44 protein-coding genes and 1 pseudogene (1 of these 45 running past the window's edge) are annotated in these 57,671 nt (G+C 52.9%); 24 read left to right on the plus strand and 21 right to left on the minus strand.

The genetic code is table 11. From position 1 onward, the window contains the following. Positions 1-157, minus strand: a pseudogene (locus CKL79_RS12080) (IS701 family transposase); the annotation flags it as partial. Between the two features lie 62 nt (positions 158-219). Here CKL79_RS12080 and CKL79_RS12085 point away from each other — a divergent pair. The 3 genes from CKL79_RS12085 to CKL79_RS24195 all read left to right on the plus strand — a co-directional run bounded on the left by CKL79_RS12085 (position 220) and on the right by CKL79_RS24195 (position 3,207). Further along, positions 220-540, plus strand: coding sequence for a DUF4359 domain-containing protein (locus tag CKL79_RS12085; protein WP_121969843.1), 321 nt, complete (start codon positions 220-222; stop codon positions 538-540). Further along, on the plus strand, positions 537-1,691 hold the full coding sequence (locus CKL79_RS12090) for an aminotransferase class V-fold PLP-dependent enzyme (RefSeq protein ID WP_121969844.1): 1,155 nt from the start codon (positions 537-539) through the stop codon (positions 1,689-1,691). The genes CKL79_RS12085 and CKL79_RS12090 overlap by 4 nt, the downstream gene beginning before the upstream one ends. A gap of 88 nt (positions 1,692-1,779) precedes the next feature. Continuing rightward, positions 1,780-3,207, plus strand: a complete 1,428-nt coding sequence (locus CKL79_RS24195) for a response regulator (RefSeq protein ID WP_121969845.1) — start codon at positions 1,780-1,782, stop codon at positions 3,205-3,207. Here the strand turns inward: CKL79_RS24195 and CKL79_RS12100 are convergent. The 4 genes from CKL79_RS12100 to CKL79_RS12115 all read right to left on the minus strand — a co-directional run bounded on the left by CKL79_RS12100 (position 3,169) and on the right by CKL79_RS12115 (position 6,077). After that, entirely contained in the window at positions 3,169-3,978 is an 810-nt protein-coding gene (locus CKL79_RS12100; protein WP_121969846.1) for a TlyA family RNA methyltransferase, read from the minus strand. The genes CKL79_RS24195 and CKL79_RS12100 overlap by 39 nt on opposite strands. Before the next feature lie 49 nt (positions 3,979-4,027). Beyond that, on the minus strand, positions 4,028-4,561 hold the full coding sequence (gene pgsA / locus CKL79_RS12105; RefSeq protein ID WP_121969847.1) for a CDP-diacylglycerol--glycerol-3-phosphate 3-phosphatidyltransferase: 534 nt from the start codon (positions 4,559-4,561) through the stop codon (positions 4,028-4,030). 8 nt (positions 4,562-4,569) lie between these two features. After that, on the minus strand, positions 4,570-5,634 hold the full coding sequence (locus CKL79_RS12110) for a cation diffusion facilitator family transporter (RefSeq protein WP_121969848.1): 1,065 nt from the start codon (positions 5,632-5,634) through the stop codon (positions 4,570-4,572). Positions 5,635-5,741: 107 nt separating this feature from the next. Further along, positions 5,742-6,077, minus strand: a complete 336-nt coding sequence (locus CKL79_RS12115; RefSeq protein WP_240518823.1) for a hypothetical protein — start codon at positions 6,075-6,077, stop codon at positions 5,742-5,744. A 169-nt stretch (positions 6,078-6,246) separates the two neighbouring features. Here CKL79_RS12115 and tmk point away from each other — a divergent pair, with 169 nt between their 5' ends. The 3 genes from tmk to nudC are packed head-to-tail and all read left to right on the plus strand — an operon-like array spanning position 6,247 to position 8,871. Next, entirely contained in the window at positions 6,247-6,993 is a 747-nt protein-coding gene (gene tmk, locus CKL79_RS12120) for a dTMP kinase (RefSeq protein WP_121969849.1), read from the plus strand. After that, positions 6,966-7,970, plus strand: a complete 1,005-nt coding sequence (locus CKL79_RS12125) for a DNA polymerase III subunit delta' (protein ID WP_121969850.1) — start codon at positions 6,966-6,968, stop codon at positions 7,968-7,970. Before tmk ends, CKL79_RS12125 begins: the two co-directional genes overlap by 28 nt. Continuing rightward, positions 7,963-8,871, plus strand: a complete 909-nt coding sequence (gene nudC, locus CKL79_RS12130) for an NAD(+) diphosphatase (RefSeq protein WP_121969851.1) — start codon at positions 7,963-7,965, stop codon at positions 8,869-8,871. The genes CKL79_RS12125 and nudC overlap by 8 nt, the downstream gene beginning before the upstream one ends. Before the next feature lie 157 nt (positions 8,872-9,028). Here the strand turns inward: nudC and CKL79_RS12135 are convergent, their stop codons facing one another. From CKL79_RS12135 to CKL79_RS12145, 3 genes are read right to left on the minus strand one after another with little or no spacing between them, the layout of a single operon-like run. Then, positions 9,029-9,451: an HHL1-like protein gene (locus tag CKL79_RS12135; protein ID WP_121969852.1), complete on the minus strand. Its 423-nt coding sequence runs from the start codon at positions 9,449-9,451 to the stop codon at positions 9,029-9,031. A 38-nt stretch (positions 9,452-9,489) separates the two neighbouring features. After that, on the minus strand, positions 9,490-10,137 hold the full coding sequence (gene trmB / locus CKL79_RS12140; RefSeq protein WP_121969853.1) for a tRNA (guanosine(46)-N7)-methyltransferase TrmB: 648 nt from the start codon (positions 10,135-10,137) through the stop codon (positions 9,490-9,492). Between the two features lie 23 nt (positions 10,138-10,160). Next, positions 10,161-11,105, minus strand: coding sequence for a type II CAAX endopeptidase family protein (locus tag CKL79_RS12145; RefSeq protein WP_121969854.1), 945 nt, complete (start codon positions 11,103-11,105; stop codon positions 10,161-10,163). 288 nt (positions 11,106-11,393) lie between these two features. Here CKL79_RS12145 and CKL79_RS12150 point away from each other — a divergent pair, with 288 nt between their 5' ends. Together CKL79_RS12150 and CKL79_RS12155 are read left to right on the plus strand one after the other, a co-directional pair. Then, positions 11,394-16,721 carry a translocation/assembly module TamB domain-containing protein gene (locus CKL79_RS12150; protein ID WP_121969855.1) on the plus strand — a complete coding sequence of 1,776 codons (5,328 nt, stop codon included), beginning with the start codon at positions 11,394-11,396 and terminating at the stop codon, positions 16,719-16,721. A gap of 191 nt (positions 16,722-16,912) precedes the next feature. Further along, the gene (locus CKL79_RS12155) at positions 16,913-17,770 is read left to right on the plus strand and encodes a tetratricopeptide repeat protein (protein ID WP_121969856.1); all 858 of its coding nucleotides are present in this window, start codon (positions 16,913-16,915) and stop codon (positions 17,768-17,770) included. Between the two features lie 171 nt (positions 17,771-17,941). Here the strand turns inward: CKL79_RS12155 and CKL79_RS12160 are convergent, their stop codons facing one another. Next, entirely contained in the window at positions 17,942-18,337 is a 396-nt protein-coding gene (locus CKL79_RS12160; RefSeq protein WP_121969857.1) for a response regulator, read from the minus strand. Between the two features lie 466 nt (positions 18,338-18,803). Between CKL79_RS12160 and gyrA the strand changes: the two genes are divergently transcribed. After that, on the plus strand, positions 18,804-21,308 hold the full coding sequence (gene gyrA, locus CKL79_RS12165) for a DNA gyrase subunit A (protein WP_121969858.1): 2,505 nt from the start codon (positions 18,804-18,806) through the stop codon (positions 21,306-21,308). A 26-nt stretch (positions 21,309-21,334) separates the two neighbouring features. Continuing rightward, positions 21,335-22,657, plus strand: a complete 1,323-nt coding sequence (locus CKL79_RS12170; RefSeq protein WP_121969859.1) for an ATP-binding cassette domain-containing protein — start codon at positions 21,335-21,337, stop codon at positions 22,655-22,657. A gap of 17 nt (positions 22,658-22,674) precedes the next feature. Here CKL79_RS12170 and CKL79_RS12175 read toward each other — a convergent pair whose 3' ends face one another. Together CKL79_RS12175 and CKL79_RS12180 are read right to left on the minus strand one after the other, a co-directional pair. Next, the gene (locus CKL79_RS12175; protein WP_121969860.1) at positions 22,675-23,097 is read right to left on the minus strand and encodes an FHA domain-containing protein; all 423 of its coding nucleotides are present in this window, start codon (positions 23,095-23,097) and stop codon (positions 22,675-22,677) included. 321 nt (positions 23,098-23,418) lie between these two features. Next, positions 23,419-24,423: a phosphoribulokinase gene (locus CKL79_RS12180; RefSeq protein ID WP_121969861.1), complete on the minus strand. Its 1,005-nt coding sequence runs from the start codon at positions 24,421-24,423 to the stop codon at positions 23,419-23,421. A 733-nt stretch (positions 24,424-25,156) separates the two neighbouring features. Here CKL79_RS12180 and petH point away from each other — a divergent pair. The 5 genes from petH to CKL79_RS12210 all read left to right on the plus strand — a co-directional run bounded on the left by petH (position 25,157) and on the right by CKL79_RS12210 (position 29,749). After that, positions 25,157-26,383 carry a ferredoxin--NADP reductase gene (petH, locus tag CKL79_RS12185; protein WP_121969862.1) on the plus strand — a complete coding sequence of 409 codons (1,227 nt, stop codon included), beginning with the start codon at positions 25,157-25,159 and terminating at the stop codon, positions 26,381-26,383. Between the two features lie 108 nt (positions 26,384-26,491). After that, positions 26,492-27,784, plus strand: coding sequence for a homoserine dehydrogenase (locus CKL79_RS12195; RefSeq protein ID WP_121969895.1), 1,293 nt, complete (start codon positions 26,492-26,494; stop codon positions 27,782-27,784). Between the two features lie 15 nt (positions 27,785-27,799). Beyond that, the gene (prmC, locus tag CKL79_RS12200) at positions 27,800-28,705 is read left to right on the plus strand and encodes a peptide chain release factor N(5)-glutamine methyltransferase (RefSeq protein WP_121969863.1); all 906 of its coding nucleotides are present in this window, start codon (positions 27,800-27,802) and stop codon (positions 28,703-28,705) included. A 213-nt stretch (positions 28,706-28,918) separates the two neighbouring features. Beyond that, a complete protein-coding gene (locus CKL79_RS12205; protein ID WP_205879068.1) occupies positions 28,919-29,320 on the plus strand; it encodes a hypothetical protein in 402 nt (133 codons plus the stop codon). A gap of 6 nt (positions 29,321-29,326) precedes the next feature. Next, positions 29,327-29,749 carry an HNH endonuclease gene (locus CKL79_RS12210; protein WP_121969865.1) on the plus strand — a complete coding sequence of 141 codons (423 nt, stop codon included), beginning with the start codon at positions 29,327-29,329 and terminating at the stop codon, positions 29,747-29,749. 131 nt (positions 29,750-29,880) lie between these two features. Here CKL79_RS12210 and CKL79_RS12215 read toward each other — a convergent pair whose 3' ends face one another. The 7 genes from CKL79_RS12215 to htpG form a co-directional block, all read right to left on the minus strand. Next, positions 29,881-30,396: a type II secretion system protein gene (locus CKL79_RS12215; RefSeq protein WP_121969866.1), complete on the minus strand. Its 516-nt coding sequence runs from the start codon at positions 30,394-30,396 to the stop codon at positions 29,881-29,883. 76 nt (positions 30,397-30,472) lie between these two features. Further along, on the minus strand, positions 30,473-30,925 hold the full coding sequence (locus CKL79_RS12220) for a GspH/FimT family pseudopilin (protein WP_240518825.1): 453 nt from the start codon (positions 30,923-30,925) through the stop codon (positions 30,473-30,475). 134 nt (positions 30,926-31,059) lie between these two features. Next, positions 31,060-32,112 carry a prepilin-type N-terminal cleavage/methylation domain-containing protein gene (locus tag CKL79_RS12225; protein ID WP_170944044.1) on the minus strand — a complete coding sequence of 351 codons (1,053 nt, stop codon included), beginning with the start codon at positions 32,110-32,112 and terminating at the stop codon, positions 31,060-31,062. Positions 32,113-32,206: 94 nt separating this feature from the next. Beyond that, the gene (locus CKL79_RS12230; RefSeq protein WP_121969869.1) at positions 32,207-32,923 is read right to left on the minus strand and encodes a type II secretion system protein; all 717 of its coding nucleotides are present in this window, start codon (positions 32,921-32,923) and stop codon (positions 32,207-32,209) included. Between the two features lie 64 nt (positions 32,924-32,987). Then, on the minus strand, positions 32,988-37,721 hold the full coding sequence (gene hpsA / locus CKL79_RS12235; protein WP_121969870.1) for a hormogonium polysaccharide biosynthesis protein HpsA: 4,734 nt from the start codon (positions 37,719-37,721) through the stop codon (positions 32,988-32,990). 494 nt (positions 37,722-38,215) lie between these two features. After that, positions 38,216-38,452, minus strand: coding sequence for a 50S ribosomal protein L28 (rpmB, locus tag CKL79_RS12240; RefSeq protein WP_121969871.1), 237 nt, complete (start codon positions 38,450-38,452; stop codon positions 38,216-38,218). 79 nt (positions 38,453-38,531) lie between these two features. Further along, positions 38,532-40,505 (minus strand): molecular chaperone HtpG, encoded by a 1,974-nt coding sequence (htpG, locus tag CKL79_RS12245; RefSeq protein WP_121969872.1) that lies wholly within the window; start codon positions 40,503-40,505, stop codon positions 38,532-38,534. Positions 40,506-40,746: 241 nt separating this feature from the next. On the opposite strand from htpG, the gene CKL79_RS12250 reads away from it, so the two are divergent. The 8 genes from CKL79_RS12250 to hisA all read left to right on the plus strand — a co-directional run bounded on the left by CKL79_RS12250 (position 40,747) and on the right by hisA (position 53,028). After that, entirely contained in the window at positions 40,747-41,802 is a 1,056-nt protein-coding gene (locus CKL79_RS12250; RefSeq protein ID WP_121969873.1) for a glycosyltransferase, read from the plus strand. Continuing rightward, positions 41,799-42,962: a glycosyltransferase family 4 protein gene (locus CKL79_RS12255; protein WP_121969874.1), complete on the plus strand. Its 1,164-nt coding sequence runs from the start codon at positions 41,799-41,801 to the stop codon at positions 42,960-42,962. Before CKL79_RS12250 ends, CKL79_RS12255 begins: the two co-directional genes overlap by 4 nt. 138 nt (positions 42,963-43,100) lie before the next feature. Further along, positions 43,101-47,618, plus strand: a complete 4,518-nt coding sequence (gene nrdJ / locus CKL79_RS12260; protein WP_121969875.1) for a ribonucleoside-triphosphate reductase, adenosylcobalamin-dependent — start codon at positions 43,101-43,103, stop codon at positions 47,616-47,618. Positions 47,619-47,791: 173 nt separating this feature from the next. Continuing rightward, on the plus strand, positions 47,792-48,478 hold the full coding sequence (locus CKL79_RS12265) for a hypothetical protein (RefSeq protein WP_121969876.1): 687 nt from the start codon (positions 47,792-47,794) through the stop codon (positions 48,476-48,478). A 74-nt stretch (positions 48,479-48,552) separates the two neighbouring features. Then, a complete protein-coding gene (locus CKL79_RS12270; protein ID WP_121969877.1) occupies positions 48,553-49,914 on the plus strand; it encodes an SPFH domain-containing protein in 1,362 nt (453 codons plus the stop codon). Between the two features lie 62 nt (positions 49,915-49,976). Then, a complete protein-coding gene (locus CKL79_RS12275; protein WP_121969878.1) occupies positions 49,977-51,257 on the plus strand; it encodes an SPFH domain-containing protein in 1,281 nt (426 codons plus the stop codon). A gap of 63 nt (positions 51,258-51,320) precedes the next feature. After that, positions 51,321-52,133 carry a tetratricopeptide repeat protein gene (locus tag CKL79_RS12280; RefSeq protein ID WP_121969896.1) on the plus strand — a complete coding sequence of 271 codons (813 nt, stop codon included), beginning with the start codon at positions 51,321-51,323 and terminating at the stop codon, positions 52,131-52,133. Between the two features lie 121 nt (positions 52,134-52,254). Beyond that, the gene (gene hisA, locus CKL79_RS12285; protein ID WP_121969879.1) at positions 52,255-53,028 is read left to right on the plus strand and encodes a 1-(5-phosphoribosyl)-5-[(5-phosphoribosylamino)methylideneamino]imidazole-4-carboxamide isomerase; all 774 of its coding nucleotides are present in this window, start codon (positions 52,255-52,257) and stop codon (positions 53,026-53,028) included. A gap of 52 nt (positions 53,029-53,080) precedes the next feature. Here hisA and CKL79_RS12290 read toward each other — a convergent pair whose 3' ends face one another. From CKL79_RS12290 to cbiD, 3 genes are all read right to left on the minus strand, one after another. Further along, the gene (locus CKL79_RS12290) at positions 53,081-53,485 is read right to left on the minus strand and encodes a hypothetical protein (RefSeq protein WP_121969880.1); all 405 of its coding nucleotides are present in this window, start codon (positions 53,483-53,485) and stop codon (positions 53,081-53,083) included. A gap of 89 nt (positions 53,486-53,574) precedes the next feature. Next, complete coding sequence (guaA, locus tag CKL79_RS12295; protein ID WP_170944046.1) at positions 53,575-55,122, minus strand: glutamine-hydrolyzing GMP synthase; 1,548 nt, start codon at positions 55,120-55,122, stop codon at positions 53,575-53,577. A 578-nt stretch (positions 55,123-55,700) separates the two neighbouring features. Next, positions 55,701-56,837: a cobalt-precorrin-5B (C(1))-methyltransferase CbiD gene (gene cbiD / locus CKL79_RS12300; protein WP_121969881.1), complete on the minus strand. Its 1,137-nt coding sequence runs from the start codon at positions 56,835-56,837 to the stop codon at positions 55,701-55,703. A gap of 47 nt (positions 56,838-56,884) precedes the next feature. On the opposite strand from cbiD, the gene moaA reads away from it, so the two are divergent. Further along, positions 56,885-57,671 carry the 5' portion of a GTP 3',8-cyclase MoaA gene (gene moaA / locus CKL79_RS12305; RefSeq protein ID WP_121969882.1) on the plus strand. Its footprint extends 233 nt past the window's final position, so 787 of the gene's 1,020 nt are visible here — the first part of the coding sequence; its start codon is at positions 56,885-56,887; the stop codon falls past the right edge of the window.

A 57,671-nucleotide genomic window follows, 5' to 3' on the forward strand; every position in this document is an offset into this window, starting at 1 on the left:
GCTCACGCAGTAAAAACCGATTGATGCTGTCGTGGCTTACCTCTGCCAAGATTTCTGAGAGCCGTACACAACTGACGTATTTAGGCTCAGCTAGTAGAAATAAGGTGTAGAGAGGGCTATTACACTGGGCTGTAGATGGTTTTGATCGCTGGCGCATGCTGACCAGAAGGCTAAGAGGATGTGATTTATTCTACCACCCATAATCTGCCTGCTCTGTCAATGCGTAAGTCCTATCTCTCTCAAAACGTTACTGCCGAAGCGCAGGTTGCTCTGTGTCAGCCGGAGGGATTTTCCGAATGGTTAGGCAAAATAGGCGAGGCGTTGAGCGGGGTGTGTCAGGAGGCGATCGCCGGGGGGCAAGTTCTCTCAGCTGCTGAAACGCAAGAAATTATTGTAGAGAATACCGAATATAAGAATCGCATTTTCTTGAGCACTTATAAGACCGAAACCCCGTTTGGTAGCTACAAAGCCATTGGCATTTTCAACAGATTTTTTCTACAAAAAGTCAACACTGGTATAGACAGCCCTGATCTTTCATGAGCCCCCAACGCCCAATTTATCTAGACTGCAATGCCACGACGCCAGTAGACACGCAGGTGCTTGCTGCCATGCTGCCCTTTTTTACAGACTACTTTGGCAACCCTAGCAGCTTGAACCATGCCTACGGGTGGGAAGCGGAGGCAGGTGTGAAGCGAGCGAGAGAGATTGTGGCAGCGGCTATTAACGCTGATCCGGTTGAGATTGTGTTTACTAGCGGTGCGACTGAAGCCAATAACCTGGCTATTAAAGGCGTCGCCGAAGCTTACATGGCAGGCGGCAAGCATATCATCACGGTACAAACTGAGCATAGCGCCGTGCTCGATCCCTGCCGGTATCTAGAATCTCTGGGATTTAGCGTGACCTATTTGCCTGTAGGGGCAGATGGGCTGATTAGCCTATCGCAGCTAGCGCAGGCTTTTCGCCCGGATACCATTTTAGTGTCGGTGATGGCGGCGAATAATGAGATTGGGGTGCTGCAACCGATCTCGGAGATTGGGCAGATGTGCCGCGATCGCCAAGTCATCTTCCATACAGACGCAGCTCAAGCACTGGGTAAAGTCCCTTTAGACGTGCAGGCGATGAAGATTGATCTGCTGTCGATGACGGCGCATAAGCTCTACGGGCCCAAGGGCATTGGCGCTCTGTACGTGCGGCGGCGCAATCCTCGGGTGCAGGTAGCTCCCCAATTGCACGGGGGCGGACAGGAGAGAGGGCTGCGGTCGGGCACTTTGTATACGCCGCAGATTGTCGGATTGGGTGAGGCGGTGAAGCTGGCCGTAGAAGAACGCGCTGATATGGCCGAGAAGTTAGGCGGATTGCGCGATCGTCTCTGGCATCATCTCTCTGGGCTCTCAGGTATCTATCTCAATGGACACCCCACTCAGCGGTTGCCTAACAATCTCAACGTCAGTATTGAAGGGATTAATGGCGCAGACTTGCTTTCTCAGCTGCGCTCTGAAGTAGCGCTCTCTTCGGGGTCAGCCTGTAGCTCTGCTAACCCTGCCCCTTCTCATGTGATCAAAGCTTTGGGTCGCAGCGATCAGTTGGCAAGGGCGACTTTGCGGTTTGGATTAGGGCGCAGTACGTCGGCAGCAGAGATTGACCAGGTCGGGAAAGCTGTCAGTGAGGGGGTGCGATCGCTTCGTAGTTAGCCAGCTAAGCCAGCGCTTTCCCTTTCTACCATCATCGTTCTCTTCTCCATACAGGTCGGGAATACTTCAGTAAACCCCCGATGCGTCTATGTCTGAGCTGTCAGCTTCGCCCCCTGCCCACGGTCAACCGGCCATTAGCGTTTTGGTCGTAGACGACCAGCCGATTGCCGCTAAAGCGATTCGTCGGCTGCTGGCTTCAGCCCCTGATATAGCAGTCCATTACTGTCAGGAGCCGACACAGGCGCTGGCGATCGCCACAGAGATCAGGCCAAGCGTGATTTTGCAAGATCTGGTCATGCCCAATGTAGACGGGCTGATACTGGTCAAATTCTTTCGGGCGCATCCAACCACGAGAAATACGCCCATTATTGTGCTCTCGTCCAAAGGTGACCCCGAAGTGAAAGCCGCCGCTTTTTCTGCCGGTGCCAACGATTACCTGGTCAAGCTGCCCGATCCGATTGAGCTGATTGCGCGGTTGCGATACCACGCAGCGGCCTATCAAAATCTGCTGAAGCGATACGAAGCCGAGCAGACCCGGGCCTACAGCAAAACGTTAGAAAACCAGGTAGAAGTGCGCACCGCCGAACTCAAACAGGCGCTAGATACGCTCAAGCAGGCCCAGGCCCAGCTAATCCATACCGAAAAGATGAGCAGCATGGGGCAGCTCGTGGCGGGTATCGCTCACGAGGTGAATAACCCGATCAACTTTATCTACGGCAATCTCAACTACATCAACGGCTATGTAGAAGATTTGCTAGCGCTGATTCAAGCCTATCAGCAGCACTATCCCTCGCCGCCGCTGCCGATTTGTGAAAAGCTAGAAGACCTTGATCTCGAATTTACTTCGCCTGATCTGTTGCGAAGCTTTACCTCTTTGCGCAGCGGTGCCAAACGCATTCGCGACCTGGTACTTAACCTGCGTAACTTTTCTCGCTTTGACCAGGCGGCTATTAAAACTGTAGACCTGCACGAAGGCATTGACAGCACTCTGGCAATGTTAGCGCCTGATCTAGCAGGGGTTATCGTAGAAAAAGAGTATAGCGAGCTACCCCTAGTGGAGTGCTACGCCGGTCAGCTAAATCAGGTTTTTATGCACTTGATTCGCAATGCGCTAGATGCGCTTAAGCTGTCTGCAGACGCTAATGCGGATAAATCTCCTTTACTGCATATCTCTACGGCGATCGCTCAAAATAATCGGGTCGCAGTGTGGATTGCAGACAATGGCCCAGGCATTTTGCCAGAGATTCAAGAGCGCATTTTTGACCCTTTCTTCACAACCAGGGCGGTGGGTCAAGGCACGGGGCTGGGCCTGTCGATTAGCTATCAAATAGTCACCGGGCAGCATCAGGGCAGGCTAAAGTGCTACTCGATGCCGGGGCAGGGAGCCAAATTTTTGATTGAGCTGCCGGTTTGCTTGGCGGCGGCTGAGCCTCCGGATGAGCCACCTGAGATTAAGCATGAGGCTAAACGCAAGGTGCTACAGGGCCTGACGAGCGGCGCGGGTGACCTGACCTAGTTCGTTCAGACTGGGCCAGGGCTGGATCGCCTGATCAGATCGCAGCCATAGCAGATATTCAATATTGCCAGCCGGACCCACTAGCGCCGACCACGTCAGCCCCCGGTAGTGCCAGCCCAGGCTAGCTGCAGCCTGCGTAACTTGCAGAATCGCCCCGGCCTGATCTTGGGCATCGCGCACTACGCCTTTTTTGCCAACTTTCTCGCGGCCTACCTCAAACTGCGGCTTGACTAAGAGAATAGCTTCACGAGGCGGGGCCAGTAAATCCCAAAAGGCGGGCAGTACTTTGGTTAAGGAGATAAACGACACGTCCATCACGCCTAGCGTGGCAGGTACTTGCCCGTCATAAAGCTCTGCTGCACTCAGGTGGCGAATGTTAGTGCGCTCTTTAAGGATGACACGAGGGTCTTGCCGAATTTTCCAGGCGACCTGGCCATAGCCCACATCGACGCCGTAGACCTGCTGAGCGTTGGCCTGTAGCAGACAGTCGGTAAAGCCCCCGGTAGAAATGCCGCCGTCTAAGCAGATTTGTCCGCTGGGCTGAACGTCAAAGACAGCTAGGGCCTTCGCTAGCTTTTCGCCACCTCGGGAGACATAGGGGGGCTTTTGCTTGAGTTCAATCACCGCATCAGGCGCAATCAGGGTGCCAGGTTTGTCAATGATTTGCTGAGCAATTTTCACTTCGCCTGCTCTAATCAGCCTTTGGGCCTGCTGCCGGGAAGGGCACAGTCCTTGTTCTACCAGAAGAGTATCGAGTCGCTGCTTGGCCAACAGAAGGCACCTGGGAAAGGCACGGATGAAAGAGGTAGCTTTGATTGTATCAAACTGTCTCCTGTGAGGTTCTGGCAGGCAGCAGGTAGATCAGACCTGAAATCCAGGTAAGGGCGACGGCGACCCAGAAGAGAACAATGCCCGCTATCTGCCAGATGCCTGAGAGCGGTGCGAGCAGGATAGAAATAGCCACGATTTGCACGACTGTCTTCGCTTTACCCCAGATGCCTGCGCCCGGTACCTGACCCTGCTGAAAAGTTGGATTCACCCGCCAGCCCGAAATGGTTAGCTCTCTTGCCAAAATTAGAAAGACGCCCCAGGCAGGTATCTCGCCTAGCCCTACCAGTGCCATTAGCGGGGCTAGCACCAGCAGCTTATCGACTAGCGGATCTAAGAACTTGCCTAGATCGGTGACCTGATTGAGACGGCGGGCCAGGTAGCCATCGAGCCAGTCTGTACCCGCGAAGATGACAAAAGCAACCACGCTCACCCAGCGGTGAATATCGGTTGGGTCGAGCAGCGCTATAAGGACGATGGGCACGCCTAGCAATCGGGAGACCGTAATCCAGGTGGGTAAATTCATCGCGGTTACTACTGGTGGTGGCCGTCTGATGGGCCGTAGGTCAGTTCTCCAGAGACGTAGCTATGGGGCTCTACGTGAATGGTGGCTCGTGTGGGGCCAAATTCGGCTATGAGCTGCTGCTCTACCTGCTCGGTGATGTTGTGAGCGCTCAGTACGTCTTTGGGTTCTACAATCAGGTGCATGTCGATAAAGACCTGGCGGCCCAGCAAACCGCGTGAGGCGATACTGTGGCAGTTGAGCACGCCGGGTACCTGCATGACGGCGGCGTGAATAGCTTCGGGAGCGATCGCCATCTCATCGACCAGCCAGGGCAAATTAGCTGACAGCACAACCCAGCCGCTGCGAATGACCAAAATCGCCACCGGAAACGTCAGCACCACATCTAGCCACTGCACCCCTACCCAGACGCCAATCAGCCCGCCAATGACGGCAATGGTGATCCAGATATCGCTCATAGTGTGCTGCGCATCGGCAATCAGGATATTGCTACCCAAGCGAGTGCCGACCCGCCGCTCATAGAAAGCGACAAAAATATTGATGCCCAGTACGCCCAGCAAAAACCACAGCGAGAGTGCCCCCATCGTCACGGGCTCACCGCCCACCAGCAGCTGCTCTCCAGCCCCTTTCAAAATCTCAAAACAGGCAATTCCTAAGAATGCGGCAATGCCCAGTGCGCCGACCGCCTCAAACTTTTGATGGCCGTAGGGATGGTCGCGATCAGGTTCAGGAGAGGCTAGCTGATTGGTCACCAGCCCCAGCACGTTATTGGCGCTGTCAGTGATGCTATGCAGCGCGTCGGCCAGCAGACTCAAAGAGCCTGTCCACGAGCCGACCAAGATCTTGAGCACCACGACAGCCAGATTGAGCACCAGGGTAATTAGCAAGACCCGACGAACTTCTGCCCGGTAGGCACGAGGAATCTGGTGGGAATGGCCGTGCTCGTGTCCGTGTGCGTGGTCGTGACTGTGGCGATCGCGTCTCCCCTCAGGTTGGTGACCCCGATGGCGCGGATCATCGTGAGCAGGTGACTCTCCGTTAGCGCGTTCTTGCTGGTGCGCATCAGTCTTAGACATATGCGGCCTCCTGAATACCCCTGCTGTATCTGCTAGCCTATCGCGTTCTTGAACGGTTCGGCAGTTTCTCGCAGGGTTCTATGTCTACAGATTTATAGTCATGGCTATTAGCTCGCTATGCTTTGGGCGTTGGCTTCGGTGATCGCCTCGTTGACCCGAATAAAAATCTCTCGGCAGTGGTTCTGCGTGCGCAGCGGCAGTTCTTCATTTTTGACCACTAGATCTATCTTGGCTCCGCTGTTATCAGCCTTGGGTTGGCTAATTAGCAGCTCTACAGTCGCCAGCTGAGCAAAGGAGACCTGACCAGGCTTTTCTTTGGCGACTATGCAGATCGGATCTTGATATATTAAGTAGAGATCACACGCTTCTAACGCGCCGATGAGCGCCCGGTTGATATTGTCCTGGGAAAAGCCGGTTACCAAAAAGTTAGTATAGCGAGCCATAGAAAGTTACAGGATGACTGAACAAACGAAGTTGCGACTCCGAGCCTGTTATCTTAACGAGGATCATTGACAGGATACCGCTGTTTTACTGAATAGGGAATAGGGTTACCTCCGTGCCGGTATAAACTGAACGCGATGCACTCAGGGAAATCTTGGAGCCGAGCCAGACATGCGCGGGAAATTAATTGTCTTTGAGGGAGGTGAGGGTAGCGGCAAAACCACTCAAATTAAGCGTTTGCACGATTGGCTAAAGCGCAGTGAGGCGTTGAGCAGGCTGCAAGAGAAAAACGCTGTTGTCGGTGTAAAACTCACCCGCGAGCCGGGCGGAACGGCACTCGGACAACAGATTCGCCGTTTGCTGCTCGCTCAGCACTCACCGACAGAAGCCTCTCCAGAGGTTCCAATTGTCAGTAGAGCCGAGCTTCTATTATACGCGGCAGATCGGGCTCAGCATGTAGAAGCCACGCTGGTTCCCTGGCTGGAGCAGGGATATTGGGTGCTGTGCGATCGCTACACCGATTCAACGGTAGCCTATCAGGGCTATGGCCGTCAGCTCGACTTGGCGCTGATTGACCAGCTCAACCAGATGGCGACAGGCGGACTTAAGAGCGACCTGACGCTGTGGCTGCGGGTACCGCCAGATGTGGGGCTTGCTAGAATGCAGCAGCGCGGTCAGGCGGACCGAATTGAGCAGGCAAGCGGGGCGTTCCATCGGCGGGTGAGCGAGGGGTTTGCGGCGCTAGCGGCAGAGCATGCGGGAAAGGGAGAGAAAGAAAAAGGGGGAGAGGGCTTCCTGAGCAGTGGGCCGATGGTCGAGATTGAGGGCGATCGCGCTGTTGAGACAGTGGCCGCTCAGATTCAGCAGATAGTTCAGCAGCAGATAGCTCAGTGGTATCCTCTCCTTTCTCTAGATTAATTGGCCAGGTTCAGGCGGTAGCGCTGTTAGAGCGAGCAGTTAGCTTGCAGCGGGTGGCACCGGGCTATCTGTTGGCGGGGCCAGACGGCACGGGTAAGTCTTTAGCGGCGGCGGGGTTTGCTGAGCTGCTGCTGCGGAGGCAATCGGCTAGTCCGACTGAGCCGACGGAGGCTGCGCTGGCGCGGCGGATTGGCGATCGCAATCATCCCGATTTACTTTGGGTAGAGCCCACCTATCTGCATCAGGGCCAGCTACTGACCGCTAGCCAGGCTGCTGAGTCTGGGCTCAAACGCAAGAGTCCGCCGCGCATTCGCTTGCTCCAAATTCGTGAAATTGCTCGGTTTCTCAGTCGGCCAGCGCTAGAGTCGCCCCGGGCCGTGGTGGTGATTGAGCAGGCAGAGCGAATGGCTGAGGCGGCGGCCAATGCGCTGCTCAAAACCTTAGAAGAGCCCGGCCAGGCGACCGTCATTCTACTTGCGCCCGATCAGCAGGTCTTGTTACCCACCTTAATTTCGCGCTGCCAGGTGATTCCCTTTCGGCGGCTGAACGGTGAGCAGATGGCGCAGGTGCTAGGCCGAACCGGGCATGATGAAATTTTGCGCTCGGCTGAAGTGCTGGCGATCGCCCAGGGCTCTCCGGGTCATGCGATCGCTAGCTGGCAGCAGTTGCAGGCACTGCCCGCCGACCTGCTCACTCAGCTGACAGCGCCTCCAAGGACGCTGCGAGATGCTCTCACTACCGCCCGCGAGATCAATCAATCGCTAGATACCGAGGCTCAGCTTTGGCTGGTTGACTACTTGCAGCAGAGCTACTGGCAGCAGGGGCTGAGCAATGCAATTCAGCTGGCCGCGTTAGAGAAGGCCCGCACCTATTTACTGAGCTACGTCCAGCCTCGGCTAGTGTGGGAAGTGACCCTTACTCAGCTAATGAACGTCCATCCCCACCGCCCACCCGTCCGCTCATCCGACTATGCCTAACTCTGCTGCCGACCTGCCCCAGCCGCTCAACCGGCTGCAGCCTTTCGCCATTCCTAACGGCTTTTTGCCCGCGACCGCGCCTACAGAGGGCGCTATGGACACCTCATCACCTGCCTGGTGGTTTGTCTGTACGGGCTCTCGCCTGCTGACGATAGCCGCGTCGGGCAAGGTCGATGGGCCAGAGCGCACCGATACGCTAATCCGGGCACATCAGTTAGAAGACTGGGGAATTGTGCCAGTGAGAACCCAGTTTTTGGGCTATCTACATAATCGCCCCTGTATTGCCGCTGAGCTGCCCCAGTCGGTCGCGCTACCCAAAGTACTGACCCTGTGTCACTTGAGAGAACTGTACGGCAGGCTGAGTGAGGATTTGTTTGCGATCGCTGCCCGCGCCGTTCAACTGATCGAATGGGATCGCACCCACCAATACTGCGGCCACTGCGCCACCCCCACAATTCAGCTGCCGACCGAGCGGGCCAAACGCTGCCCTCAGTGCCAGCTGCGTCAATATCCTCGGCTCTCTCCAGCGGTGATTATGCTGATCTACCGAGATGAAGAGATTTTACTGGCGCGCGCGCCTCGCTTTCGTGATGGCATGTACAGCGTACTGGCGGGCTTTGTAGAGCCGGGTGAATCACTAGAAGAGACGGTTGCGCGTGAAGTTAGAGAAGAGGTAGGGGTTGAAATTAAAAACATTCGCTACTTTGGTTCGCAGCCGTGGCCTTTCCCAAACTCTCTCATGGTCGGGTTTATTGCCGAGTACGCGAGCGGTACGCTCACCCTCGAACCAACCGAAATTGAGGCCGCTGCCTGGTTTCATAAAACAGACCTGCCGCCTGTCCCTGGCAAATTCAGCATCGCTCGAAAGCTCATCGACTGGTTTGTGACCTCTGCAATTTGATAATGCTCAGGGCCAGCCCCGTACCTGGATAAGGGTGACCCTGTCAGCCGAGAGGAGAGATTTCGCAACCAACAAGGTTGTTGGAGAGGCGCAACAGAATCCAACATATCGAAACCTCCTTCTCCTGCGTGCGCTCCCCTAGCAGCCGCCATGAGGACTACTTCGGTTTACCGCCAAAGAGCCCTTTTAACCCTTTCAGCGCGCCCTGCAATCCGCGATCGCTCCGACTGCGCGGCGCTACGGCCAATTCAATATCATCATCCTTTTCACCCTTCAAGCGATAGCCATACTCCAGATTGTCTCGTTTTTTTTTCAACATCGGAAACGCTCGAAACCCGCCCTGTAGCAAATCGGCCTGACTGCTATAAATCGCCTGGTGAATTTGGCTGGAGCGACGAACGGCGATCGCTCCCACCGGGAACCACTGCTTAGTTCCCTTAGCCCGCATGTACACCTCATACTCCGGCAAGCCATCGGTCTTCATTTTGTCGTACTGCTTCGACGCCTTTGTCCGCTCCTTTGTCCGCTTCGACACCTTCTTCTCAGACGGCTTTCCCCCAAATCCTTTCGGCTCAGACATACTGCTTACTCATTAATGCTTTATAAAAGTTTACAGCTTTATTGGCGAACGTACTTTGCCCGGTAAATTGGCAGCCCTTTCTCTGCTGTGACAGCTTCCCGATCAGTCTTCGCCGGAAACGGACTTGCCGCCAGCCAACCATCGCCCTCTCGGACAAAAGCCGGATTTTCTTGGAAGCGATCGCACATCTCCACACACACCTCCTCAATATCTGACTGCAGCCATACCCAGCCTCCCACCGGCATCAGCGCCGCTAGTTCCGCCACCAGCCCCGGCTGCACCACCCGCCGCTTTTGATGACGCTTCTTAAACCAGGGGTCAGGGAACTGAATGCTCACTCGTTGCAGCGGGCAACCGCCCGGCCAGTCTGCCAGCAGCGGCTTCAGCGAGTTATTGACATTGCAAAAAACAAAGTGCAGGTTGCGCGCCGTCGCTTCTATCGCACTATCTCGCCGGATGAGTGCTCGTTCTACCAGCGGCTCGCGAATCTCCAGCCCCAAAAAATTCCACTCAGGTAATTGCGCCGCCATCGCCCGCACAAAATCCCCCTTGCCGCAGCCAATATCTACATGCAGCGGCTGCTGAGGATGGGTAAAGACTTGAGACCAGTTTGGGGCAGCGGCTGGATCCGCGTACTTATGGCTGAGCGGATTAACATGCTGGCGGACACGGCGGATAGGCGGCATTGAGACAATAGCAGTAGGTGAACTCAACCCACCTTATCGCTATGAACCTGCCTAACGTTAATCAGATAAGGAATTTCATCGGCCTTGCTGGGCCAGCTCCGCCGGATAAATCGCCAAACGAACGGCGCAGAAATTGCCACTAAGATCAGCCCCACCCACCACGAAGACTGCACATCTTCGACGGTATAGGTTTGCTCGCCCGCCGTTGTCCGAGAGATCCAGTCAATGCCCACCGCCGTCAAATTATTTAAGCTGTGGCAGGCGACAGGCACCCACAGGCTACGCGTTTGCACATACAGCAGACCCATCACCAGGCCAAACAGCGTCAGCCCCAGCGGATTATTCACATGCAGCAGGCCAAACAGCAGCGAAGAGGCTACTAGCCCCCAGCGTAGCCCCCACTTCGTACTCCAGCGCTGGAGCAAAATTCCTCTAAACACCAGTTCTTCTACCAGCGGCGCATATACCACGAGCAAAAACAGCATCAGCGCGTCATAGAGCTGGGGGTAGCCGCTACTGCCGCCGCCTAGCATCATATTGGTCTCTAGTGTCTGCGCCGCATAGCCCGGAAAACCCAAAGACACTAAGTAAAAAACGACTGAAAAGCTGCCCAGAGAGAAGACCAACAGACTAACGACTAACAGCCCAGCGTAGCGCAGAGAAAACTGGGGCGAATGCTGCCCAAATAAGGGGCCGATATTCAGTCCCTGCCGCCGCCCTGCCCACAAAACAATGCCGCCCAGCACCGTCCAAACCGAAATCGAAAGAATGGGCATCGAAATCGGGTCGTCCTTTAGCCACGGCAGCAGCGCTCGCTCGCCTAGCTGAGCGTATGCTATGCCGATCGCAATGCTGGCGATTAAGTATGTGCCTAATATCAGGTAGCGGCTCTTGAGGCGTAAAAACGGGTTTAAAGGGGAAATTGGCCTGTCCATAGGCGAAGCGATCGCAGCTCCTGCAGTCTTCATAGAGTTCAAGGCCAGCCGAGATAGGCCAGTTTAGAAAGGCGTAGAGCAGCCAGAGAGACCCTTGAAAGCGGTCATCTCCTACTCGCTTTTGTTTCATGCCGTTCATTATAGAAAGCTTTGGCCAATACTCGCAGATGGGTAGGGCAAGGCGAATTGCTTTTAGCTTTTGTGCCTTTACAAGGGCTTTTTGATCGATGTTGCGATCGCTAACGAAAGTGCCACATCGCTATTAAAACCCCATACAAAGTTGCTAAAGTATCTGGGTAACTAGGTCTGAGTCATCTTATAGTGCCGCCCACCCCCGATGATAGTCCTTCGCCATTGCCGCCTTCTTCGCCTAATGATCGGCGCTTTTCCTGGTTTTGGTTAGGCATCCTGACCGGCAGCGTTTTGGGTGCGGCTGGTCTCGGACTAGCGGCTTGGGCGTGGATGTTTATCTACGACGATCTTGCCCCTCTGCTCTCAAAAACTCTAACCGAGTCTTTAGATCGCCCGGTTGAGCTAGGCGATGTCGAAAAAGTTACGCTCGGTAGCCTGCGAGTGGGCCCCTCTGAGATGGGGCCATCTGATACGGATCCCACTACGCTTAGCGTCGAGACAGTAACCGTCAAATTTGATCTGCTCGACACCCTGCTAACCCGAAAGCTTGGGCTAGATCTAATTTTGGTGGGAGCAGAGGGCTACGTAGAGCAAGACAAAGAAAAAGGCTGGCTGAACTTTTCAGGCTTTGAACGAGATGAAGATCAGCCGCAGCGATTTAAAGTCAGCGTTAACGATGTTCGCATTCGAGATTCTGAGCTGACGCTGGTGCCATTGCCTGCTGCTGCCGGTCAGCCCCGGCCAATTCCCATCGATCAGGTCAGAGGAAATATCAACCTCGAAGAGGTGATGGTGGCCGGTGAAGAGGCTCGCCACACCCGGTTTGAAATTCAGGGCGAACCGGCGGCAGGTGGCGAAATTACCGTCAAGGGAGAGGTGCAGCCGGTAGTCGTCAGCGCGGCACTGCTCGAAGAGACCGCTGAAGATACTGAGACGAATGGCCCTGACGATGCGATTGACAGCCCTAGCGGCGCTGATCTAAACGGGGGCGACAGAATTGGCAACGCCACCAATCTACTCATTAGTGGTGACAAAGCGCCGCTGGCCGATATCTTAAGCTTTACGCTCTCTACCATCGGCATTCCGACTAATGATGTGACGGTAGCCGCAGGTCAGGTCAGCGGCACCTTAGATATGAAGTTTCGCCCAGGGCAACCGCTGGACTATTCGGGCGCACTGATCGCCGATAATGCCGAGATTAAAACCACGCTCTTGCCCCTCCCCCTAAAAGATATGTCGGGTCAAACCCGCTTTCAGGGCAATGAATGGACGATTGATCGGCTCAGCGCTGACTATGGAAAGATTGAGGCTGTCGCCGAAGGCTTAGTCGATTTTGACGAGGGTTACGACCTCACCGTGGTGGCGAAAGATGTCTCTGTCGAAGACTTTACCGAAACGGTCAAACTCAAACTGCCCGTGCCTACCGCAGGCCGCTTCGACGCGATTGCGCAAGTCGGTGGCCCCCTCAGACAGCCAGAATTTTCGGGCACTGTCACGGCGATCACCCCCATAGAGGTAGACAAGCTCACCTTTACCAGCGCCTCTAGCGACTTTTTCCTGGAAGGCAGACAGCTCTTGCTCGACGATATTGCCGCGACGCCCAACACCGGCGGGGCACTGCGCGGCTCGGGGCAGGTTCGGCTAGGTGAGGGCTCTCCCTTTACCTTTCAGCTAGCTGGCCGCAGTTTGCCCGCCCGCGAACTGGCCAAGCTCTATGGCGTGGAGACCCCTTTCAAAATTGGGCTGGTGTCTGCCGATGCGGTCGTGACCGGTGGCAACGATGGCCCGGTGAATACGACCGTCCAGCTAGACGCGCCATCGGCGCAATACCCTGCCTCAGGCGTGGTCGAAATCAGCGGTAGAACGGTCGCCTTTCGCAATACGACTTTGCAGGTGGGCGGCGGTACGGTCAGCGGCTCGGGCCAGCTGGTTAACGGCCAGTGGAATAGCGATGTGACGCTAGCAGGGGTGCAGCTCAGCACGCTTTCAGACAACCTGCGCGGCGATATCAGTGGCCAGTTTGCGCTCAGTGGCAATACGGCTGATAACCGACTAGCCGCGATCGCCGCCCGAGGCAATGTCGCTTTCTCTGACGGCCTAGCCACCTTTGCTCCTCAGTTCAGTGAGTTTGACGACCCGCTTACCGCCCGAGTTGCCTGGAATGGTGAGCAGATCACTGTTGATCAGGCGACGACCGACCGGGTGACGGCGAGCGGTACCCTCACCCCTGAGTTCTCTGACAGCGGCTTTACTGGCTTAGAACGCTTGGATCTCGAGGTGACTGCTCGCGACTATGCGATCGCCGAAATTCCCTTTGTCAGTTTGCCAGATGCGATCGCGCTGACTGGCCGTACCGATTTTACTGGCACCATCAGCGGCAACCCGACGGCCCCGACGATCAGCGGCAATGTTCAACTGGCCAATTTAGTCATTAACCGCCTACCGTTCAATCCTTTGCTGACCGGCAGCGTGGCCTATTCTTCAGATAGCGGTCTCGCTCTAGATGTCGCTGGCGGCAGCGATCGCATCGCGCTCAATCTCCGTCCGTCTGGCCCTCAAGGGACGCTCGCCAGCACTGGCTCTACGCCCAACCTCGACTTTGACATTGACTGGCGCGACACCTTTGCACGCGGCCAAACCCAAGGCGAACTGCTCAACGTCCAGGCCGGTAATTTTCCGCTCTCTGTGCTCAACTTTCCGGCAGGGGGCGCAGCCGATATTGGCCAGCTGCGCGGCACCCTGACATCCGCTGATCTGGCGATTAACCTGGGTAATCAAACCCTCGAAGGCGACTTTGCGATTGATCAGCTGGGTCTGGGCTATATTAACGCCGGACAGTTGACCGGGCAGATCCGCTACGCCGACAGTCTAGCGACCCTCACCAGCGGCGCACTCACGATTGGTGACAATCTCTATGACCTAAGCGGGCGGCTGGCGCTCGGCGGCGGCGCACCCGTCTACAGCGCTAATATCACTACTCAGCAGGGCGATGTGCAAAATCTCCTCACTGCCCTCTCAATCTATCAACTAGAAGACCTTCGCCGGGGGCTAACGCCGCCTGACTGGATTGAAAACCCGCTCTCTCAAACGGAGCTAGAAACGCTGCTGGCCACCAGTCAGACTGGCCGCGCCGATGCCGCCCTGCTCAATCAACTGCGCCGCCTGGCTGAGATTGAAGCTATTCAGTCAGAGATTGCGATCGCCGAGGCCGCCGCGCCGCTACCCCCCCTAAAAGAACTCAGCGGCCCCTTCGCTGGAGAAATTCAGCTCAATGGCCAGGGCAGCGATTTTCAGCTCGACTTCGACCTAGCCGGGGCCAACTGGCAGTGGGGACAAGACTACAGCGCAGATCAGGTAATTGCTCAGGGCAGCCTGACGCCCAATGTCCTAACGCTGGCACCGGTTCGCTTTGCCTCGACGATTCTCGTGCCGATTGATCCAACCGCAGCGCCAGCGGCAGCCGAGACTGAGCTAGCCGCTACGATGCCTGAATCGCCCGCTAATAGCGAAGGTACGCCTCTCTCTGATCTGGCAGTCCGCCCGGTAGAAGCGGCTGTTAATTTTGCTGGTCAGCTGGTATTTGGCCAGAATACCGAGCTGACCTCCAACTTGCAGGCCACCGCTCAAAATTTGAACGTAGATACGCTGAGTGATGTGCTCGAACTACCCATTAATATTGATGGGTTTGCCAATGCGAGTGCGACCCTAGGCGGCACGCTGAACAATCCGCAGCTGCGGGGAAGAGCAGACCTGGCGAATGCTGCTATTAACGACACGCCCATTCAATCTGCCAGCGCTCAGTTTCTCTATCAAAATGCGCGTCTCAGCCTCGATAGTGCCCTGGTTGCCACTACGCCAGAAGAGCCGCTAACGCTCCGGGCGCAGATTCCCTATGCCTTTAATTTCATGACCGTTGAGCCAGAGAGTGACGATATCGCTGTCGAAATTGATGTCAGAGATGAGGGGTTGGCGCTACTAAATATCTTTACCCAGCAGGTCGCCTGGGAATCGGGCAAAGGCCAGGTCAATCTCAAGATCGGCGGCACGCTGTCTAACCCTGAAATTGCCGGATTTGCCACCCTAGATGAGGCTGTACTCAGTGCCAAAATCTTGCCGGAGCCGCTGACTAACGTCAATGGTCGGGCTACGTTTGTAGGCGATCGCATCATTGTAGAAACCCTGCAGGGCAGCTTTAGCGACGGCCAGCTCACGGCTGCTGGCACCTTCCCGCTACTGTCTCCCATTATTAGCGGCGCTCAGCTCACCGCCCTGACAGCAGCGCCTAATCTGCCGCCTGAGTCACCTACCGATGCCGCCGAACCCGCGCCAAACGCAGATCCGAGCCGCGAATTCGACCCGCTCTTTCCGCAGCCGCTAGCGCCTAGCCGTCCCCTCACCGTCAATTTTGAAAACATCGCCCTATCGCTGCAAGATCTTTATGAGGGCGGGGTGAATGGTCAGGTAATCGTCGGCGGCAGTGCCTTGGTGGTAGGGCCTCAAATTGCGGGTGAAGTCGTCCTTTCTAACGGTCAGGTGCTGCTGCCTGATGGCAATGGCAGCGGAGGGACGACCACGCTAGCGTCTACGCCGACAACTGGCACGACTGGCACAACTAGCACAACCACTGGCGGCCTTACGCCCGATTTTCGCGACCTGCGGCTAACCTTAGGCAACTCCGTTCGGATTATTCAGGGCAACCTGCTTAATTTTGTCGCCGATGGAACGCTGCTGCTAAACGGGCCACCTAATGATTTAGAGCCTGCGGGTGTGATTAACCTTAGATCTGGGCGAGTCAGCTTGTTTACGACTCTCTTCCGACTGAGAGGTGGCAACAACACAGCCGAATTTAGACCGGAGCTAGGATTGCAAAACCCGCTGCTAGATGTATCGTTGCGAGCCTCCGTCCCCGAGGTCAACAGCGCTGGTCCGATTGCCAGTACGCCCTTTGCCTCTTCTGAAGTCGCCGACACCTCGAATAATGGCTTTGATAATCCTGGATCTTTGCGAACGATCCGCGTCCGCGCCGATGTCGATGGCCCAGCTAACGCCATTTTTGAAAATTTGGAGCTGTCTAGCTCTCCTTCTCGCTCTGAAGCCGAACTGATTGGACTGATCGGGGGCGGCTTTATCACGGCTTTAGAATCAACTGTCGGCAGCCTATCCGGCAGCGGCGACGGCTTCCAAGGATTAATTAACCTGGTCAGTGGCACCGTCTTAACCAGTGTCCAAGACCTAATTGGCACGACGCTTAGTCTCAGTGAATTCCGTCTGTTTCCGGTTACCGCCGCTAGCCGCACCGTCACCGAAGGAACCAAGGACACCGGCCTCGACATTGGCGCAGAAATTGGGTTTGACGTGACCGATACCACTTCTCTATCGGTTTCAAAAATCCTGACCGATAACACCAATCCCGAATTTGGGATCAACTACCGCCTAAGTGACCAGTTTACCGTCAGAGGCACGACAGACTTAGATGAGATTAACCAGGTGCTGCTGGAATATGAGATCCGGTTTTAGCCTAGCGGGTTACTATTGCCAAGCATCCTCGGCTAAAATCGACTGAGCTTTCCCTGAAAAAGGGTCATACTAGCTGAAAGTACTTCTATCGCTTTTTCCCAGCTTGCTTTCTACCTAAATTTCTATCTTTTTCGGTGAGACGACGCTTTTTATCGTTTTACAATCGCTGTTTCTTTACCTTCAACCAACCCGTGCTCAAACGAATTACCTTTTCGCTACTCCTTTTACTGGGGGCGTGGAGTCAGGCTAAGCCAGCTGTCGCTCAAGCGCTATTACCCTATACTTTGCCCCTCGATCAGGAGCGTTTGCAGGCAGACGGTGAGAGCTTGGCGCGAGATGCCGCGCAATTAGCTCAGTTTCAACAATATGATGAGGCGCTCGCTCGGGCACAGTTGTCCGCGCAGCTGCTGCCTGGAAATGCTGATGTTCTGGCGCTGCTAGGTAGTCTCTATCTGCAGGTGAGCAACCCCCAACCGGCTGAGGCGATCGCCGTACTAGAAAAGGCCAAGGCGCTCCAGCCCGAAAACCCGCTGGTCATGTTTGCCTTGGGCAGCGCCTACTTTAGCCAGGCAGACTACATGCAGGCCGCTCAGTCTATTGAGTCTGGCCTCAAACTAGAGCCTGACAATGCCAACGCTCTATTTGACCTGGGCAACGCTTACTACAAGCTCACTCGCTACGATCAGGCGATCGCCCAATATGAAAAAGCCATCGCTAATGACGCTAGCTTCTGGCCAGCGGTGAACAACATCGGCCTGGTGATGTACGAGTCGGGAGATGTAGATGGTGCGATCGCTCAGTGGCAAAAAGCGCTTGACATTGCCGCTAGCGAAGAAACCGAGCCGCTGCTGGCAATCTCCGTGGCTAACTACAGCCGGGGCGCTCAGGTCGCTGACAGCAGCAACACCGCCGTCGCTGCCTTAGAGCGTGACCCCCGCTATGCCGACATCGACTTCCTCAAAGAAAATCTCTGGGGCGAACAGCTAATTGCAGCGACTGAGCAGTTCTTCAGTACGCCCACTCTGCAAGATCTATTAGCTCAGCTGTAGTCAGCGGCAGTCAGCACTTGCAACCAGCGACGGGCTTGAGCGGCCTATCGCTGGTCAGCTATGCCTGGCTGGGCCTTAAGCGTGGGCGCGACGACAACAAAGGCGTCTGATTCACTCAGTCCGGCACAAAAATGGTACAAATGAACTGTATTTAACACAGCGCCACTTTTTCTATTCAGGAATCAGGGCCGATATGTCATCTACAAACTTTTGGTGATCGACGACTGGCTTGGAGATGTAGCCATCGGCACCGCTCTGAGTCAAGAAGTTTTCGCGATCGCCATCCATCGCATGAGCCGTTACCAAAATTACAGGCACTGCCGACGTTTGCGGGTCGGCTTTAAGCATCTGCGTAATGGCGATGCCGTCCACCGGCTTACCCTCATAAACGCTATGAGAGAGTGAAACATCCATCAAGATGACATCGGCCTCTTTGTGCCGAGCGATATTGATGACCTCGTCAACATTTTCCGTATGTTTGACGTTTAACCCCCCTCGCTTCGTCAAAATCTTTGAGAAAACGCGGGCGTTTACCATGTCGTCTTCCACAATTAAAACGGTCTTCATGACTTTTCTTAAGGGAGAATGGGCTAACTGGGCGCAAAAGAAATCTAAAACCTGACGCTATGCTGAATCTTGAGCTTGGCTGATGTGCGTTTGACGGAAGCTGCACTAAGCGCCTATACAAACGGTAGAGCTTTTAATCCGCACGGCTTTGCTAACAATTAAGTTTAGCTATAGCGAGCTTTGAAACGTTTAGAGACTACAGTTTAGGAACACATTTTAGAGTATTGCAGTTTTTCGGCGCTTCCGTGTAACGTACACCATTGTCAGGTTCAGTGGTTGGGTTCGATGGCTATCTGCTTTCACAGTAGCTTCTCTTTGAGAGATATTGGCTCCCTTCAAACGCTCGCTGAGCTGTCTTCACAACTCGGCAGCTGATCTGACCCTAATCTAGCGCGCTGCCGTCCCCGGTAATCGTCTTTTCGCTAGCCCACCTTACTTATCGCTCCTCTCTATCAGGACCTAATTCATGGCAAAACAGCTTAACTTTTCCAATGAGCAGATCGTACCCACCGCTCTTCATACCGAGGTGCAGCGATCATATTTGGAATACGCCATGAGCGTCATTGTCGGGCGCGCCCTGCCTGACGTTCGCGACGGGCTAAAGCCTGTTCACCGGCGCATTCTATATGCGATGCATGAACTGGGGCTAACCCCTGATCGCCCGTTTCGCAAGTGTGCCCGCGTCGTTGGCGATGTACTGGGTAAATATCATCCACACGGCGACCAGGCGGTATACGACGCGCTGGTGCGGATGGTGCAAGATTTTTCGAGCCGATATCCGCTGCTGGCTGGCCATGGCAACTTTGGCTCGGTCGATAACGATCCGCCAGCGGCGATGCGCTACACCGAAACCCGGCTTGCCGCAATTGGTCACAGCGCCCTGCTGGCTGAAGTTGGCGAAGCAACGGTCGATTTTATTGACAATTTTGACAGCTCTCAGCAAGAACCAGTCGTGCTACCTGCACAGCTGCCGAACCTTCTGCTCAACGGCAGTTCGGGCATTGCGGTGGGGATGGCGACCAATATTCCGCCGCATAATTTAGGAGAAGTCATAGACGGTCTGATCGCCTTGATTGATCGGCCCAATCTCTCAAACGAAAAGCTATTTGACCTGATTCCGGGGCCAGATTTTCCGACCGGCGCAGAAATCATCGATACCCAGGGCATTCACGATGCCTACCGCACCGGTCGCGGCGGTATCCCCATTCGCGGGATTGCCAGTTTTGAAGAGATTCAGCCTGGGCGGGGGAAGCGATCGCGCCAGGCCATTGTCGTCACCGAGCTGCCCTACCAGGTAAATAAGGCGAGCTGGATTACCAAAATTGCCAGCCTGGTCAACCAGGGGCGAATCGACGGTATTTCCGACATTCGCGATGAGAGCGACAGAGACGGTATGCGCGTGGTGATTGAGCTGAAGCGGGAGGCTCAGCCCCAGCTTATTCTGAACGACCTCTACAAAATGACGCCGCTGCAAACCAACTTCGGGGCGCTGATGCTCGCAATTGAAGACGGTCAGCCCCGGCAGCTCTCTCTACGAGAAATTTTAGAGGCGTTTCTCACCTTTCGCGAAGAGACGCTGATTCGCCAGTACAGCCACGAGCTGGCGCAAAAGCAGGCCAGAGCCCACATCGTGGCCGGGCAGATTGTCGCCCTTAATCATCTGGATGCGGTGATTGAAATTTTGCGCCGTGCGCCCGACGGCACCACCGCTCGCGTCAGCCTGCAAGAGCGCTTTGAGCTGAGCGACCAGCAGGCCGACAGCATTTTGTCGATGCCCCTACGCCGACTGACCAGCCTGGAGCAACAAAAGCTGCGCGACGAAGCCGAAGAACTCGCAGCCCGAATTGGCGATCTGCAAACCCTGGTAGAAGATCGCTCGGTGCTAATGAAGTCCTTAAAAAAGGAGCTTAGAGCGCTCAAAAAGAAATTTGACGACCCCCGCCGCACCCGCATTCAAACCTCTGCCGAACGCCGCCGCGAGCAGCAGGTACTTGCCGAGATTGCTGCCGAAGAAAGCGAAGAGACGTTCATCGTAGAATTTACCCGCAAAGGCTATGTGCGCCGATCCTCGCCCAAAGCCTACAGCCGCCGTCAGTCAAGAGTTGAATCTAGCGCGCAGCTCGACGAATTTGACGATATTACTATTCAAACTGAGCTGACTAACCCCACTGAAGAGATTTTAGTCTTAACCCGCGATGGTAAAGCGTATACCGTGAGCGTAGGCGATATTCCCATCGGGCAGCGGCAGCAGAAGGGTGTCCCTCTCATCGGTTTGCTGCCCAACGCTGCTGGCAGTACCCCAGACGACGTGGCCGCCCAGATCGTCTTGAACGAAGCGCGGCTAGGCCAGCAGCTGATCTTGATTACCACTAAAGGCAGAGTGAAACGCCTGCCTGCTCAAGAGCTGAGCAACCTCACTGGCCGGGGGCTGACTGCGGTCAAGCTCAAAACAGAAGATACCTTGCAATATGCGCTGATTACGCCCCTGGGCAGCGATCTGGTGCTGGCTTCGTCGGGCGGTAGGCTGCTGCGCTTTCGGGTCAACGACGAACAACTGCCAGAGCTGAGCCGCACTGCTCAGGGGCCGCAGGGCATCCGTCTACCCAAGAGCGAGCGTCTGGTCGGCTGCGTGCCGGTACAGTCCAAAGACGCTCTGCTGCTGGTCTCGACGAAAGGGTTTGCCAAAAAGATGCTGGTCAGCAACTTCAAAACGGCTAACCGGGGTGGGATTGGCTCTCAGTCCTTTAAGTTCAGCTTGAAAAATGACTCGCTAGCGTCGATGATATTGGCGGTTCCGGAAACGACCTTCACCGTCGTGACGAATGAAGATCGATGCGCTAGCCTGATGCCCGACGAGGTGCCTTTGCAGGGCAGAAGCCAGCCGTGCGATCGCTTATTCACCACCCGGCGCACTGAAGCTGTCACCGATACCCTAATCAGCGGTCTCCCTGATGAAGCACTCAAAGCCTGAAAATTCTCTTCTCCCTTTAATTTGCCTTGGCCCAAGTCGTTCTCAAAGATATTTATAAGACCTTTCCGAGCAGCCCGCGTGAGGCGGTTCAGGCTACCAGTGCCGATGCCCAAAGAGAGGCCCAAAAAAATGCCCGAGAAGATGTCCGAAAAGATGCCCGAAAAGGTGCCCAGATTGACTTACCGGCAGGCTCCGTCCTTCGTCAAATTAACCTGACGGTAGACGACGGTGAATTCATGGTGCTGGTGGGGCCATCGGGCTGTGGAAAGAGCACTCTGCTGCGCCTGATCTCTGGGCTGGAGAGCCTGACGAGCGGCGATATCTGGGTGGGCGATCGCCAGGTCAACCGCCTGCCCCCCAAGCAGCGCGACATCGCCATGGTGTTTCAAAGCTACGCGCTCTACCCTCACCTCAGCGTTTACGACAATTTGGCTTTTGGGCTGAGGCGAACCCGGCTAACAGCCACCGATCCATCTACCAGCAAACCCGCGCCGCGCCGACCGGCCTGGCTCGAAAGTGTCTTCACAAGCCTGACCCGTCCGCTACCGCATCCTTTCCGCTACCGGTCTGCCACCGAAGATCAAATTGCTCAGCGGGTTCGCAGCGTTGCCCAAATGCTGCAAATTGAAGCATTGCTCTCCCGTTTGCCCAAACAGCTATCTGGCGGCCAAAAGCAGCGCGTTGCCTTAGGCCGAGCGATGGCCCGCAATCCTCAGGTGTTTCTGATGGATGAACCGCTCTCTAATCTCGATGCCAAACTGCGCACCGAGACGCGCGCCCAAATTGTCAACCTGCAGCGTCAGCTAGGTACGACCACTATTTACGTCACTCATGATCAAACTGAAGCGATGACGATGGGCGATCGCATTGCCGTAATGAATCAAGGTGAAATCCAGCAGGTAGCCCCACCGCTAGAGCTTTACCGCCGACCGGCCAACCGCTTTGTCGCCGCCTTCATTGGCTCCCCGCCGATGAACTTTCTTCCCGTGACTGTCAAGGCAGGCCAGCTCGTACACCCTGCTTTTACCCTGCCATTACCGAGTGGCTGGCAGCAGGCATTAGCGCCCTATCAAGACCAGCCGGTTACCCTGGGAATGCGCCCAGAGCACATGACGACTGGTCAGCAACCTGGCTCAGTACCGATCACCGTCACCCAGTTTGAAGCGCTAGGCAGCGAAACTTTTGTCATGGCCACCTTTGCAAGTGACCCCACTGCTCAGCCTTCCCTACAGATCCGCGTCTCGGCTGAGCAACCTGTCCAAATCGGCAGCACGCTACAGGTTAGCTTCCCCGCCGAGCAGATTCACCTATTCGATACCCTCACAGAGATTGCCATTCGACCTGAGTAGCCCTGATTAAACCACTATCAATCGGTTTCTTCGTCTACCATATTGGGGCTGATCAGCGTAATATCAAATTCATCCGGCGCTACGCCCGAAAACGTATCTCGCTCTAATTGGTAAAAAATAGCGCGGGCCTGCGGACCAAATACAATCTCATCTTCATTGATCAAGTCGTGAGCCTGAAGCTTGTCCCCGTTGATCAACATACCGTTGGCACTGGGTTTACCCTTCAAATTACCATCTACGATGCGATAGTAGTCTGACTGATTGTCTCGCGGTAGCTGTACCAGCGTGGCATGATGGCGCGAGACAAACTGTGACGCTAGCCGAATATCGCACTTCGGGTCGCGGCCAATAGAGTAGACCGAGCTATCTAGCGCAATCTCGCGCCTTCCCTGGCTATCTTCAACGATCAAAATGCTGGTGAGCTTAGAATCTGAAGACATAGCTAAAGCCGAGGTTTACGTAAATAAGCGAGCTAGAAGACGGCATAGCGACAGGGCTATCGGCTCTAATTTAGACTTTGAGTCAGTTAAACTGAATCGGCCTAAAATCAGAAATCCTTTTTGCCAGAGCCAAGTTACCAAGCCAGCCTGATGATGCCCACCTAATCAAGAATACTCTATAACTTTTACAGAGATCGGTCAGCCCTTCAAGGCCGCTATCACCATAGAAAGCTAGAAATCGAACCTGAAGGAAGAGGCAGCAACCAGGGCTACCTCTTTAGAATTTAGCGCTTCCAGTCAAGCTCGAAAGCACTGCGGCTGCTAAGCCATAGACTCGGCAGGTATCCGGTTCGCCGTTAGCGCTTCGTAGGTCTCTCTCATCTTCAGGCCGACTAGCACCTGAAACAGACCGCTGCCGTTCTTAGAGCCCGGATAGTTACGGTGCTTGAGCAGTAGCTCGGTCATTTCGCCGTACTGCTTGGTAGAGGTATTGCTGAGATGGCTCTCAATGTAGATGACCTCTTCTAGCCGGTCAAACTCGCCGTCTAGCTCTAGCACAGAGACCTCATTGCCAAAGTAGCTGTCAGGGCCGTAATACATCCGCAAGCCCGGGTAAGAGCAGGTAAGCTTACGTCCGCACGGAATCCAGTCGATGGTTGAACCCTGGTCAAACAGGTAGACCGGATCAAAGTTTTTGATGCCTTCCCGCTGAATCAGGCGTACCCGTAGGATTTTGTTTTCCTTATCGTCTGGAATGAGATTGGTTGGCAAAATCTGAATGACGACATCGGCATACTGCTTTTGCACATCAATGTAGGCTTCAAAGTCTGGCTTGCGGGAGTTGATCGCCGCCAGTACGTCTTCGTAAGTATGGCCGCGTTCTGCCATGTCCCGCTGAATTTTCCAGTTGATTTTTACCTCATCACTGATATCGAGGTACACGCTGAAGTCCAGCAGGCCGCGTACCCGCTCGTCATACAGCGGATGCAGCCCTTCGATCACGACAATCTTGTTTGGCTCAACCTTTTCGGGCGGATCGAGTTCACCGGTTTCGTGATTGTAAATCGGCTTGTCAATCGTATTGCCTGCCTTCAGCGCTTTGATCTGCTCGTACATCAGATCAAAATTATTTGCCTTGGGGTTAAGCGCCGTTACTTTCTGCTGCTTGCGCTGCTTACGGTCCAAACTGTGATAGTCATCCAAACAGATGACCGTCATAAACTCCTCACCAAAGAGATCGCTTAAGCGGCGCAAAAAAGTGGATTTGCCACATCCTGAGTCTCCCGCTACCCCAATCAAAACTACTTGGCCTTCTTTACTGGTCATAGGTTCCTCTACAACAAAATCAAAATCATTTTTAAAGTGTCCTAGGGTAGGCGATTCTCCGATGGAGAGGCTTTGCCAATGCCCCACTAGCAACCGCTTAGCCACAAACTGCCGACAGTGGCACTGACGACCAAGGTTCCGCCGGTATCACAATCGCCTGCCGATGAGCTAATAGGCGATTGGCAAAAAGAAAAGGCTCCTCGGGGTTGGCAAAAACAGCAACCGCCCAAAACGAACCCCTACAAACCACAAAATTTGATGATTCAAAACTTTTGATTACGTATGTGAATCTTATCAGAGACTACGACTCGCAAACAAGCAACCCTTACCTATCGGCCCTCGGAACAGGGCTCGCAGCGGTACTCAATACTCAGCTAAGTGCCTGAGGATTACGTTAGCTAACCCTGACTCAAGCCACGGCCCGAACGATAAATCCTGAGTACTATAATGATGGCCGCTTCAATCTCAGGTCGCTGCTCTTTAGCTGCTCTTTAGTAAGAGGCAAGTTCTCAGAGCTACCCACCTTTAATGAATGCAAGCTCACTTTTGACATAACTTTATTTCTCTGATGGCACTCGGCTCTATCAATTGACATCACCGGTTCCTATACAAAACTTTGCATAACTCCGATGTGCCTGAGCTAGTCAGCCCCGACCTGTTAAATCAATCGGCTCGGAGTGATAACCTATTTTATATATAGAAATATAAAGCCACCCAAGGCCACTAATTAAGGATGTACAACCCCAGCAGCACTGGCAGTAGCGTTAACAGTTCAACCAACAGCAGACTCTATGTTTATGAAGTCGAAGGCTTAGGCCGAAGCGGTCAAGCCAGCGACCTCAATATCCCGATTCGCCGCAGCGGCACCATCTCGATCACAGTGCCCTACGGTCGTATGCAGCAAGAGACCAAACGGATTATGCAGCTCGGCGGTAAAATCATCAGCATTCGTCCTGCTAGCGAGGCTGCTTTAGCTCAAGCTCAAACCAACGGCAGCGCAGCGGCAAGTCAGGCCACCTCTGAAAACTCTACAAAACAGCCCATGACTCAAGCAAAAGCGAAAGACAAGAAAAAAGTCCCTGTCAATATCTACAAACCTAAGTCTCCGTATTCAGGTGCCTGTCTCTTTAACGAAGAGCTGGTGCAAGAAGACGGTATTGGTAGCGTCAAACATCTCAAGTTTGATCTGTCGGAAGGCGATATGCACTATCTGGAAGGTCAGAGCATCGGCATCATTCCCGATGGCACTGATGAGAAAGGCAAGCCGCACAAAATTCGCCTCTACTCCATTGCCTCTACTCAACACGGTGACGATGTAGACGATAAGACCGTTTCTTTGTGCGTTCGTCAGCTGGAGTATAAAGACCCTGAAAGCGGCGAGCCGGTCAAAGGCGTTTGTTCTACCTTTCTATGCAATTTAGAGCCGGGTGCCAAAGTGCAAATCACCGGGCCAGTAGGTAAAGAAATGCTGCTGGCTGACGATCCTGAGGCCAATATTGTCATGATGGGCACCGGGACGGGTATCGCGCCCTTCCGAGCTTATCTGTGGCGCATGTTTAAAGATAAAGAGCGAGCTGCTAACCCTGACTATCAGTTCAAAGGTAAAGCCTGGCTGATTTTTGGCATTCCTACTAGTCCCAACATTTTGTATAAGGAAGAGTTGGAAGAAATTCAGGAAAACTACCCTGATAACTTCCGTCTTACCTATGCTATTAGCCGCGAGCAAAAGAACCCAGAGGGCGGTCGGATGTATATCCAGCATCGGGTGGCTGAGCATGCAGAAGAGCTTTGGAAAATGGTTCAAGACGAAAAGACCTACGTCTATATCTGCGGACTTAAGGGAATGGAAGACGGTATTGATGAAGCAATGAGCGTCGCCTCAGCTAAAGACGGTGTTGATTGGACTGAGCGCCGCCGCGAGCTGAAGAAGGCGCATCGCTGGAACGTAGAAACGTACTAACGCTTGCTTGCTTTCGATCAAACCATTCGACAAAACCTGGAGGAGGGGCATTCTACGGAGCGCCCCTCCTTTACAATTGAAAAGTTATTTGCGAAAGGTTTAGAGACATTGGCTTTAAAAGTGGGGCTCCTGGGATTAGGTACGGTCGGTACAGGCGTCGCCAAAATTTTACTCGATGCTAAAGGTCGCCATCCTTTACTGAGTTCGCTTGAGCTGGGTAAGGTGGGCGTGCGATCACATCCCAAACCCCGCGCCATTGATCTGCCTGATGCTCTCTTTACTATCGACCTTAATACCATTGTTACCGATCCCAATATTGACATCGTCGTCGAAGTAATGGGTGGTCTAGAACCAGCGCGTACGCTGATCTTGCAGGCGATTGACCAAGGCAAGCATGTGGTCACAGCTAATAAGGCCGTTATTTCCCGCTATGGTGAAGAAATCTACGAGGCGGCCACGGCAGCGGGCGTCTATGTGATGATTGAAGCCGCCGTGGGGGGCGGCATTCCGGTGATTGCGCCGCTGAAGCAGGCATTGAGCGTTAACCGCATTCAGGCTGTGATGGGCATTGTCAATGGCACGACTAATTACATCCTCACCCGTATGCAAGATGAGGGGGGCGATTTTGAGAATATTCTCACTGATGCTCAGCAGCTTGGTTATGCCGAGGCCGATCCGACTGCTGATGTCGATGGTCTCGATGCTGCCGACAAAATTGCCATTCTCGCCGCGCTTGCCTTTGGTGGCCGGATTGATCGTGAGGCGGTTTACTGTGAGGGCATTCGTAACGTCAGCGCGGCTGATATTTCCTACGCTGAGAAGCTAGGGTTTGTGATTAAGCTGCTGGCGATCGCCAAACTGCCTACCGCTGACAATAGCGCCGACAATATTCAGGTGCGCGTTCACCCGACCTTAGTGCCGACTGGGCATCCGCTCGCTAGCGTCAACGGGGTTAATAATGCCGTTCTAGTCGAAGGCGATCCGATTGGTCAGGTGATGTTTTACGGGCCGGGTGCGGGAGAGGGGCCGACTGCTAGCGCCGTCGTTTCAGATTTGCTGAGCATTGCCGCTAGTCTTTCTACCGGGCAAAATCCCAACCCGCTGCTGGCCTGCAATCACGATCACACTATCAGCGTCATGCCGAATGCTGAAGTCGTCACTCGTCTGTATGTCCGCCTCCTGGTCAAAGATACTTCCGGTGTGATCGGCAAGCTGGGCACCTGCTTTGGCAATCACGATGTCAGCTTAGAATCGATTGTGCAAATTAGCGTCCAAAACAATGAAGTAGAGCTGGTCGTGGTCACTCATGCCGTGCAAGAAGGTGCTTTTCAAAAAGCCCTTGCCGAAATTCGTCAGTTCCCAGAAGTCACTGATGTTCCTAGCTTGCTTCACGTTTTGTAGAGACTTGCGCAATCGATGTTCCATACAGTATCTGGACAGGATCTCTATCAGTGGCGGCAGTGGGCGATCGCCGCAGCCCATTCACACAAAATTGACCCGGGCGAAGTCGATTGGTTTCTAAGAGGCTTGAGCGATCTCAGCAGCCTTTCCCTTCAGTTGGGTAGCTACCGCGATCAGGGTAATTTGCCGCTGGCAATCTCTCTGGCTGACTGCACCAGCAAATGGCAGCAGCGCATAGAGAAACGCACACCTGTGCAATATCTTACTGGCGAGACGCCGTGGCGAAATTTCTCACTTACGGTCTCGCCTGATGTTCTCATTCCTCGGCCTGAGACGGAGCTTATCATCGACATTGCTTGTGCCCTATCTGAAAAAAGCCCAATTGCGAAACAGCTAGCAACAGGGAAATGGGCTGATTTGGGGACGGGTAGCGGGGCGATCGCACTGGGCTTAGCAGATAGTTTTCCGAATGCTACTGTCTATGCCACTGACATCAGTGAAGCTGCTCTGGCGATCGCTCAAAAAAACGCCCGGCGACACCATCTTGATCACCGGATTACTTTCTACCTGGGTAGCTGGCTTTCTCCGCTGACACCGCTTAAAGGTCAGCTAGCGGGCATTGTCTCTAATCCACCTTACATTCCCAGCCAAACCATTTCCACTCTCCAGCCCGAAGTTGCCGATCACGAACCGCATCTGGCATTGGATGGTGGTTCCGATGGGTTAGTCAGTCTTAAGACGCTGATTATCGAGAGTGCTATCTATTTACAGCCGGGCGGCATTTATCTGACAGAGCTGATGGATGGGCAGGCTCAGACCGTCGCTAGTTTGCTGGAAGATCAAGGTAGCTACGCCCATATTTCTATCCACCCAGACCTGGCAGGCATCCAAAGGTTCGTCTCTGCTCGCAAAGCTTTATAATCGCTGTATGGCCCGCCTCTACTGAGACTTATGGAAAGCACAGCTTCGTACGATTGGATTTTGGGGGTGCTGGCGATCGCCATCTTCCTCGGCGGTCTCTTCCTCCTCTTCGACGGCATTAACGGCTCAAATGACTAAGCACGTAGCAGAGCACAGATGTAAGGGAACTGCCCTAATGACATAATGCATAATAATTGAACTGCTTAAAAAATTATGTTCGAAACGGTTACCCTCAAACTACCTGAACGATTGCATCAAAGATTAATCAATACGGCCCAAGCCACTCACCGACCCTTAGAAGCCGTGATTTTACACGCTCTAACCGTTGGCAGTCCACCTGACTGGACTGATGTTCCCGAAGAATATCAATCAGACCTAGCGGCCTTAGACCGTTTGGAGGATGAGGCTCTATGGCAGATTGCTCGCGCTCGAAAATCCCGCGCAGACATGATTCGTTACGATGAACTGTTAGACAAAAATCAAGAACACGTCTTAGATGAATCTGAGCAAGTAGAACTTCTTAATCTTCGCAAAGAGTCTGAGCGGTTTATGCTACGAAAGGCTCATGCAGCTTCTATTTTACAATGGCGAGGAAATCGGGTGTCTGTTGCCTAACCCAACATGTCTTCATACATTCCAACCCGCTTGCGCGAGCAGATAGAACAGGCTGATTGTGGTCAATGCGGCTACTGCCAAACACAGGAAGCCAACAGTGGTATTCCGTTATCTTTCGAGCACATATTGCCCCGATCAAAAGGCGGCGGCACGATATTTGAAAACGTTTGTCTTGCTTGTCGTTCTTGCAATGAATTTAAGTCTGCTTCTACAGATGGAATAGATTCATTAACAGGAAAAAAAGTTGCTCTGTTTAATCCTCGCTTGCACGTATGGGCGAACCACTTCTCTTGGAGTGAAGACGGCACAAAAGTAGAAGGTATCACGGCTACAGGCCGAGTTACCGTGGTAGTGCTGCGTATGAATCATGCATCAATCGTCGTGGCAAGGAGACGTTGGGTATCTAGCGGTTGGCACCCACCAGTTTAATACTCGTTCTGCATGGAAAGTACAGCATCCTCTACAACTACAGCCTCGGCATCCCCGCGATCGCCATCTTCCTCGGCGGTCTCTTCCTTCTTTTTGATGGTATCAGCGGCACTAACGACAAATAGAGAAGCTCAGTAACACATCTTGCCGTCTCGGGGCGTTGCCTGCTCCTTAGACTTACGGGTCGCGCCAATCATCGTAGAGACAATTACGCAGCGTTTTAGCCTAGGTATGCGCCTGCTAGAGAGCGTTACGCGCCCTATTCGACGTGTTACGTTACCATTCATATCGAACTGAACATAGTACACACTTCCCGACGTAGCGAAAGTAGTCTCCCCATCTATCTGCAGGGTGCGTGACTCTAGCGTCTCCCATCGCGCTGCGAAGGGGGATACAGACTTGGGATGAGAGGCCCACTCTAGTGAGCCATCGCGTTCTCTCAGGCTAAACTGCCAATTAGTCTTTTGATAGTGCGCCTTTGTCTGTGCGTCGCGAATGCCCAGAAACAGCTCATCTCTAGCGACTGTCAATCTATTGCCTTCTACAAAGCTGAGCCATGAGGGGGCAGCGATCGCCGCGACAATCCCGACTCCAATCATGACGACGAGCGTCTCTAGCAACGTAAATCCTTTCTGAGTCGCGATCATGGTCCTTTCTAAAAATCCTGAAGATCATCGAAATTAGCTCACACTTTTCCAGCTATGAGCTTTCACCAAATTCTATCTATTCGGTTAAATCGCGGAAATTCGGGTTGAAGGTATTGCACATCTCATTGTTAGCTGGTTTCAGCCCGCCCAGCAAAGTGGTCACAATCACACAGCTCTGCGCTGATGAGCTAGGGTTGTCAGCATGGGTAATTTTGATGGTAAAGGGAGGCGTAACATTAACGCGACCACTAGGGTCGAACACTAGAGAGGTTGATGCTGCTGTCATCCTCAGCTTGCCGGTATTGCCACTTCCTAGTGACGTGGTGATTCCACCTGGAGTACTCGCAGATCCGTTTTGTACGGTTACCGAGAGATTGGTCGAAGATAGTGACACTCGCCGGCTTTGCTGCCGAGCCTCTGCATCATCTTGCGCATTCCTTAAAACGCCTATTAAGTCATTGCGTACCGTATTCATCCGCTGTCGGTTTAAGAAACTTGCCCAGCTAGGAGCGGCAATAGCGGCAACCACGCCTATCATAACGATCACTACCAGCAACTCAATTAGAGTAAAACCGGCGTCTGCGTGAGACCTATAATTTTGCCTAAGCATAATTTTCTACACTTCTAACTTCCAAAACATCTCTGAGAGCGCAAATACCATCGCTAAGAACCATCATCAGCTAAATCTTTGTTAATGACGCCCTTAACCAGTACCCGCGTCTCTAAGATAGGTAGGGAGCTTGCCTGGCTGAAGAAATTCACCCCGCCCGATGTACCTTGTACGCTGCCTCTGAGAAAAACATAGATGTCTTGGTTAGTCCGAGTTGTTGTGTTCGGATCGTTGTCTGGGTCAGGATTGCGTACGCAGGCAAAGAAACTGTTGTTTTTCGTAGTGGTGGCAGTAGAGGGCAACACGGTATAAAGTGGGCGCGCGGGAACGCCGCCTGTCCCATATCGAAAACAAGGTGCAGATACGCCAGCGCCATCTGCGTCAGATAGAGGGGCGCGGCTAAAAGCAATCGGCGAATCTGGCGTCTGCACATAGTCAACCAGCACAGCCGAAAACCCCTCTGGTGCGCCATTGGTATTGACCTGCCACCGCTCAAAGGGTGCCAGTGGATCGGTTGAGTTAGTAGGGTCTCGGTAGCCTCGTCTGGCTTCTAGCGTGGACACGTTTTTGTACTGAGAAAGCTCATAACGAACAATTCGAGATTGACCAGGCCAGTTTCTATTCGCATTATTTACTTTTTGGGAGTAAACAACTAGCGTGTAAGAAGCCTGCCGAATTTTCAGTGCATTGCACTGCCCTTGGCGCTCAGTTGTAGGATTAGGAATGTCTCCGCAGGAAGGGAAACCATCTTCAATCGGATCAATTCGCCAGAAGGCCAGTATTGGCACCTCTCCAGAGCGACCTGGGAAACTAGGATCTGAGGCTAGCTCAGTAGCTATCCGCTCTGGATTTGGGTAAACATAAACCGCCTCTTGTAAATCGTCAGTAATGTACTCCATGGCGCGTTTCATATCGCGCTGTATTTGGTCGAGGATGGCTTCTCTTTTGTCTATTTTTGCTAGCTCTACAACCATGTACAGCAGCGTAGAAACGACAATGCTGGCAACCACCAAAGATATCAACAGCTCTAAAAGCGTGAAACCCTTTGAATGCTGACGCGCTTTAGCAACAAACAGCCACCGGTAGAGAAAAGTTAGAGACGACATAGCTTTAAGAGGAAACTGAATGTTAGTAGAAGATAAACAAGCTAGCCATGCGTCATGCCAGCTACACTTAACTGCTTTGGTAGAGCAGCCTAAATCAATTGCACACCAGGCCGGTTGGGGCAGAGCCGGCAAACCGAAAATACTCACAGAGAGCCCCATTGCGATCGCCCTGAGCAATCTGGCTATATAAAACAGCTAAAGGACGCCTGCCCCGCTCACCTTCGCCGCTGGTAAACGCGAGCCCGGCTTCTTCGCGTTCTAATCCTGGTGTTGTCACCTGTCTCCCAGCAGCGCGAGCATCGTAAACCCTCACACCTATCTGGAAAACGACAGGCGTACTAACACTGCCAGTTATAGGCGCTACCTCTCTTCCTGTAGTTCTAAACAGTTGAATGGCAAAGTCAGGAGCGCCATCGCCATCGATGTCTACCATCCTGGCTTGTCTAATCGCCACTGATGAGTCAGTCGCTACGCTGGCTGTACTCGCTAAGAATTCGATGGGTACGGGCACGTTGGCGGCAACAGAGATAGCCGGGTTAGCAGCGTAAAGTGAGAGATTGCGCAGTCGCTGACCATAGTCACCTCCCTGTTCGACCGTCAGCCGCACTTTGTCAATTTCGGCTTGCGCTAGCTGCAAAGCCTGCTCTACTTTTTGATTTTGTACTCTCGTCGCTACCGAAAATACCATCATCGGCCCGATTGAAGCCGTTGTGATCGCAATGACAGCGATCGCCACCAGACACTCAATCAGCGTTAATCCTGCCTCAGAAGAGTGCGGATTATTCGGTTTATTTTTTGAAAATATCATCATCTTCCCAATCCCAATGTCATCCGCACTTTTTTGTCTGCTAATGGGTGCAATCCTTGAATGCTGTTTAAGGACAGCTCTCACCAGGAAATTGCGGAGTCCCGCTGGCTAGCTTCGAGCAGCGCAAGTTAGCCACATAGGGGTCTTCAATCGATAGCTCTCTGTAGTGTTCGCTACGCGGCCTATCGACCTGCACAAAGCGCTGTGCGATCGGCCCAGCAGGTGTGTACTGCAGCCCGACATCGTATCCCCAGCGTCGGTTTGGTGGTCTGTAGTAGTTGATGCGCTCGGCGCTGATAGGAGTCTCACCAGGTTGCCAGGCATCTAGATCCCAGGGTCCTGTCCCAGCCGTACTGAAGTTAAGCTGCAAGAAAGCACCTTGTATAAACAAGTTTCTATTATTCCAGTCCTCTAAAAATCTGGGGAAGTTGTGTAGGCCCCCATAGCTCTGTTGATTTCGAGAGGGGATCAGTCCGGCAATAATAGTCGCATTTATCCGTTCTGTCGCAGGAGGAACAATTAAATCGTCTTGATGGCGTTCGTCAGGCAGCTCGAATCTGTTGCCATCTGTAGCGTTGTTAAATTCTGTACCGTCACTTAGCTTTGATTCTCCATTGTTGCCTACCCATATAGGGACTGCGGTATTGCTGTAGCTCCCATCTACTCTTAGCCAACTGGTAGCACCGCCCCAAGCGTTGTGGTTATTGTCTAAGGGTCTTTGCTGGTTGTGAAACGAGGTTTTGGAGTTGCTGTTGGCTATGTTTTTGAAATCTGTAGAAACCTGATTGCGATTTCTAATAAATCCCTCCTGAACAGCTCCATCAACAAAGTTGTTTGATACGATATAGACCGCATCTGCCAAAACTTCAGCGACCCGCCAGCGATCACCCGTCTTTGTCGCAAATATGTCGGTGTTCAAGTTTGTGCGATTGTCATAAAAGGGGGCTCCGAAGCCTACAGCGCCGTCGAATAGAGTTTCTTTAAATTCCTCTAAAGTGTTTGTCCCGTTGGAAGTGTGTGGATTGAACTGGCCTTTGATGTATGCGGCATTGTCGGTGACAAAAGTGAGTCCCCAAGTGCGTCCGTTAGCGTTACTCAAATCACCGTTGTTACCATTGAGGTTGGCATTAAGTCGAAAACCATGAGGACGCCGGTCTGGATCTGGCGCAAAGTCAACAGGCTTTACACTGATACCGGTCAAGCTGCCGTCCTCTCGATGGCTTAGAGGCGGGTCTGTTGGCACACCACTGGCAACGGGACGGGTCGGACGCATCCAGCAGCGTCTAGCTGTCTCATTGCTATTGCTGCCGAGCAGCTTAGTCAATGTGTCGCAGTTGCTCCAGGTAGTTGCAGACCCAGCAATAACAGAAGCAGGTCGGACAATAGCATCTTCTCGTAAAGCATCCTCGCGAGCTGCATAGAAGATACCGCTGGTGGTATCTTGGCCATCCGAAATCCAGTAGTCGCCGCTAGAACCACCGGTTCGGGTTTTAGTCAGCCGTCCTAAATCTACATCGAGCACTCGTACAGCCATCTCTTCACGACCGTTATACGTTACTTTCTCAAGCAGCGAGAGATTTGCTAAGCGATAATTGGGTGACCCTAGTATCTGGTACCTGATGGTCATAGATTCAGGATCTAAAGTGCCATCAGCACGAGGGCTCCTTGGCAACGCCCAGTTAGTCAGGTTCTGGTTTTGTAAACGAGGTACGAACGAGATAGCACTGATGCCTGTATCGGTTAAGTCTTCAACATTTGGAGTCGAACCGTCATCCCCGACAACTCTATACGCAACACTGAGGTTTACACCATCTGCGTCAGTCAGATATAGCTGGTTTATATATTCTTCATCCGGGGGTTGAGCATACGGACCGGTACCTACTTGACCATGATTCGCTTTGGGGAAAAGATAGTACAGCGATGGATACTTAGGCACTGTTGGAGCGCACATCAAAGCGAATGCAGCTTTGCTATCTGTTATTCCATTGCCACTACCCTCAAATAGCTTAGCGAAAACGCTGTTAGGGTCGTCAGGGTTACACTCAGCGGGGAAGCGAAACAGGTACTCTTTACTACCCCTTTTCCCGATGTAGTTGATGAAGGTGGTATCACTGGGCGCTCTAAATCCGTAGAGGCGATCACGATTAATCTGCTCAAGGCTTCCAACCAGCTTTACAGCAGTTTGTCGAGTTGGCGAAATCCCAGTAGCGGCAATTGCTGCCTCTTTATCGATTTGTATGCCAGTGCAGTCATAGTCATAAGGAAGCCCTGTTGCAGCGGTGGTACAACCAGTTGCAGCGCTGCCTTCCGGACCACTACCAGTGACACCAATAGCATTCATTAATAAGCCTCCTATGGTATTTGCGGTTCCCCAGTTAGGAATAGCATTCAACAGAAGAGCCTTGTCTTCGGCCTGCTGAGAAGAAAGGTTATAGGCCAACATGCCTAAAGTACAAGCAGCTGAGTGTAAGGATGATTTATCTGCGGGGCTCAGGGCATCGTAGCGACCAGACATGGTTGTCAGCGATGGTGGATTCGAAGAAGACCGCCAATTTATATTGTTGTCTAGCTCATCTGTGAAAATTCGCCTCAAGGCAGAGTAGTCACCCCACATTGCCTGTTGGGGAAAGGGATGGACAAAAGCATCTTGGACAGGTACAAACGATGGAGTTCCACCCCTGGGATCACCTGCAAAGTAGGCCAGGTTCCGCAAAGCAATACCCAGTGGCTTAGTATTCGCTAGCTCAGTGCCAAACTTTGCCTCGGTATCGAAGGTTGAAGGAAAAGAAAACTCCCAGCCATTGGTGCCTTCCCCTGTTAAAAAGCTTGCCCTCAGCGTCCCCGTCCTAGCGTTATTGGTAAAAGTACGACTGGCTCTCAAGGTTTCTATTGTGCCGGGGTGAGCTGTATTAGCAATACAAGCTAAGGGAAAGCTGCCGTTGTTTCTTTCGTATTGATACACCACCATACCCTGCACAGCGGCTAAATTATCTCGCAGTGTGACTCGCTGCCTTTGCTTGTTTGCCATGTTGATAAGATCAGGCGGGTATAGCGGATCTTTGGGGCCGCCACCGGCATTGAAGTTCCAACCGAGGGGGTTGCCTAACTCCAAACGCTGACCAACGACAACGCGCATCCCTCTGCCGATAGCCTGCCGCTCCCAATACCCATCCAAGCCGGCAGCCACGTTGATGAGGTTGTCGCCACTCTCATCGGTTGGCAAAATCTCATCGCCAGTCTGTTTATCGTAGCTAGGGCTGCTGCGAGTCGTGTTGACTGTGCCATCATCAGTCTTGGTTACCCAGTTAGTTTTGTCGTAGCTAGGTCTGGGGCCATAGCGATTGTCAGCTCGGTAAAAGTCGTCTAGATACGGTGCTGCTAAGGTCTGGTTGATGACCCGCCCACCTTTCGCATAAGCATTGTTCGTCCAGTTCGTTGCCCGCTGCCAGCCGGTTCCCCGATGTCTCGAAACATTTTTTGTAAATAGCTCTACCGGATCTAGCGCGATCGACAGCAAATCATTGTAGTCATTACCCTGCACAGAGTCATTGCCTGATGTCAGCTTTGTGTCACCGTCATCAATTTTAGGCTTAGTCGCTAAGTTCGTGAAGATATGTAAACGTGGCGTGCCCCGACTGTTCAGGTTGCCATAGCTAGGAGCACCCGCAATCAGCTGTCCCTGAAAGTCTCTATTGTTGATATTAATGACGCCATCGCCGTCGTAATCATTCTGAGCCATAGTAATGGCAGAGCCCTGCTGTCCATAGAGACAAGAGTTATGCGAGCTGATCATATGGGCCTGGAGATTGTTCGTAACCAGCATGTTGCCATCGGTATGAATAGCTCCATTCCAGTTGAAATCAGGGCCCGGATGGATCTCCATATCGTATTTAAACCAGGCTCCCCAGCGGTTCCCCTGGAGCGCGCGGCGAACCTGCTGAAACTCTAGAGCGCTGTTGGCACGCCCCATATTCTTATTGTTACTAACAAATACTGTGATCTGAAAGTTTTTTTCTAAAGTAGCCGTGTTAACCGCAAACCAGCCTTGTTGAGGCTCGCGTGAGCCGCCACAGTTCGCTAGAGAGGCAGCTGTATCGACCGGTCCGTTGCGCGTTACCAGATTATTAGCCTTGACCCTATTTGCAGCTGCTCCGGTATCTTCTATCTTGATATCGTCAGCCCTGTTGTTGGGTGTGCCAGCAGTGTCTACAGCATCATCCATCAATACTGAGTAAGCTATTGTCTCTCCTTGCTGTATGGTTCCATCTCCATTGAGGTCAAAACCAAAAGACCAAGCGTTGTCTACTGCGCCACCGTTTAAGGTGCCATTGATATTAAGGCGCTTTTCATCCGGCAGGGTATAGGGGTCACGGCTCAATTTAGTGATGCCCAAGCCACCTGCACCCGTACTATCCACATTAAGCATGAGAGTGGCTAGTACGTCGCTTGGCGGCGTTCCTGTTCCGGGTAAGCGAGTGTCCCGCGTGAAGAGATACTCCAGCTTAGCCTTGGCCCGGTCAACCGCAGGCGCTGCGATGTTGTCAATCACCTGCTGTTCGCGAGCCATAGAGACAGACTGCGTGCGGCTAAACGACCGGAAGCTTAGCGCCCCTACCGTCAGCGTCATCACCAGTAGCAGCAGTACCGTAGTTGGCAGCACAAAACCTGCTCGACTATGGCGAGTAGAGCTATTAATAAAAAATAGGCTTCTCAAAAGACCGCTCATAAAGCGACGCTGGAGTCGCCGAAAATCTGAGCGTGATTGAGACTTACTACCGCGAGTCGGCTTGTCGGCTGACATAGCTAGCTTCCTAATCCTAAGTGGAGATGCAAACTATCGGAAGCTGTTCGATGAGTTGGGCAGACATCAGTTTTCAGGGTCTGCTCATTTCGACTGAAACGAGATTGCTTCCGGATAGTTTTTGCTTTATTACCAGTCAAGATTACCCGCTCATCTCAAGGAGTTAACCAGTGGGTATACCCATCTCATACAAAGGAGAACAGGCGATATTTAAGTGCAGCCGTAACTACAGACTAAGGATATTTTCGGAGAGAAAAACAAACTTTAGCTAAAGGAATCGGGGAGAAGAGCAGAGATTACGTGGTTTACTCTGTTGCTATCTGTCGGATGCCGGTTTGAGTCGCTGATACTACCCAGTATGCAGCGTAAATTTACTGAAAATGGACAGCAAAAAACCCTCTGTAAAATTACAAAGGGCTTGCTGAAATAGAGGGCTATCTCTCAGAAACTATGTCTTGGGCATCAGGCTGAAAATGGGTCTTTGAAAACTGAGCTTAATATTTGTTGAGGTCAATGCCTGCTGCACGAGCCATCGCTTCGACACCTTTTTTCTCTAGAGTTTTGAGAGCCTTTGTTGATACACGTAGCTTAACGAAACGCTTGCCTTGGGGCCACCAGATGCGTTTGTCTTGCAGGTTGGCTTCTTGAAGTCGCTTGGTACGGCGATGAGAGTGGGAAACGGCAAAGGCGTTGTTGGCCTTTTTGCCGGTGAGGTCGCAGATTTTGGACATGGGTTTTACGCTAACGGAGTTATCTATTATAGACAGCTATGGTCATAAGGACAAAAAGCAGATTTTTTATCGCTCAACTCTATCGTTCAGTCAACTGAGTCAGCAAGTTCGTCGAGCGCTCGGTGAAGGCTTTCATACCGTCAGCGTCGAAGCCTTTTTGAGCCATCAGGGCAAGATCGTACACCTGCTCACAGATCATCGTGGCTAGCTGAGCAGAAGGCGACTGGCCACCATCCGCTTGAATGACTGCGCCCTGACCAAGCTTGGCGACATTTTTAATCAGGGGGTGAGAGGTATTGACTAGCAGCGTGTGTGAATCAGGAAATTCTACGCCTTGCTGCTGCAAAAAGGCGCTCATTTCCTGCATTCGTCGCAGCTCTTCGGGCACTAGCACCATTGCCGGTGGGGCTGAATTATCGGCTGACTTGAGGGCTTCAGTACGAATTTTGATGCTGGGTCGGTTGAGCGCTTTTTCAAAGACCTCTTTGATTTGCTCACTGCGCGTTTTATTGGTGGTGGCATCGACGATTTCGTTTTCCTGCTCGCTGTCGATCAGGGTGTTGTCGAGATCGGCATCGACTCTTGAGAATTTTACGTCTGAGTATTCTTGCTCTAGAAAAGAGACGAAGTGAGTATCAATGAATGAATCCATAAATAGCACTTCGAGCCCCTGATTCTTGAGCAGGCTAATGTAGGTGGCTTGAGCTACTTCATCGGTGGCGTAGTAGATGCGGTTTTCGTGCTTGGCCTGATTGCGCTCTAGATATTCTTTAATGGTGGTGTAAAAATTACCTTTGGCATCGACTGCTTGTTTTTCGCTGACTTCTGACCAAGCATCGTCGCCTTCGGCTCCTTCGACTTCAACTTTGGGTTTGTCTGGTTCGGCTAAATCGGCTGTAGAACGGAAGACAACGTAGTCTTGAACTTGCTTTTTGAACTTTTCATCGTTGAGGGAGCCAAATTTGGCGAAGGTGCCGAGATCTTGCCAAATCCGGACGTATTCAGAGATGTCGTCGCGGTAGAGTTCTTTGAGGCGATCGCCCACCTTTTTTGCCACATAGTCAGCAATCCGCCTTACCGTCCGGTCAGCCTGCAAAAAGCTACGTGACACGTTCAGCGGAATATCGGTACTGTCAATCACCCCGCGCAGCGGCGTCAGGAACTTGGGAATAATTTCTTCGCAATTATCGCTGACAAAGACCTGATTGCAGAAAAGCTTGATCTGGCCTTTGTTTAGCTCAACATCCGGCTTGAGCTTAGGGAAGTAGAGAATGCCGTTAACGACAAAGGGATAGTCGGTATTAAGGTGAACCCACAGTAGAGGCTCTTCTTCAAAGGGGTAGAGGTAGCGGTAAAGATTGAGATAGTCTTCGTCGGTGAGGTCGCCGGGTGATTTTTTCCAGAGCGCCTCCTGCTTATTAATGACTTCATCGCCGAGTTTGATCGGCACTGGCATGAAGTCGCAGTAGGTTTTTACTAGCTGCTTGATCCGAGGCTCTTCTGCATATTCGGCTTCGTCGTCATTGAGGTACAGCGTAATGGTGGTCCCGCGCTGGGTGCGATCGCTCTCACTCAGCTCAAAAGAAGTGCTGCCATCGCAAGACCAATGAACCGCCTGCGCCCCTTCCTGCCAGGAAAGGGTATCAATATCTACCCGGTCGGCCACCATGAACGAAGAGTAAAAGCCCAGACCAAAGTGACCGATGATCTGCTGATCGGTATTTTCTTTATACTTGCTGATGAATTCTTCAGCGCTGGAGAAAGCTACCTGATTGATGTACTGCTTAATTTCATCTGCTGTCATGCCGATGCCGTTATCAGTAATGCTGAGCGTCTTTGCCTCTTTATCTAGGGCAATGCTGATTTCTGGATCGACTTCACCTTGATATTCACCGGAGCGAGAGAGCATTCCCAGCTTATTAAGTGCGTCAACGCCGTTAGAGATCAGCTCACGAATGAAGATCTCATGGTCGGAGTACAGCCACTTTTTGATGATGGGAAAGATATTTTCGGTATGGATACTGATGTTTCCCTGTTCCAAAACCGTCGTCATGATAAGACTCTGCCTCTTTGTGATGCGTAAAACTTCTACTCCTTATTGTCTAAAAAATGAGTGAAATGACAAGGGCAATGGCTGTCGCTTAAGAGTGCGGGTTTCCCTACCTGCTGCTATTTTAACTAGTTTGGCGACGGGAGAATTGGGCCAGCGGAGCCCTCGTGAATGGGCTTGTGAATGGATCTAGGCCAGTGAGTTTGGGTAGATTAAGGAAACGACTCTATCAAAGCTACTTAATATGAAGGTGCTTGCCTGGCCAGCCTTTAAAACTCGCTATAAAAATCCCTACGGCTGGCTGCTGTATTCGCACATGCCGCCAGCGGTAACGGTGACAGAATTTTCATCAAAGCAACTGCTGCTGGGACAGTTCGATATTTTTCACCTGCACTGGCCAGTAGAAACGCTGGTGCGCCATCCTAATATCTGGGTGGCCCGGCTGCGAGTTTTGCTGTTTTGGCTGCTGCTAAAGCTGAGCAAATGGCGCGGTACTCAAGTGATCTGGACGATTCACGATCAAAATCCTCACGTTGTACTGCATCAGTCGCTGGCAGACTGGTTTCAACGGCGGCTGATTGCGAATACTGACGGCTATATCAACCTGTGCGCAGCTGGCCAGACGGCTGTGAGGCGATCCCTACCTGGTCTAGTCGAGAAGCCGGGCTTTGTCATTCCTCATGGGCACTATCGCGGCTGCTATCCTGACGACCTGACGGATGAAGACGCGCGATCACGGCTAAATCTAGCGCCAGACACTACCGTTCTACTCTACCTGGGCTACATCAGCCCGTATAAGAACGTTCCTCACTTAGCCAAAGTCTTCTGCCAGCTGTCAAACGAGGTGAAAAGCAATGTCACGCTGCTGATCGCGGGTCAGCCCGATAGTGAGCAGATAGCCCAGGCTGTGCGCTCAGCGGCTGATAGCGCTCCAAATATTCAACTGCATCTGCGGTTTGTCAGAGACGAAGAGCTACAGATATTTTTTAAAGCCGCTGACCTAGTGGTGCTGCCATTCAAAGAGATTCTCAACTCAGGTAGCCTGCTGCTGGCGCTTTCCTTTAATCGACCAGTGCTCGCACCTGACCTCGGTGCCGTCTCAGACTGGCAGGCTCAGATCGGTTCAGACTGGATCAAAACCTACTCAGGCGCGCTAACGCCAGCGGTGCTTCAAGAGGCAATTGACGAACTTTTTCCACTGGGTATTGCGCCACTGGAGTCGCTGAATTGGGAAGCGATCGCTCAGCAAACCCTCGTTGCCTATCAGGCTCTCCAGACTTCACCGTCTAAAAGCACATGAAAATTGCTTGCGTCACCACCTTCGACCTCACGAACCCGGCTAGCTGGCCTAAGCGACACCTGGGCTTGTATGGGGCGAGCGCTCAGATTACTCGAACGCTTCAGAACGAAGAGACTGCTATCGAATATCTAGGGGCGCTGAGTCGCAAACGCAGCCCGCTCACCCGGCTCAAATGGCTGACTTACCGAAATTTTCATCAGGATTTTTATAGCTGGGCAGACCCGGCGGTTTCGAGGCACTATGCCCACCAGATTGAGGATAGGCTATCTCACTCTGATGCAGACATCTTGCTGTGTCAGGAGAATGCGATTCCCCTAGCGATGGTTCGACCGGATCGCCCGATGGTGCTATGGACTGATGCAACTTTGGGCAGCTTGATTGATTTCTATCCTTATCTAAGCAATCTTTGCTGGGAGACTCGCCACAATTTGCTCAAGCTAGAGCAAAGGGTGTTAGAGCGATGTAGCTTGATAGTCTTAACGTCGCAATGGGCGGCGCGAAGGGCGCATGACCTCTACGGGACTCCGCTCTCTAAGATTGAGATTATTCCTCGGGGGTCTAATCAAGCTCGCAATCTGCCTTCCGAGACAATTGGAGCGGCTATTGAGCAGCGGGCCAGCCGTCCCTGCAAGCTGCTGTTTGTTGGGGTAGAGTGGCAGCGAAAGGGAGGGGATGTGGCGCTTAGGGTGGCAGCAGAACTTAACCGTCAGGGCATAGAAACTGAGCTGCATGTGGTTGGCTGTGTGCCACCCGTTGATTCTCAGAGCTTCGTTAAGGTTCACGGCTTTATTGACCGAACGACACCCGCAGGCCAGGCAGAGATAGCTGCACTGTTTCAGTCAGCGCATTTTTTGATATTCCCAACAAAGGCAGATACTTTCGGCGTGGTCATTAGCGAGGCCGCCTCGTTCGGGGTGCCTGCTTTAGCGACCGAGGTCGGTGGGATTACCAGTGTTGTCAAAGCCGACGTTACTGGTAAAACATTTGCTCTAGAGAGCGACCCTAGTGAATACTGCCGGTTTGTCGCGGGGTACATGGCAGATATAAAGCGCTACCAATCTCTGGCTTACAGCACCTTGGAGCATTACCAGAAATACATGAGCTGGTCAGCCATCGGAGATCAGGCGAGAGTTGCCTTTCGAAACCTGCTCGCTGAATGAGGGTCGGCTGAGATTTGAGCAGCGATAAATAGATACTTTATCCACATATAGCGTCTGAGGCTTTCTCAAAACGCTAGAAGGTGCTATTCTCTATTTTTAATAAATAGCTATACCTAGCTGAATTCTCCGGCAATTACCATGGTTCAAGAGCTTGATCGTACCCGGTCTAAGAGTCCTTTCCCGGAAGCAGCGCCTGCGGCCTATCCGGTGTTTTACCGTACCTATAGCCGTCGGTCGGAAGAAGGCAGGCGAGAGACCTGGCAGGAAGTGTGCGATCGCACCCTCAAAGGCTTAGTCGAACTCGGTCAGCTCACCGATGAAGAGCGCGACCTGGTGGCGAAAATGCAGCAGACTTTAAAAGCCATGCCCTCTGGCCGCTGGCTGTGGGTAGGCGGCACCGACTGGAGCAAAAATCCCAAAAATTTTTCAGGTGCTTACAACTGCACCAGCACCAACGTCGTCGATTGGCGCGCCTTTGGCCTGATGATGGACTTGGCAATGATGGGCTGCGGTACGGGCGCGGTACTGGAGCCCAAATACATCAACCAACTCCCCAAAATACGCAACAAAATTACTGTAACCATGCGCGGTGGCGTCGGCCAGACCCCTGCCGCTCAGCGCCGGGAAGAGGCAGAAATTAAGGTAGACGAGGCCAATAACCGCGTCGAAATCATCGCAGGCGACAGCCGTCAGGGCTGGGTGAAGTCTTACCAAACCCTGCTAGAGCTTTCGACCGATGAGCGCTTTGATGGCGAAGTGGAAGCGATTGTTGACCTGAGCGATATCCGTCCGGCAGGGGAGCGGCTTAAGGGATTTGGCGGTATGGCCAATCCGGTAAAGCTACCTGAGCTGTACGAGCACTGCGTCAAAATTTTGAATGCGGCTATCGGTCGTCAGCTCAACTCGATTGAATGCTGTCTGCTAATCGATGAAGCTGCAGCCTGCGTGGTCGCCGGTAACATTCGGCGCTGCCTCCCGGAAGATGCACTCGTGCATACAGAAAAAGGGTTGGTTCCGATCAAAGATGTCCAGATTGGCGATCGCGTCCAAACACCGCTTGGCTACCGCCGGGTGACTAACAAATTCGACCAGGGCCAGCAGGACGTTTATGAGATAGAGACCAACGGCCCTCATCCTCGGGCAACACTGAATCATCGGATTGCAGTGTTCGCAAATGCTAGCGGCCAGATTGAATGGAAGCTGTTATCTGAGCTAGCTGAGGGCGATCGCCTGATGCACAGCCATCAGATTCTGACTGGGACGGTCACTCACCTACCCGCTGACACAACATCTGAGCGACCAGAACCAAGTCGAACGGCTAAGGATATTCGTATTCCTGAGCTAACGCCGACCGTAGCCTGGCTGATTGGATTCACCCACGGAGATGGTTATGTCGCACTAGGTCGTAACAAGCACGACAAGCCGTATGGTCGGGTGGAATGGGCTATGAATGAGCGCGATCAAGGCGCAAGCTTACTGCCTCAGTTGCGCTCCAAGATAGATGATGCACTGTCTGAGTTTGGACTTAGTGCTACACATGGCAGCGTTAAAGGAGAAAATACGGCTAAGTCAGTCTGCTCTAGCATTCGACTAGCTGAATATTTTCATGCCCATATTAAACAAGCTCAGCAGCCGCTTGAAGTACCCAGTTTCATCTTGCAGGGTTCTGTAGATGTCAGGGCGGCTTACCTAGCTGGTCTGATGGATGGCGATGGCGCAGCTAACAATCGTCCACCGCACTTGTTGACCAGCGTTTATCGTAATTTCGTTCGTCAGGTTGCAGCCGTTCTCTCTAGCCTGGGCATTGCTGGACGCATTTCGACTATCGTCCCTGACAATGTACGCTGGCAACCCAAGTACAATCTCATGCTGCCTGCTCTAAAGCAGCAATATAGTGCGCTGATTGCGCCGCATTCTGCGAAAGGGCAGATCCGTATCGGGCTCAAGATGTATGGCTTTACGTTGAGTGGTGCAATGATGCGCGCAGCCTATTCTTACAGCGAAATGCGGGAGATGGGTTTTCAAGGTAGCCATAGTGTTGATTCCAACTACGAGCGCTATATTGCCGAAGCTGACCTGGATTTAGACGTACCTATCACAGCAAAAGGATTGGGTAGCTATGATCATGTGCAAACTTACGATATAGAAGTTGAAGAAGCCCACTGCTTTTATTGCGATGGCTACCTAACTCACAACAGCGCGGGGATGAGGCAGTTCGACAGCAACGATGATGTCGCCACTGGCGCAAAAGAAAACCTCTGGCAGCAGGATGAAAGCGGCAACTGGCGAATTGACCCTACTCGCGATGCGCTGCGAATGGCGAACCATACTCGGGTATTTCATGAAAAGCCCTCGAAAGCAGAAGTCTTGACGGCTGTACAAAAGCAGTTTCAGTCAGGCGAAGGGGCTATTCAGTGGGCGGGTGAAGCTGAGCGTAGGGCGCAGGGTAAAGGACGATACGGTCTGAATCCTTGTGTGACTGCTGATACGTGGGTACATACCGGTGATGGCCCCAGGCAGGTAAAAGATCTGATCGGTCAGCAGCATGGAACTTATATAAACGGAGAGCTATTTAGCACGACAGTAGAGGGGTTCTTCTTTTCAGGCGAAAAGCCGGTTGTGAAGCTGGTGACGCAAGAAGGGTTTGAGCTGCGGCTGACTGAGAACCATCGCGTTTTGAAAGTAACCGCGCAGACTCAGAAGAAGCAGTACACCGAGTGGGTGAATGCGGGCGAACTTTGCTCAGGCGATTATATAGTGCTGCACGACCATCGCGAGCTTCAGGCTTGGGAGGGCGCTGGTAGCCATGATGAAGGCTGGTTGCTGGGTAGCCTGGTGGGAGATGGTAGCTTGACAAAGACTCAGTGGAATGACGTTGGGCTGCTGCGCTACTGGGAAGATTCTTCAGATGAGATGAGTCGATATGCTGTTCAGCTTTTGGAGACGGCAGTTGGTTACGCCCGGAGAACATCAGAAGTTCACTATCACAAGCAGCTCAAGCATCGCGTCATCAACTCTACGGGCTTAGCAAAGTTAGCCGCTACCTTCGAGATCACTCAGGGCAGTAAGAATATTGGTCAAGCAGTCGAACAGGGCAGCTACGACTTCTACTGCGGTTTTCTAAAAGGATTGTTTGATGCAGATGGCAGCGTACAGGGAACGCAGCTTAAAGGCATTAGCGTTCGGCTGGCACAGAGCAATTTGCCTAACTTGCAGGCTGTTCAGAGAATGCTGGCCCGATTGGGAATCATTTCTAAAATTTATCAGGAGCGACGACCTGAAGGATATCGGATGCTGCCGGATACTCAGCGACAACCTGCTGAGTACCTGTGCAAAGCTCAGCACGAACTAGTGATTAGCAAGGATAACCTCTATCATTTCCAGCAAATCGTTGGCTTCCGAGAGCCGCAAAAGTCAGCAAAGCTAGACGAACTGCTCGGCGGTTACAAGCGCAGATTAAACAGAGAGCGCTTTACGGCAACTGTAGAATCTGTTGAGGCTGACGGGGTTGAGAAAGTCTACGACTGTACTGTGCCTGGGCCATCGTGCTTCGATGCAAATGGTCTGGTCGCTCATAATTGTGGAGAAATTATTGGGCAGGATTTTCACTGTAATTTGGCCGAAATTCACCTGAACCAGCTTCATCCGAAAGATGAGCAGGCACAGGCAGAGGCGTTTAAGGCGGGGGCGATCGCCGTTGCTGCCCTTCTCAACCACCAATTCCAGGAATCGCGCTACCAGGTGTCCCGCGAAGAAGATCCGATTGTCGGCGTTTCCTTTACGGGTTTCTTTGACTTCTGCGTCAAGGCGTTTGGAGTCGAATGGCTGAACTGGTGGGAAGACGGCAGGCCCGATACTATGCAGGGAGTAGACTTTAAGAGCCGTGAGCAGGCGTACCTCAGTCGCTGGAAGCAAATTGTGCATGAGACGGTTTGGGAGTATTGCGATCGCCATCAAATCCGTCGCCCCAACCGCTGCACCACCGTTCAACCGGCGGGCACCAAAAGCCTGCTCACGGGTGCTTCCTCAGGCTGGCATCCGCCCAAGGCGCAGCGATTTATCCGCCGGATTACCTTTCGCAAAGATGATCCAGTAGCGCTGGCTTGTTTGGCCTATGGCTATTCGGTGATTCCCTCTCAGTCTGACAAAGATGAGAACGGCAACTTGCTGAACGATCCGTTTGATCCGCGCTGTACTGAGTGGTTGGTAGAGCTGCCGGTGGAAGTTGACTGGGCGAATTTGCCCGGTGCGGATGAAGTCGCGATTGAGAAGTTCTCAGCCCTGGCGCAGTTCGACTTTTATATGCAGGTGCAAAAGCACTATACCGCTCACAATACCTCCGCCACTGTAGAGCTGAGAGAGCATGAGGTAGAACCTTTGGCTGACCGCATTTATGAGGCGATCGCCAATGACGAAGGCTATATCTCAGCGGCGCTGCTAGCCCGGTTTGATGACGTGCAGACCTTTCCGCGTTTGCCCTTCGAGCCGATTAGTAAGGAGCGGTATGAGGAAATGTTGGGTGAAGTGCGATCGCGCCGAACCACCGAAGATTTCCATACTGCGCTAGAAGAACACGATGCGGGCGAGCTTCAGGAAGCCGGCCCCGCAGGCTGTGACTCCGATAAGTGCCTGATGCCAGAAGCTAAGCCTAGTTAACCTAGCTCAACTAACAGCTTAATTTGATAGACAATGAGGGGCATGCTCTGAAAAGGGTACTCCCCTTTTTTTGTGAAGAATTTAGGTAGTTAGGCCAACATTTGAGGTATCTACCGACAGGATAGAGTTGGCTGGTTGAAAACTTCCGTTGTTCATCTCCAAGGACAGATCCTGTGCAGTCGATCTACTGGTTTTGCTTTGTCATTGGCGGTGCCTTTGTCGCCCTCGGGGTGGTCGGCGGCGGCGAACTTTTCGATGACTTTGATGCAGATACTGACTTTGATATTGATGCCGATGCTGATCTAGACGCCGATGCTGACTTTGATGCCGATGCCGACAGCGATACAGACCTTCAGGTAGACACTGACGTTGACCTGATGCGGTCTGCCCACAGACGGCGGCGTTTGCCTGGTTGGCTATCTATTTTTATCAGCTTCAAGTTTTGGACGTTTGGCGGCTGCTTTTTTGGCCTGACCGGTTTGCTGCTGAGCGCTGTAGACCCGACGCCGTCTCCGACTGCTGTGTTTGCGATCGCCCTGGCAATGGGCCTTGTGTGCGGTGTGGCGCTGGTAAGTGCTTTACGCAGTCTGAAAAGTCGCAAGGTCGATAGCCTGGTGCGCAATGAAGACTTTGCTGGGCTGATTGGCACGGTAGAGCTGCCGTTTGATGCTAAAACCAAAGGCAAAGTGATTTTGGAAGTGGGCGGGAGCACGCTGCATCTGGTGGCGCAGACTGATGAAGAGAGAGACTTTCGGCCAGGGGAGCCGATTTTAGTAGTTGGTCGCAGCCAGAACCGACTGTGGGTTGTCTCGGCAGAAAATCACCTGGAACCCGCTGATAGTTCTAACAGCGCAGGCTGAACAAGCGACACCGCAAAAGCCGACTTCTCTATTTACCCAATCTACGGATTACCTAATCTACGGAGCTAACTATCGTGAGTGAATCGACTTTTTCAGAGGCTGAGCAGCCCGTTCTACTGGCTCAAGTTAGCCAGCCTGGGCAACTGGCCGCGCAGCCTTTGAATACTAGCGGCATCCTGGGCGCTGGGGCGGTTACGATTGGGCTGGTGGGGATAGTGGCGGCGATCGCCCTGCTCAAAGCCTCCCTCAAAATTTGTAAGCCCAACGAAATCTTGATTATTTCAGGGCGCAAATACAAGCAGGCAGGCAGCAAGGCCGTAGGCTACCGGGTGATATTCGGCGGTAGGGCGTTTGTGCTGCCAATTATCGAGCGGGTGGAGCGGATGGATATGACTACCATGCCGATCCCGGTAGAGGTGAATAACTCGTACGCAAAAGGGGGGACGCCGCTGAATATTCAGGCGATCGCCAACGTCAAAGTCTCCAGCCAGCCCAACATTGCCGGTAATGCGATTGAGCGATTTTTAGGCCGCAATCAGTCCGAAATTCGCCGGGTCGTGCGCGAAACCTTAGAAGGTAATCTGCGCGGCGTGGTCGCCAACCTCACTCCCCAGCAGGTAAACGAAGATCGGCTCAACTTTGCCGAGCGCATTGCCGACGATGTAGACCGCGACCTGAACAAACTGGGACTGCACCTGGACACGCTCAAAGTGCAAAGCGTCACCGACGACGTGGGCTACCTTAGCTCCATCGGTCGCCGCCAGATTGCCAAGATTATTCGCGATGCCGAAATTGCTGAAGCGGTTGCCCTTGGTGAAGCTGAGCGCATAGAAGCCGACTGCCAAAAGCGAGCAGAGATGTTTCAGTCGCAGGCACTGACCATTATTCAAAGCAAGCAAAACGAGCTGCGCAAAATTAAAGCAGAGCTGGATCAGCGCTCCAAATCTGAAGAAGAGCGTACCGCCGCCGCTGCCAAAGAAGCGCGGGCCAGGGCTGAGCAGCAATTGCAGTCAGTCCGAGCCAGGCTAGAACGACTGCGTCTGCAAGCCGATCAGGTTTTACCGGCTGAAGCGCATAAAGAGGCTCAGTTTTTACAGGCTAAAGGAGACGCCGCTGAATTTGCTGAAAACGCTAAGGCTGCGGCTTTGGTGAATGAAATGCTGGCTCAGGTATGGCAGGAAACGGGAGCCGACACTACCCAGATTTTCTTACTTCAGCAAATTGACACCATCCTCAAAGAAGCAGCGACCGTTCCCCACCGCTTAAAGCTAGAAAATATCAACGTGATTGATAACGGCGACGGTAAAGCGATCGCCAGCCTGGCCAACGTTTATCCCGAAGTCATCAAGCAGTTTTTGGCTCAGGTAGAGCAAACCCTTGGCATTGATGTAATCGGTACGCTCAGTCATCGCCAGCCAACTGCCACTAAGTCATAGCGCGCCCCTATTGATTGCACGCAGATAGATCCCTTCAAAATCCCTATCAGGAGAATTTAACGATGACCAGCTTTATTCTTTTAATTATGGCTCTGGCCTCGGGCTCTGGCTTTTTGATGATTAAAAATCTCTACTACATTTGCCAGCCGAACGAGGTTTTGATCTTTGCAGGGGGGAGTCAGCGGTCGGGCGATCGCAAAGTCGGCTATCGCCTGGTCAAAGGCGGCAGCAGCATTCGCACCCCGCTGCTAGAAAAGGTGATGCGCATGAACCTCACCAATATGATCATTGAGCTGAAGGTCTCTAATGCCTACTCCAAAGGCGGCATTCCGCTACAGGTAGATGGGGTGGCTAACATCAAAATCGCTGGGGAAGAGCCGACGATTCATAACGCCATCGAAAGGCTGCTAGGCAAGCCGCGCCAAGAGATTGAAAAAATTGCCAAGGAAACCTTAGAAGGCAATCTGCGAGGCGTATTAGCTAGCCTCACGCCTGAGCAGGTGAACGAAGACAAAATCGCCTTTGCCAAAAGCCTGCTCGATGAAGCGGAAGAAGATCTCGAAAAGCTGGGCCTGGTGCTCGATACGCTGCAAATCCAAAATATTTCTGACGATGTCCGCTATCTCGACTCGATTGGCCGCAAGCAGCAGGCCGACCTTCAGCGCGATGCCCGCATTGCCGAAGCCGAAGCCAAAGCTGAGTCTGCTGTACAAACTGCCGAAAACAAAAAAATCACTGCCGTTCGTCGTTTGGAGCGCGACATCGGCATTTCTCAGGCTGCTGCTGAGCAAAGAACGCAGGATGCCCTGACCATGCGCGCTGCGGTCGTCGCTGAGGCCGAAGCTGAGATTGCCGCTGAGCTGGCCCGAATTCAGGCGGACGTGCCGGTGCAGGAGGAGCGGATTAAGCAAGTGATAGAGCAGCTCAAAGCCGATGTGATTGCGCCTGCAGAAGCTGACTGTCAGCGAGCGATCGCCCAAGCCAAAGGTAACGCTGCCACCATTATCGAAGCAGGCAAAGCCCAGGCTGAAGGCACGCAGCGACTCGCTGAATCTTGGGTCGCCGCTGGAGACAATGCTCGCGACATCTTTTTGCTCCAGAAGCTGGAAGGACTGCTCAATACCCTTTCGACGACGGTACCTGACATATCGGTTAAGAATGTGACGGTAATTGATACGCAGTCAGGCAACCTGGCGACTCAAGCGGCTGCCTTTATGACTCAGCTGAAGCAAACCTCGGGAGTAGATGTCGCCAGCGCAATTAACGGACTCTCTCGGTCTAGCGACCACAACGGCGGGTTGCCTAACCTGCCTGCTGCTAGTGAAGAATCAGCGACATCGTAAGCATCTGTGCAGTCGATGTCATCGGGATACAATAAAGCAGCCCTATCAGATCCGCCCGTATCTATGAGACTTTCCCCCGCCGGTCAGCGCTTTTACCAAGCGGTTCAAAAAGCTGACGGGCGCATTAACCTGGCTGTCGCCGCGCTCTATATCGCTCAGGAAGACTATTGGGATATGGATCCCACTGTTTATCTAGAAGCTTTAGACGATATGGCTGGTGAAGTGCGATCGCGCTTACCGGTAGGCCGCTATCCGCTCAAAGTCATTCAGGTGATTAACACCTACCTCTTTGAGGAGCTGAAGTTTTCGGGCAACCGGCTAGACTATTACAACCCTGATAACAGCTGCCTTAACTGCGTGATCGACCGGCGACTGGGCATCCCGATTACCCTCTCGCTGCTCTATTTAGAAATCGCTCATCGCATTGGCTTTCCGATGGTGGGCGTCGGGATGCCCGGCCACTTTTTAGTGCGACCTGTGGTGGATGAGATGGCAGTGTTTGTCGATCCGTTTAATCAGGGTGAGGTGATGTTTGCCATCGACTGTCAGCAGAAGTTTCATCAGCTATACGGGGAGCAAGCTCAATGGCAGCCAGAATTTTTGAGCGGCGTATTGCCTAAGCCTTTTCTAGCGCGGATACTCAATAACCTGAAGATGATTTACCTGCAGCTAGAAGCCTACGATCAGGCGATCGCTACTCTCGATAAGCTGCTGATTTTGATGCCCGGGCAGGTGCAGCAAGTGCGCGATCGCGGTTTGCTGCACTATCAGCTCGAAAACTACGACATGGCCAAGCAAGATCTGGAAGGGTATCTGCGATCGCACCCTAGAGCCTCCGACGGTCAAGAAATTCAGCGGATCTTAGACAGAATTTGACCCCACTGCAGCGCAAGCAAGGCACCCGAATATACGTTTCCAAAGACCTGCGCATTCAGCCGGGTCTTTTTTTATTGGTACAATCGAAGCCAATCGAAGCTCTATTTGATGGACTGAATGAATGGATGTAATTCCGGCTATTGACCTGCTAGAAGGGCGCTGTGTGCGGCTGTTTCAAGGAGACTATAACCAGTCTCAAGTTTTTAATGACAATCCGGTAGAAGTAGCCCGGCAGTGGGAGGCCGAGGGTGCGACTCGCCTGCATCTGGTCGATTTGGATGGGGCTAAGGCAGGAAAGCCAGAAAACTGGCAGGCGATTGAGGCGATCGCTCAGGCCGTCGATCTACCTATCCAGGTCGGTGGCGGTCTGCGAGATGCCGACCGGGTACGTGCCCTATTCGATTTGGGCGTGCAGTTTGCCATTTTAGGGACTGCCGCCGTTGAAAACCCAGAACTGGTCAGTCAGCTCAGTAAAGAATTTCCTGGTCAGATTATCGTTGGGATTGATGCCCGTGACGGCAAAGTCGCTACCCGGGGCTGGCTAGAGACCTCTGAAGTGATGGCGGTCGATCTGGCCAGACAAATGAGCGATCGCGGCGCGGCGGCTATTGTCTACACCGACATTAAGCGTGATGGCACCCTCAAAGGACCGAACCTGACGGCGCTTAGAGAACTCGCCAGCGCCATTGACACCCCCGTCATCGCCTCTGGCGGTGTCAGCTCTATTTCAGACCTGCTCAGCCTGCTAGGACTGGTGCCTGCTGGTGTCTCCGGCGTGATTATTGGCAAAGCGCTTTACACAGGCGATGTTTCTCTGAAGCAGGCCATTCGCGCTGTAGGGCCAGGTCGCTGGCAGGATGTACCGCCTGAAGGCGGAACTTCGGCGATCGCCTGAGCAAAGCCCTAACGCCTAGCGTTCCGGCCCGAGGGCTGAGCGCAGCCGCAGCCTAGTTGTTCTGCTGGCGCAGCTCCTCAATTTCTTTGCGAATTGCAATCAGCTCGGTGGTTAGTGACTCTACTTCAGCTTGAAGCTCAGTATCAATCACGGGTGTTGCCACAGTGGTAACCGTTGTAGGGGCCGGAGGCGCGGCCTGAGAAAAGCTAGAAGATACGCTGCGAAAAGGTTCAGGCATCTGGCTGACGACGCCCTCAACAAAATCACGCGCCTCTTTCTCAGTGAGCGCGCCCCGGACTTCTAGCTTGTCTGCCAGGCGATAAAAGTCCGTGCCGACCTCAGAAAAGTCATCGGCAGCTCGCTGGGGGTCTTGCACCGCTTCAACGGCAGAAGACGCCGCACCGAGGGTGACGCGATAGCCTTTTTGCAATAGTTCGATCAATGTATCGGTATTCATGGTGCTACAGGTATGCCGTCCAGCTTCTATTGTGCCGCAAACTCAGAGCTGTGGCTATCAACTATAGACAGAACGTTTCTACCCAGCGGCTACTCCCACTCAATCGTCCCCGGCGGCTTAGAGGTGATGTCATACACCACCCGGTTAACACCCTCTACCTCATTAACCACGCGATTAGAAATGCTCTCTAGCAGCTCATAGGGGGCGCGTGACCAGTCGGCAGTCATGCCATCTTCGCTGCTGACCAGTCGCAGCACAATGGGGTAAGCATAGGTACGCTGATCGCCCATAACGCCCACGCTGCGCACCGGAAGGAGGACGCCAAACGCCTGCCAGAAGTCGTGATAGCTGTCGCTACGGCGAATTTCTTGACGAATGATGTAGTCAGCTTCGCGTAAAATGTGCAGCCGCTCGGTGGTCACTTCACCCAAGATACGAATAGCCAGACCTGGGCCAGGAAAGGGATGACGGCGCACAATATCATCAGGCAGGTTAACCGCTCTACCGACCTTGCGAACTTCGTCCTTAAAGAGCTTACGCAAAGGCTCAATCAGCTTAAATCGCAGATCTTTTGGCAGACCACCGACATTGTGGTGGCTTTTGATTTTGACGGCGACACGCTCACCGGTTTGCGGATCGACGTTGGTATCAGCCGATTCGATCACATCGGGGTAGAGGGTGCCCTGAGCTAGATAGTCGAAGGGGCCAAGACGAGCGGACTCTTCTTCGAAAACGCGGATGAATTCGTGGCCGATGATCTTACGCTTCTCTTCGGGATCGGTAACGCCCTTGATCTTCGTGAGAAATCGCTCTTCAGCGTTGATATACTCCACGTTGATGTGGAACCGCTTATCGAAAACCTCAATCAGGCGTTCGGGCTCGCGTTTGCGCATGAAGCCTTGATCGATAAACATGCAGGTGAGCTGATCGCCGATTGCCCGGTGCAGCAAAAAGGCCAGCGTAGAGGAATCGACCCCGCCCGAAAGCGCCAGCAGTACCCGCTGATCGCCGACTTTGGCACGAACCTCACGAATGGCTTCTTCGACAAAGGCCTCGGTAGTCCAGGTGGGTTCGCACTGACAAATCTGGTAGACGAAATTACGAATCAGGGCGTTGCCTTCTGTAGAGTGCACCACCTCGGGGTGAAACTGGACGCCGTAAAAGCGCTTTGAGGGATGGGCGATCGCCGCCTGCGGCGTATTTTCCGTATGGGCCAATACTTCAAACCCCTCGGGTAGCTGCGTGACCGAATCACCGTGACTCATCCACATTGTCGAGGCATCAGTCACCTCAGCCAGTAGCTCAGTGGGCTGATCAATGAGCAGTGCTGCTTTACCGTACTCACCGCGATCAGCCCGTTCAACCTGTCCGCCGAGCTGCTGCACCATCAGCTGCATGCCGTAGCACACGCCTAAAATGGGAATGCCTAAGTTCCAAATCTCGGGATCGCAGATGGGAGCGCCCGGATCGTAAACCGATTTTGGCCCACCGGAGAGAATAATTCCCTTCGGATTGAGTTGGCGCAGTTGCTCAGCAGAGGTGCGATAGGAGAGCACCTCTGAGTAGACTTCTGTCTCTCGAATGCGGCGGGCAATGAGTTCAGAATATTGAGAGCCAAAATCTAAAATGGCCAGCATTTGGCGGTCTAAACCAGCAGATGCGATCGCCGCTTCGGAGATTTTGGGTTGAGCTGGTGAGGTTGGTGTTTGAGAGGTTGGTGTTTGAGAGGTCACAATCAGTCCCTTTGTTCAGGTTTTCATGCCTTGCAGCGTGGGTGACATTACCTGAAGTACCTAATCGAATTCGAGAAAAAGTCCGATTAGCGAGACAGCAGTGAGACAGCATAGTCAAGCATTATTAGCTTTTAAGGAAAGCGTCTACGCAGGCTCATACATCAGGTAATGCCTTGGTAAAACGGTCTGCTCGAAGTACCGCTGGGTAGCCAAAAGCAAGCTTTTGAATGATTATCTCAAAAGCGACTTATTCATAGAAGAGGCTTTATAGCGAGCGATAGGGGGCTTTAAGAAGTTGTCGAGGCCAGTGTAGAACTGCTGAACAGATAGCGTAATCTACTGCGCATCTGTCATCCATCTGTGCAATTTCCCGAATCTACTGAAATCAGCTATCAGTAACTTTTTGAGCGCTGTCAAAAAGCGGGCACTGATCGATATCACGAAAATAAACCCTGGCCGAATTTGCTTTACTAATTTGCTATCTAACTACAGTAGCAAACCTGGGGCAGCAAAACTTCGCCAACTTTGCTGACAATAATAATCTGCCGCTGCCGGTCAAATAGCACACTGCCGACCTGCACGCTTTGTTCGGCATGGGTTTGGATGTATTGGTGTGATCGCCTATCCACCCGCTCAGCCACAGCGCCATATACCTGAGCTACCCGATTACACCGATCTTGATGATCCAACTTTCTCAAGATTTCTAGGGCCGCCTCTGTCGTCGGGCTGGCCAAAACTTGCTGAATAATCGGGGTCTCTAACCCGACTTCAGCGCAGCAGGCCGCCATAATTTCCTGCCGCGCATCGGCGACGTGGTGGTGCGTGTGAAAGATGCCGCCCGCCAGCTTAATCAGCTTGCCGTGATAGCCAAATAGCAAAATTGAGCGTACGCCTAGCAGCCCGGCTTCTGCCAGCAGTGGCCCGATCCAGTTGGCCGTTTTTAACCGGCGGTCTGGCTCAATGCCCAGCTTAATCGCCAAATCAAGTCCGTTTTCTCCCAGGCAAAACACCAGGTCACGATACTCAGCCGCCTTTTGCCGCAGCGCTTGGCGGTAGGCTTCTAGCTGGCCGGGCGCACTCAGCGGCTGAGCAATCCCGCTAGTGCCGAGCAGCGACAGCCCATCGACGACGCCAAAAGCCGCGTTGGACGTGCGCAGCGCTAGCCGTTTGCCCTCTGGCAGGATGATCGTGACCTGAATTTTTCCCCCCAGCTGGAGTTTTTCTGACAGGTTGGCCTGCAAGAGCTGACGAGCATAGGTGTAGATGGCGGCGTCGGCTCCCTGGCGACCGATGCCTGCTCCGCCCTGTAGTTCAATGGGCGCTGACTGGGCGTCGTCGGCCCAGCGGACGACCGACCAGATCGGCGTGTGACGAGTCAAATCTAAGTTATCGCCAGGATCGCTGCGGGTGATGGCGAGCGCTGAAGTTTTTGACAGTAGGGCGAGCTGCTCGATTGAGATATCGGCGGTTTCGGCAGGCGTGACCAAATCCAGCGTGACGGTTGCTGGCGTATCTGTATGGTCTTGCAGATGTTGGAGAGCGGCGATCGCTCCCGCGCAGGCAAACACCGGCAGCGTGTAGCCACTTCTCGGCTCGTTCGTAGGCGCTGGCTGTGTCATTTATCTATTGATAGTGGACTATGGAGGAAAGGAGTTTCATACGACTTATGTCCCCTCAAACTGCCAATCCTATTGACTACCTGCGCATCAGCCTGATTGATCGCTGCAATTTTCAGTGCGTCTATTGTATGCCGGAAGGCGCTGACCTTCAGTATGCTTTGAAGGAAAACTGGCTTTCTCACGATGAGATTTTGCAGCTATTGAGCGAGGTGTTTATTCCTTTGGGGTTTACGCGCTTTCGGCTGACGGGGGGTGAACCGCTGCTGAGACCGGGAGTTGTGGAATTGGTGGAGGCGATCGCCCATCTCCCTCAAACCCAAGATTTGGCGATGACGACCAATGGCTTCCTTCTAGAAAAGCTTGCTCAGCCCCTGTACGATGCGGGACTGCGGCGCATTAATATCAGCCTGGATTCTCTCAATGCGGAGACCTTTCAGAAAATTATTGGGGGGCGAGTTTCCGGTGGAAAGGCTACGCCAACGCGCTGGCAAGAAGTTTGGCAAGGAATACAGGCTGCCCATCGGGTCGGATTTTCACCGCTAAAGCTAAACGTTGTGGTGATCCCCGGCATCAACGACGATGAGGTCTTAGACCTGGCGGCTCTGACGCTCGATCAGGAATGGCATGTCCGCTTCATTGAGTTTATGCCGATTGGCAATGACAGCCTGTTTGGGCAAAAGGGCTGGATTGACAGCGAGGCAATTCGGGCTCAGATTGCACAGCGCTGGGGATTAGAAGCAGGCGCTGTAAAAGGCAACGGCCCCGCTGATGTGTTTCAAATTCCGGGCGCGAAAGGAACGTTGGGATTTATCAGTCAGATGTCGGAGTGTTTTT

This window comes from Leptolyngbya sp. BC1307, from assembly GCF_002286735.1.
Lineage (GTDB): Bacteria > Cyanobacteriota > Cyanobacteriia > Phormidesmidales > Phormidesmidaceae > Phormidesmis.

Excerpts from the sequence above, each read along its gene's own strand:
- CKL79_RS12085 (WP_121969843.1), top strand. The coding sequence starts at position 220 with ATGCGTAAGTCCTATCTCTCTCAAAACGTTACTGCCGAAGCGCAGGTT.
- cbiD (WP_121969881.1), bottom strand. The coding sequence starts at position 56,837 with ATGACACAGCCAGCGCCTACGAACGAGCCGAGAAGTGGCTACACGCTG.
- CKL79_RS12160 (WP_121969857.1), bottom strand. The coding sequence starts at position 18,337 with ATGAAGACCGTTTTAATTGTGGAAGACGACATGGTAAACGCCCGCGTT.
- prmC (WP_121969863.1), top strand. The coding sequence starts at position 27,800 with ATGTTCCATACAGTATCTGGACAGGATCTCTATCAGTGGCGGCAGTGG.
- CKL79_RS12250 (WP_121969873.1), top strand. The coding sequence starts at position 40,747 with ATGAAGGTGCTTGCCTGGCCAGCCTTTAAAACTCGCTATAAAAATCCC.
- petH (WP_121969862.1), top strand. The coding sequence starts at position 25,157 with ATGTACAACCCCAGCAGCACTGGCAGTAGCGTTAACAGTTCAACCAAC.
- CKL79_RS12275 (WP_121969878.1), top strand. The coding sequence starts at position 49,977 with ATGACCAGCTTTATTCTTTTAATTATGGCTCTGGCCTCGGGCTCTGGC.
- CKL79_RS12255 (WP_121969874.1), top strand. The coding sequence starts at position 41,799 with ATGAAAATTGCTTGCGTCACCACCTTCGACCTCACGAACCCGGCTAGC.
- CKL79_RS12135 (WP_121969852.1), bottom strand. The coding sequence starts at position 9,451 with ATGTCTGAGCCGAAAGGATTTGGGGGAAAGCCGTCTGAGAAGAAGGTG.
- CKL79_RS12145 (WP_121969854.1), bottom strand. The coding sequence starts at position 11,105 with ATGAAGACTGCAGGAGCTGCGATCGCTTCGCCTATGGACAGGCCAATT.
- rpmB (WP_121969871.1), bottom strand. The coding sequence starts at position 38,452 with ATGTCCAAAATCTGCGACCTCACCGGCAAAAAGGCCAACAACGCCTTT.
- CKL79_RS12225 (WP_170944044.1), bottom strand. The coding sequence starts at position 32,112 with ATGTCGTCTCTAACTTTTCTCTACCGGTGGCTGTTTGTTGCTAAAGCG.
- gyrA (WP_121969858.1), top strand. The coding sequence starts at position 18,804 with ATGGCAAAACAGCTTAACTTTTCCAATGAGCAGATCGTACCCACCGCT.
- CKL79_RS12090 (WP_121969844.1), top strand. The coding sequence starts at position 537 with ATGAGCCCCCAACGCCCAATTTATCTAGACTGCAATGCCACGACGCCA.
- CKL79_RS12205 (WP_205879068.1), top strand. The coding sequence starts at position 28,919 with ATGTTCGAAACGGTTACCCTCAAACTACCTGAACGATTGCATCAAAGA.
- CKL79_RS12180 (WP_121969861.1), bottom strand. The coding sequence starts at position 24,423 with ATGACCAGTAAAGAAGGCCAAGTAGTTTTGATTGGGGTAGCGGGAGAC.
- CKL79_RS12215 (WP_121969866.1), bottom strand. The coding sequence starts at position 30,396 with ATGATCGCGACTCAGAAAGGATTTACGTTGCTAGAGACGCTCGTCGTC.
- hisA (WP_121969879.1), top strand. The coding sequence starts at position 52,255 with ATGGATGTAATTCCGGCTATTGACCTGCTAGAAGGGCGCTGTGTGCGG.
- hpsA (WP_121969870.1), bottom strand. The coding sequence starts at position 37,721 with ATGTCAGCCGACAAGCCGACTCGCGGTAGTAAGTCTCAATCACGCTCA.
- CKL79_RS12110 (WP_121969848.1), bottom strand. The coding sequence starts at position 5,634 with ATGTCTAAGACTGATGCGCACCAGCAAGAACGCGCTAACGGAGAGTCA.
- pgsA (WP_121969847.1), bottom strand. The coding sequence starts at position 4,561 with ATGAATTTACCCACCTGGATTACGGTCTCCCGATTGCTAGGCGTGCCC.
- guaA (WP_170944046.1), bottom strand. The coding sequence starts at position 55,122 with ATGCTGGCCATTTTAGATTTTGGCTCTCAATATTCTGAACTCATTGCC.
- CKL79_RS12115 (WP_240518823.1), bottom strand. The coding sequence starts at position 6,077 with ATGGCTCGCTATACTAACTTTTTGGTAACCGGCTTTTCCCAGGACAAT.
- htpG (WP_121969872.1), bottom strand. The coding sequence starts at position 40,505 with ATGACGACGGTTTTGGAACAGGGAAACATCAGTATCCATACCGAAAAT.
- nudC (WP_121969851.1), top strand. The coding sequence starts at position 7,963 with ATGCCTAACTCTGCTGCCGACCTGCCCCAGCCGCTCAACCGGCTGCAG.
- CKL79_RS12290 (WP_121969880.1), bottom strand. The coding sequence starts at position 53,485 with ATGAATACCGATACATTGATCGAACTATTGCAAAAAGGCTATCGCGTC.
- CKL79_RS12175 (WP_121969860.1), bottom strand. The coding sequence starts at position 23,097 with ATGTCTTCAGATTCTAAGCTCACCAGCATTTTGATCGTTGAAGATAGC.
- trmB (WP_121969853.1), bottom strand. The coding sequence starts at position 10,137 with ATGCCGCCTATCCGCCGTGTCCGCCAGCATGTTAATCCGCTCAGCCAT.
- CKL79_RS24195 (WP_121969845.1), top strand. The coding sequence starts at position 1,780 with ATGTCTGAGCTGTCAGCTTCGCCCCCTGCCCACGGTCAACCGGCCATT.
- CKL79_RS12230 (WP_121969869.1), bottom strand. The coding sequence starts at position 32,923 with ATGATGATATTTTCAAAAAATAAACCGAATAATCCGCACTCTTCTGAG.
- nrdJ (WP_121969875.1), top strand. The coding sequence starts at position 43,101 with ATGGTTCAAGAGCTTGATCGTACCCGGTCTAAGAGTCCTTTCCCGGAA.
- tmk (WP_121969849.1), top strand. The coding sequence starts at position 6,247 with ATGCGCGGGAAATTAATTGTCTTTGAGGGAGGTGAGGGTAGCGGCAAA.
- CKL79_RS12210 (WP_121969865.1), top strand. The coding sequence starts at position 29,327 with ATGTCTTCATACATTCCAACCCGCTTGCGCGAGCAGATAGAACAGGCT.
- CKL79_RS12280 (WP_121969896.1), top strand. The coding sequence starts at position 51,321 with ATGAGACTTTCCCCCGCCGGTCAGCGCTTTTACCAAGCGGTTCAAAAA.